The following is a 57,671-nucleotide window of genomic DNA, read 5'->3' on the forward strand; positions in this document are numbered from 1 at the left end:
AGATTCAAAAACGGTGCGCAGGGCGGCGTGGCGCCGCCAAAGCATCTGGAATGCGGCTTGCAGCGCTTGCGTATCCAGCGGGCCAAGCAGACGCTGCGCGCCAGAGATGTGATAAGCGCTGCTTTGCGGATCAAGCCGCCACAGGAACCATTGACGCTGCTGCGCGTAGGACAGCACCCCGCGCTGCGCGTCGGCCTGCGGCACGATGGGCAACTGGGCGAAATCGATGCGTTGAAGACGCAGGGCCTCCAGGAATTTCGCCTGTTTTTCAGACGACAGCGCGGCGAAACGGCGCGCAATGGCGGTTTTTTCCAGTTCCATTCAATCCTCCAGCGCGGCCAGCAAATCAGACATGCTGCGCAACGCCGTGTCCTTGTCTTGTTGTTGTGACTGATGCGTGTCCACGGCCGCAGCCAGATCCGCCAGCCTGGAATGCTCGAAGCACAAGCGCATGGGCAGATCCGGCGCCATCGCCGTCAACGCCCGGTGCACCCGCAATACGCTGAGCGAATGGCCGCCCAGTTCAAAGAAGTTGGCCTCGCGTCCGACCGGGGCGCAACCCAGCACGTCGGCCCAGATGGCGGCGATAGCGGTTTCCGTCGGCCCCTGTGGCGGCGTGGCATCGGCTTCGACGCCGAACAACGGCGTGGGCAGCGCCTTGCGGTCGATCTTGCCGTTGGCGCTGAGGGGCAAGGTTTCCAGAGGGATGATCTGGGATGGAACCATGTATTCCGGCAGCTCCCGGGCCAACACTCGGCGCAGCGCATCGGTGTCGGCAAGCGGGGCGACATAAGCCACCAGCTGCTGTCCACCGCCTGGGCCTTCGACGGCCACGACCACCGCTTCACGGACGCCCTCTTGCGCCAACAACCGGGATTCGATTTCACCCAGTTCGATGCGCAGGCCACGGATCTTCACCTGGAAGTCCAGACGGCCCAGATAATCGAGTTCTCCCGCATCCGTCCATCGCACCCGGTCGCCCGTGCGGTACAGGCGGCCTGCGCCGAAGGGATTGGCGACAAAGCGTTCGGCGGTCATGCCGGGACGCGATAAATAACCGCGTGCCAGCCCTGCCCCGCCCAGATAAAGCTCGCCGGCAACCCCCGGCGGCGCCAGGTTCAGGTCTGCGTCCAACACATGGACTTGCGTGCCGGTGATGGGGGCACCGATAGCCACCGGCCCGGTTTCACCGGGCGCGCAGTCGTGGAAGGTGACGTCGATAGCGGCTTCGGTCGGGCCGTACAGATTATTCAAGGCCACGCCGGGCAGCGCAGCAAGGCAACGGTCGCGTAATTCTCCCGGCAAGGCTTCGCCGCTGCATACGATGCGGCGCAATGTCGGCACCTGCGCTTGCATCACGCCGCCCGCCAAGAATGCCGACAGCATCGACGGCACGAAATGCAAGGTTGTCACGCCATGCGCTGCGATGCGCGCGGCCAATGCCTGCGGGTCGCGGTGTTCACCCGGCTCGGCCACGGCCAGCTGGGCGCCAACCATCAGCGGCCAGAAGAATTCCCAGACCGACACGTCAAAGCCAAACGGCGTCTTCTGCAAGACGGTGTCCGCAGCGTCGATGGGATACGCCTGTTGCATCCAGTCCAGGCGCTGAGCCAACGCACCATGGCGGTTGACGGCGCCCTTGGGCTTGCCGGTGGAGCCGGACGTGTAGATCACATAGGCCGCTTGTTCCGGATGCGGCACGTGCCCTACCGGCGTGCATGGGTGCGCGGACAGATCGATCTGGTCCAGCGCCCAAGCCGGCGGAGCATCAACTGACAGGGTTTCCAGCCAGACCGATTGCGTCAGCAACAGCGCCGCCTGACTGTCTTCAAACAGATAGCTCAGCCGATCGGCGGGCAATTCCGGGTCGATCGGCACATAGGCGGCGCCTGCCTTCATCACACCCAGCAACGCCACCACCATTTCCACCGAGCGCGTCATCAATACGCCAACCCGCGCTTCCGCACCCACCCCGGCGGCACGCAGCGCATGGGCCAGCTGATTCGTGCGGGTATCCAGTTCGGCGTAGCTGAGACTGGCCGCACCCGTCGCCAGCGCGGCCGCCTCCGGTGTGGCCAGCGCTTGTGCAGCCAGCCGCTCCGGCACGGTCAACACCGCCCGCGCCGCGCCGCCGTCGCCTTGCGACAGCAAGGCCGAGCGGGAGACCACCGCGAGGTCATCCCCTAATAGCGTGTCCGGCGTTGCCGCCAGTCGTGCCAATGTCTCCAGATAGTCGCTGGCCAACCGGGCAACCGCTTCAGGGGGATAGCAGTCCGCGTCGTACCGCCAGACCAGATCAACCCGGCCGTCTTCCCATTCGGTGCTATGCAGCGCCAGCTCCAGTTGCGGCGCGGTTTCGCCTAATGAGAACTCACTGACAGCCAATGTGCCCAGCCGATCCGGCATGCCCCGGTCGACGCGCTGATGGTTGAACAGAATCTGAAACAGCGGATGGCGGCCGCTGTCACGCGCGGGTTGCAAGGCCTCTACCAATTGTTCAAATGGCAGATCCTGATGCAGTTGTGCCTGACGCACTTGTTCAGCCGCCACGCGCAGCATCCGCGCCAAGGTGGTTCCCGCCGACACCTGGCTGGGAACGACTTGAGTATTGACGAACACGCCAACGAGTTCCTCGGTGCCCGGCCAATGCCGATTGGCGGTGGCCACCCCCACGCGCACGGCGCCCTGCCCCGTCAGCCGGTGCAGCGTTGCCTGCAAGCCCGTCAGCAAGACGGCAAAAAACGTGGTGCCTGCCGCCTGCGCCGCCGCCTTCAAGCCTTGTACTTGCGCCGAGGCCAGGCTTGCCCCCAAGCTGCCCCCTTGAACGCCGCCCTGCACGCCAGCACGCCGGCCCGGCACATGCAGGCCGGGATCGTCGTCCGATAGCGCGGTGCGCCAATACGCCAGTTGGCGTTCGCCTTCCCCTTGCGCCAGCGTCTGACGTTGCCAGACCGCAAAGTCCGCATAGGTCAGGGACTGTGGCGGCAATGTGGGCGATGCGCCGCGTGACAGCGCGTCATAGCAATGCGCCAGTTCATCCTGTAGACGTTGCAGCGACCAGCCATCGGCGGCGATATGGTGAACCACCATGGCCAGCACATGGTCGTCCGGAGCCCGCCGCAACAGGGCTGCCCGCAGCACGGGACCCTCAGCCAGGTCAAAGGGCTGCGCAGCCAGGGACGCGGCCTCGTGTTGCAAGCGGGCGTCATCCAGCCCGACCTCAATGCATGGCAACGGCATGGGTTTGGCCGGCAGCACCTGTTGCAATACGCTGCCGTCGACGCCTTCGCGGTAAACCGTGCGCAGTGCGCCATGGCGGGCGACCAGATGGTTCAGGGCGCCCTGCAATGCGTCAGCGGACAACATGCCTTGCAAGCGCTGCGCGCCCGCGATGTGATAAGCGCTGCCATGGGGGTCAAGCTTCCACAGGAACCACAAGCGTTGCTGCGCATGCGACAGCGGCTGGGGCAGCACACGAGCCGCATTGTCCAGCGCGGCGATGGCCGTTGCCGGCCGGGCCGCTGCCGGTGACGCCTGTCCATCCACGGTTGCGGCAGCCGCCAAGGCTCGCAATGTCGTGTGTTCAAAGACCTGCTTGGCCGTGATGCGCAGCCCCTGCTTGCAGGCACGCGCAATCATCTTCAGGCTAAGAATGGAGTCTCCGCCCAAGGTGAAGAAATCCGCATCGCGGCCAATCTTCACCCCGCCCAGCAGCTCAGACCAGATCGATGCCAGCGTCAATTCCGCCGCCCCGTCTGGGCCATCGATCGCCTCCGCCAGCGCGCGCAGCGTTGGCGTATCGAACAACTGCCTGGGTGCAATGCGCAGGCCTTGCTTGCGCGCGCGGGCAATCATCTTGAGACTGAGAATGGAATCGCCGCCCAGTTCAAAGAAATTGTCCTGCCGGCCCACGGACACTCCGCCCAACAGTTCGGACCATATCGACGCCAACACGCTTTCGACTTCACCGTGCGGGGCGTCTTCGCCCGCCGCCTCGGTGACGGGCCCGGCCGTGCCCGGTTCCGGCAAGGCACGCCGGTCCACCTTGCCATTGGCCGTCAGCGGCAAGACCGCCAGAAGTGTCACGCTGGCGGGCACCATGTAGTCGGGCAAGCGGGCAGCCAGCGCATCGCGAAGTCGCGTGGCGGACGGGCAAGCGGCGCCCGCCACATAGGCATGCAATTGCAAGCGGCCATCCACCGCCGGCAACGCCAGCACCTCGGCCTGCGCCACCCCGGTCATTTGGCGCAGCGCCTCTGCGACCTCGCCGGGTTCCACGCGATATCCGCGTATCTTGACTTGGTCGTCGCCGCGCCCCAGGAACAGCAAGCGGCCGTCCGGCAAGCGAGAGACGCGATCGCCGCTTCGGTACATCCGTTCACCCGCCACGAACGGGTCAGCCACATAGCGATCGGCGGTCAAGCCCGGGCGGCCTTGATAGCCGCGCGCCACGCCCGCACCCGCCAGATACAGATCGCCCGCCAAGCCCGCGGGCACCGGTTGCAGCGCCGCATCCAGCACATAGGCGCGCAGCCCGGCCAACGGCTGGCCCAATGGCACCCGGCCATCGGCAAGCGGCTCGGCACGCCCCGCGATGGCGCCCACGGTCGTTTCGGTGGGGCCATAGTGATTGAACACCTGGCATTCCGGGCGCAACGCACGTATCTGTTCCAGCAAGGCGCCGCTCAGGCTTTCGCCTCCGCACGCCAACCAGCGCAGGGGCAAGACACGCGCGGGTTGCGCCGCCGCCAGCAACGCCTGCAAATGGCCCGGCACGATTTTCAGCGCCTCGATCCGATGCGCGTGCATGTACTCCGCGAAGCCATCCGGGTCGAACGCCAGGCGTGCGTCCAGCAGATGCAATTCACTGCCTTGGCAAAGCGCGCCAAACAACACGGTATGGCCAAGGTCGGCCGCCACCGTGGACACCATCGCCATGCTGGCGGCTGGCGCCGCGTCGAAGCGTCGCGCCACGGCCTCGGCGTAGTTCGCCAGCGCGCCGTGCGACACGACCACCCCCTTTGGGGTGCCGGTGGAGCCAGACGTGTAGATTAGATAGGCGGCCTGAGCCGGGTGTGGCAGTGGCGGCAGGCTGTCGGGTGCCTGCGCACCGCCATCCACCTTGAATCCCAGCACGGGCACGCCTTGCGCCCAGTCGGGCGCCGTGTGCGCCAACAGTGCCGCGGCGCCGCTGTCGCGCAATTGGAAAGCCAAACGCTCGGCCGGCAAATGCGGGTCCAACGGCACAAAGGCGGCGCCTGCGTGCCACGCCGCCAGCAGGCCCAGGACGCTGGCGCAGGAACGCTCCGCCAACACCGCCACCCGGGATTCCGGCCCCACGCCCCGTGCGCGCAACGCCTGCGCCAAGACGCGGGCGCGGCCGTCCAGTTCCCCGTAACTCCAAGCTTGTTCGGCATCCCGCAGCGCCGGCGCCAGCGGCCGGTCGCGCACCTGCTCCAGATACCGTGCCAAGACGGACATGACCGCGCTTGCCGGGGTGTGCCCTGCGAAAGAGTCTGTCACGCCGCTGATCTTGCCCCATGCCGCGTCCGCCTCGGCTAAGCCGATGTCCCCCAAGGCGGCGCCCGAATTCGCCGCCAGCGCTTGCAGTACCTGCGCATACGCGCCAGCGATCCGTTCGGCGGCTTGCGCCGCGACGCGGCGGGGATCATACAGATACTCCAGACGCAGCACGGGCGCCTGGCCCGCTGCCGCGTCCAGCAGCATACGTACCGTCAACGGATAGTGATTCCCGCTGCGCATGGCAACCTCGCCCAGCCTCAAACCGGCCGGCCCGGCGTCACGCAAGGCCGCATCGATGGGGAAATTCTCGAACACCAGCAACGTGTCGAACAACGCCTGTCCGCCCGACCCGGCCCAGCGCTGCACCTGATGCAGCGGCGCATGCTCATGCTCGCGCGCGGCCGTGTGGCGGCTTTGCTGCGCGCGCAGACTATCGGCAACGGAGTCGCCGAGCGCGTTACGGACAACAACCGGCAAGGTGTTGATGAACAAGCCCAGCATGTCCTGAGCGCCTGGCAAGCCGGCGGGCCGGCCCGAGGTCGTGGCCCCAAAGGCCACCACGTCCCGGCCCAGCAAGCGGTGCAGCAGCAGTGCCCAGCCCGTTTGCAGCACCGTGTTCAGCGTCACGCGGGACTCGCGCGCCAGACGTGTCAAGGCGTCCGTGCGGCCGCCATCCAGCACTTGCACCCACTCAGCGTGACCCGTGGCGGGCGCATCAGGGTCGCCGCCGCCCAGCACCGGGGCAAGGTACGTGGGTTCGTCCAGTAGACGGGTCTCGCTTTCCCAGAACTGCTGCGTGGCAGCCGCGTCACGGGTGTCGCGCCAGGTCAGATAGTCGCGGTAGCGCACCACGGGCGCGGTCAGCGCCGCGCCTTGATACGCGCGCAACACGTCGCCCAACAAGCGCGACGCGCTCCAGCCATCCAGCAGCAGGTGATGGCAGGTCCATAAGAAGGTCCAGCCATCCTCCGTCGTGCGCAGCAAGGCGCAACGCATCAATGGCGGCTCGGCCAGATCGAATCCCGCCTCGCGTTCAGCCAACGCCAAGCCGTCGATCCAGGCGTCGCGCCCGGCTTGCGGGACGCCGCGGCCATCTTGCGTCGTCCAGGGCAATACCGCGTCACGCGCAACCCATTGCAGCCAGTCGCCGCCGTGCGCGAAGAAGCCGCTACGCAAGGCAGGATGGCAGGCCAGCGCCTGATTCCAGGCCATGCGGAAGCGTTCAGGATCCAAACCGCCGATATCCGCGCGCAACTGCATGACATACGCCTGCCCCTGAGGATCAAACTGCGTATGGAACAACATGCCCGCCTGCATGGGCGTCAGGCCCAACAGGTCTTCCACTCTTGCCGCCGGCATGGGCAGCGTATCCAACTGACTTTGCGTCAGACGCGCCAGCGGAAAATCGGAGGGAGTCACGCCTTGCGCCCCAAGCGCACAATGGGCAATCAAATCGTTCAGCGTGTCGCGATAAGCGTCTGCCAGTGCCTGCACGCGCGCCCTGGGCAAACGCTGGCCGCTAAAGCCCAGGCTGATTGCAAGACGGCCGTCGTAGACCTGGCCTTCCACCGACAAGGCATGCCACAACGGTGCACCGGCGTCCATGGTGGCGCCGGGTGCCTGCCCGGCGGGCTGCCAGCCGCCGTCGTTGAAACTGCCATCGAACTGGCCCAGGTAGTTGAACAGCACGGCGGCAGGCTGATGCGACGCGCCATGCAGCGGCCCATACGACAGGCCATTGCGTGGCACCGCGCGCAGGCTCTCCTTCACGCGCTTGAGCGCCTGGGCCGGTTCCCCGCCCACATCCAGCAATACCGGGTACAGCGTCGTGAACCAACCGACGGTGCGGGACATGTCAGGTGCCTCTGATCCGGCTTCGCGGCCGTGCCCTTCGATGTCGATGCGAACGGGATCGGCCCCTTCAGCCAGCACCCGGCCCAACGCCGTCAACAAGATATCGTTGATTTGGGTGCGATAGGCCAAGGGGGCTTGCCGCAGCAACGCCTGGGTGGTGGCGGCGTCCAGGGTGAACCCCAGTTGTTCACGCTCGCCTTCCAGGCCGGCTTGACCCATCGCCTCCCGTAGCCAGGCTGGCCCGCGACTGCCAGCCGTGTCCACCGCCACCGTCTGCCAGTATTGGCGTTCAGCGGGCGCGATGTGGTCCCGCAGGCCGGCCACGTAGCTGGTCCATTCGGCATAGTGTGCCGTCTTGGCGGGCAACGCCATCTGCCTGCCCTGACGCGCCGCCTGGTATGCCGCTTGCAGGTCTTCCAGCAGGATGCGCCATGACACGCCGTCCACCACCAAGTGGTGCGCCACCAGCAGCAGCCGGTCGCTGCCGTCGGCCATGTGTACGGCCAGCGCCCGCAGCAACGGCCCTTGTGCCAACTTCAAGCTGCGTTGAGCAGCGTCGCACTGACGGTTCAGTTCATCCGCATCGGCGGCCTGCGCCGTCCAGAGCAGATCGGATGGCGCCGCGTCTTCTGCGTAGCGCTGCGTCCAACCCTGGCATGCTTCATAGAACCGCAGGCGCAGGCTGTCGTGATGGTTCACCAGTTGCACCAGCGCCGTGCGTAATGCGGATTCGTCCAAGGGTTCGGACGGCGTCAGCAGCACGGCCTGGTTCCAGTGCTCGCGCACCGGCATCGCCTGGCGGAAGAACTCAGCCTGGATGGGCAACAACTTCGCTTCGCCGGTTGCCGCGGTGCGTGCTGGCTCGTGCTCGACAGTCAAGGGCTGCGCCACTGCCGCCAAGCGGGCAACCGTCTGGTGTTCAAAGACATCGCGCGGATTGACCGCCCAGCCCTGTTGGCGCAACCGCGCCACGATTTGCAGGCTAAGAATCGAGTCCCCGCCCAGCTCGAAGAAGTTCGCCTCGCGTCCGACCGAGGTGCAACCCAGCACGTCGGTCCAGATGCCGGCAATCGCGGTTTCCAACGGACCTTGTGGCGGCGCGGCATCGGTTTGGTCGTCGAACACCGGTGCGGGCAGCGCCTTGCGGTCGATCTTGCCGTTGGCGCTGAGGGGCAAGGCTTCCAGGGGAATGATCTGCGACGGCACCATGTATTCGGGCAGTTCGCGGGCCAGGGCTTGGCGCAGCGCATCGGTATCGACAAGCGGTGCGACGTAGGCGACCAGCCGTTGACCACCGCCAGGCCCCGCCACTGCCACCACGACCGCTTCACGGACACCCTCTTGCGCCAACAGCCGGGACTCGATTTCACCCAGTTCGATGCGCAGGCCACGGATCTTCACCTGGAAGTCCAAACGGCCCAGATAATCCAGCTCTCCTGAGTCCGTCCATCGCACCCGGTCGCCCGTGCGGTACAGGCGGCCTGCGCCGAAGGGATTGGCCACGAAGCGTTCAGCGGTCATGCCGGGACGCGATAGATAACCGCGTGCCAGCCCTGCTCCGCCCAGATATAGCTCGCCCGCCACGCCCGGCGGCGCCAGGTTCAGGTCTGCGTCCAACACATGGACGTGGGTACCCGTGATGGGGGCACCGATGGGCACCGGGCCGTTTTCACCGGACGCGCAGTCGTGGAAGGTGACGTCGATGGCGGCTTCGGTCGGGCCGTACAGATTGTTCAAAGCCACGCCGGGCAGCGCAGCAAAGCAACGATCGCGCAGTTCTCCCGGCAGGGCTTCGCCGCTGCATACGATGCGACGCAAACTGGGTATCGAGCCGCCGGTAATGCCACCCGCCAGGAACGCTGACAGCATCGACGGCACGAAATGCAATGTCGTCACGCCATGCGCCGCGATGCGCGCCGCCAGTGCTTGCGGATCACGATGTTCACCCGGTTCGGCCACGGCCAGTCGGGCACCGACCATCAGCGGCCAGAAGAATTCCCAGACCGACACGTCAAAGCCAAACGGCGTCTTCTGCAAGACGGTGTCCGCAGCGTCGATGGGATACGCCTGCTGCATCCAGTCCAGGCGCTGGGCCAACGCGCCATGCCGATTGACCGCGCCCTTGGGTTTGCCGGTGGACCCGGACGTGTAGATCACATAGGCCGCTTGTTCCGGATGCGGCACGTGGCCTACCGGCGTGCATGGGTGCGCGGACAGATCGATTCGGTCCAGTGCCCAGGCCGGCGGAGCGCCAGCCGGCAGCGTTTCCAGCCACGTCGATTGCGTCAACAGCAGACTCGCCTGACTGTCTTCAAACAGATAGCTCAAGCGATCGGCGGGCAATTCCGGGTCGATGGGCACGTAGGCGGCGCCTGCCTTCATGACACCCAGCAACGCCACCACCATTTCCACCGAGCGCGTCATCAGCACGCCGACCCGTGTTTCCGCACCGGCCCCGGCCGCACGCAGCGCATGAGCCAGTTGATTCGTGCGGGCATCCAGTTCGGCGTAGGTCAGATTGCTGTCACCCATCACCAGCGCCACGGCCGCGGGCGTAGCGACTGCTTGCGCGCCCAGCCGTTCCGGCACCGTCAACACCTTACCCGCGACGCCACCGTCGCCCTGCGACAGCAATTGGCGAATGCCGTCCTCCGGCAACCAAGGCAATTCGGCCACTCGTGTCTGTGGCGCCTCAAGCCATGCACTCAAGACCTGCACGTACCGTTCGGCCAGCCGCGCCATGCGTTCGGCGCTGAAGTAGTCCGCCGCATAGATCACGCTGGCGGTCAGGCCCCCGGTGGTGTCTTCGCGCGTTTCCAACGTCAGTTCAAAAGGCGTGTCATCCAGCGGCACGGCAAACGGCGTCAGGCTAAGGCCCGGCAAGCGGGCCAGCGCCTCATAGTCGTCGCGCAAATGGTTGGCCATGACCTGGAACAGCGGATTGCGCTGGGCCGAACGGGTCAACTCCAAGGCGTCCACGATGCGGTCCAGTGGCAGTTCTCCATGCGCTTGCGCCTGGATCATGGCGTCGCTTGCGCGCGCCACGGCCTCAGCCAGGGTGTCGCTACCCGCCAGCACATTGCGCAACACCTGGGTATTGACGAATAGCCCGACCAGGCCTGCCGTGTCCTGACGGCCGCGATTGGCGGTGGGCACGCCCACGCGAATGTCTTCCAGGCCGCTGTCGCGATGCAACAACACCTGGAACGCGCCAAGCAACACACTGAAAAGCGTGCAGCCTTCGCGCTGGGAGGCGCGGCGCAAGCGTTCGGGCATGTCCGCCGGCAACGTGATCGGCTGCCGGGCGGCGCGCAGCGCATTGCCCGGCACGCGCGTCCCATCGCCGGGTAGTTGCAGCCACGGGTCGTCTCCGCCCAACTGCGCGCGCCAGTAATCCAGTTGGCGATCTTCTTCGCCCGCCTCCAGCCAGCTGCGCTGCCATGCCGCGTAGTCGGCATAGTCGATATCCAAGGCCGGCAGCTCGGCCTGATCACCGTCAAGCGCCGCGCCGTAGCAAGCGGCCAGCTCATCCAGCAGAATTTGCATGGACCAGCCGTCGGCAACGATGTGGTGCAACACGCCCACCAGCACGTGGTCATCAGACGCGGCGCGTAGCAGGGCGAAGCGCACCAGCGGCCCGCCAAGCAAGTCAAAAGCGCGGGCATTCAGCGCACCCGCGGCCTGCGCGTATGCCGCTTCTCTGTCGCCTTCGGCATGCGTGGACAGGTCAATTCGCTCTAGCGGCAATGCCGCCGTTTGCAGAATGTGCTGGGTGGGCACCCCCTGCGCATCTTGCTCAAAGCGGGTGCGCAACGCTGGATGTCGTTGCGCCAATGCGTCCAGCGCCACCTGTAAGGCTTGCGCGTCGATGTCGCCACGCAAGCGCAAGCCGCCGGCGATGTGGTAGGCCGTGGAGTCCGGCGCCAAGCGCCAAAGAAACCATTGCCGCTGCTGCGCATGGGACAGCACGCCGCGATCCGTGGCGCGGGCGGGCACGATCGGGAACTGGCCCGAAGACAGCCCCTGCTCGCGCAGCCTGCCATAGACCGCCTGGCGTTCCGCCAGCCCCAACGTTGCGAAGCGCGCGGCGATGCGCGCGAGCGAGGCATTCGACATCAGTTGTTCTCCAACGTATCCATGAAGGCGTCCAAGGCATCCAGCGCCTGCGCGTCGGCCGCGCCACTCGAGTCCTCCAGATGCCGCGCGAACTCCGCCAGCGTCTGGTGCTCGAACAAGGCATTGATCGGCGCCTGCCTGCCCAAATTCGCCTGAATCCGAGCCGTGACCTGCATGACCATCAAGGAATGACCGCCCAGCTCAAAGAAGTTGTCCAGGCGGCCCACCCGTTCAACGCCCAGCACGTCCGACCAGAGTTGCGCCAGCTGCGTCTCCAGGCCGTCGTTCGGCGCCACGTAGTCGCGGGCGGTTTCGTTCAGATCGGGCGCGGGCAAGGCCTTGCGGTCGAGCTTGCCGTTGCGGTTGCGTGGCAAGGCGTCCAGCCGAACCCATAATCCCGGGACCATGTAGTCGGGCAGATCGCGCGCCAAGGCCGCGCGCAACGCTTCGCGCCAGGCTTGCGCGCCTTCGGGCGGCAGCCAGTCCGCTGCCGGGACCACATAGCCGACCAGCCGGGTGCCGCTGCCTTCGTCGATTGCCTGCACCGCGGCCTCGCCGATCTCCCGCAAGGCGGCCAGACGCGCCTCGATCTCGCCCAATTCAACGCGATACCCGCGCACCTTGACCTGGTGATCCGCACGGCCGGCGTACTCCAGCACGCCATCTGGCCGCATGCGGCCCAGATCCCCGCTGCGATACATCCGCGCACCCGCCACGTCCCCGTGCAGATCCGGCAGGAAGCGCTCAGCGGTCAAGTCTGGCCGGCGCGTGTAGCCACGCCCCACGCCCACGCCCGCGATATAGATCTCGCCCACCACGCCGGGCAGCACGGGATTCAGCTCGGCATCCAGCACCATCAGGCGCGTGTTGTCGGCGGCGGTGCCGATGGGAAGGCCCGGCCCTGGCTCATGGTCATCCGGACGCAGGGTGAAGAAAGCCACGTCGTCGGCGCATTCAGCCGGGCCATACGCATTGACCAGCGGCACGTCGGGATAGCGATGCAGCCATTCCCGCGCCAATGAGAGCGGCGTCGCCTCGCCCGTGGGCAGCATCCAGCGCAGGGCCGGCAAGGCCACGGATTCGGTGGCCAGCATGCCTTGAATCAACGTGGGCACGCTTTCCAGCACCGTGATGCCGCGCGCCTGGGCGTGGCGCAACAGCGCCACCGGGTCGCGCGCGGTCTCGTCCGGCACCACTTCGACCGTGGCGCCGCACAGCAACCCCGCCAGCATCTGCCAGACAGAGATATCGAAACTTGGCGCGGCGGTCTGTCCGATGACGGATTGCGCATTCAGCCCAAGGGCGGGCACCTTGCTTAGCTGGTTATTCAGCATGCCCCGGTGCGTTACCACCACCCCCTTGGGTTCGCCTGTCGAGCCAGACGTGAAGATCAGATACGCAGCCTGGTCCGGATGCGCATGGCGTCCGGGATTGCCGGGCTCCTGCCCGCGTCCGCGCGCCGGGCCGGCCAGTGCTTCTTCCGCCCACAACACCCGTGGCGGGTCCGGCATCAACGCCAATGCGGCATCCAGCAGCGGAGCTTCGGCCGTGCCAACCAGCACCACCTTGGCGCCGCTTTGGCCAAGGATGGACGCCACCCGCTGCGGCGGCAGCCGTACGTCCAGCCCCAGATAGGCTGCCCCGGCCTTGAACGCGCCCAGCGCGGACGCGATGAAGGTGATGCCGCGCTCGCAGTACACCGCCACCACGTCGTCGGCGCGCACGCCACGTTCAATCAGCGCCTGGCCGATGCGGTTGGCGCGGCGGTTCAGATCGGGATAGGACACGGCCTCCGCGCCGCAGCGCACGGCGATGCCGTCGCAGCGGGCCGCCTGCGCTTCGAATAGGCGTACATAGCCGGCATCGAAGAAATAGTCGGCTTGACGGCCTCGACCGGCGGCTAGCAGGCGGTCGCGCTGGGCCGCCGATGGCGCCAACAAGGACGCGACCGGCGCGTCAGGCGTGGCCATCAGGGCTTCGACGTTGGCGCGGAACGTCGCCAGCATGCTGCCGACGGCCTGCGAATCCAGCCGGCGGGTGTCATACGTCAACTGCAATGCCAGGCGCGGCCCCGGCAGCAACACCACCGTCAGCGGGTAATTAGTGTGGGTGCGCATGCCCAGCGAACTCAGGCCCATGCCCTTGGCGCGCTCGAACACGGCCCCGGAGATGGGCGCGTTCTCGAACACCACCAGACTATCGAACAGCGGCTGGCCCGGCGCCACGTCACTGAAACCCTGCACTTCGGCCAGCGACAGATGCTCGTGCGCGCGCATTTCCGCATTCTGATCCAGCAGCGTGCGCATCCATTGCGCCGCTGGCAAGGTTCCCCCGATTGGCAGCCGCAAGCGAATCGGAATGGTATTGATGAAAATACCGATCGTCTGCTGGGCCTGCGCCATCTCGGTCGGTCGCCCCGCCACGGTCACGCCGTAGAGCACCTCGTCCTGGCCCGCGTGCCGCGCCAGCGTCAGCGCCCAGGCAGCCTGAATCACGGTGTTCGGCGTGACCCGGCACTGCTGGGCCACGCGCTGCAACTGCGTGGTCTGCGCCTCGGTCAAGGTGCTGGTCAGATCGACCATGGCGGACACCTCGCCCGCCGCGGCGCTGCGCAGGCCCGGCAGCGGCGTCACCGCGCTGAAACCCGTCAAGGCATCGCGCCAATAGCGCCGCGCCGCCTCGATGTCACGGCCTTGCAGCCAATCGATGAAATCGCGGTGGGGACGGCTGGATGCACGCACTGGCTCCTGTCCGGCCAGGCGCGCGTCATAGTTGTCGAAGAAGTCCGTCAAGAGCAGCGACAGGCACCAAGCGTCCATCAGCATGTGATGAAAGCTCAACGCCCACCGGTATTCGCGGTCGGCCACGCGGGCCACCCGCAAGCGCAGCAGCGGCGGCTGGTCCAGCGGCAGCCCCGTGCGTAGTTCCTCATGCAGCAACGATTCATATCGCGCAACGGCGGCCTCATGGCCCAGGTCGCGCAAGTCCAGCCGTTGCACCGGCAACGTCACGTCGCGCCGGATGATCTGCACCGGTTCGTGCGCCCATTGCCAATGGAAGGTGGCGCGCAACGCCGGATGGTTTTCCAGCACGCGCTGCCACGCCCATTCAAAAGCGTCCTCATCCAATTCGCCATCCACGCGGTACCGGTCCTGCATCACGTAGATGCCGGAATTCGGGTTGCGCAAGGTATGCAGCAGCATGCCGTGCTGCATGGGGCTCAAGGGGTATGCGTCCTGGATGTCACCCGCCGGAACCGGCAACTGCGCCAACCATTCAGGCGCCAATCGTGCGCTCGCGGCCACCGTATCGGCCCGCGCCATGCCATCCGCCGCATGAACCCCGGGTGCCAGGGCAGCCAGCGTTTGTTGTTGCAGCAACTGTTTGGGCGTCAGAACCAGACCCGCCTGCCGCGCCAGCGCCACCACTTTGAGCGTCAGGATGGAATCGCCGCCCAGTTCAAAGAAGTTGTCGTCGCGGCCAATCCGCTCCACGCCCAGCGCTTCCGCCCAAATGCCTGCCAGAACGGTTTCCAGGCCCGGATTGGGTGCGCTGAATTGCGTGCCGGGCAGCACGGGCTCCTCGGGGAGCGCATGGCGGTCCACCTTGCCCGCCGCGTTCAGCGGCAGATCGGGCAGCACCAGTATCCGGGCGGGCACCATGTAGTCCGGCAGTACCCGCATCAAACCCGCACGCAATGTCTCCGCGTCCAGCACCGCGCCCGGAACAGGCGCGACATAGGCCAGCAGGCGTCGGGCCGCGCCCGGTTTTCCGCCCGTGGCCACCGCCACTGCGTGCCCCACGCCCGGCTGCGCCAGCAACTGGGTCTCGACTTCACCAAGCTCGATGCGATAGCCGCGGATCTTCACCTGGTGATCCACCCGCCCCAAGTACTCGATCTGGCCGTGCTTGCCCCAGCGTGCCAGGTCGCCGCTACGGTACATGCGCGCGCCGCCACCCAGGAAGGGATCAGCCACAAAGCGTTCAGCGGTCAGTCCGGCCCGGTTCAGATAGCCGCGGGCCAAGCCCTCCCCGCCCAGGTAGAGTTCGCCCGCCGCGCCTGGCGGCAACAGATTCAGGTCGGCGTCCAGCACATAGGCGCGGCGGTCGCCGACGGGCTTGCCGATGGGCATGTACGCGGCCTCGTTGGGCGTGTCCGGATACGCTTTGGCAATCAGCGGCGTGATGACGGTTTCCGTCGGCCCGTAGCCATTGATCACGCGCGGTGGGCGCAGCGTGTTCTGGATCAGGGCCAGCGTGGTGCGCGACGTGGCCTCGCCGCCAACCGTGTAGGAACGGATCGGCAAGACGGCCGCCTCCTCGCCCAGCGCTTCCGCCAATTGATGCAGGTAGCTGGGGGTAAAGCACGCGACCGTCACGCCATGACGCGCGATCTCGGCCGCAGTGCGTTCCACGGACCACGGTTCGTCGTCGCGCGGGATCAAGACGCCGCCAAACGCCAATGGCGTCAGCCATCGTTCATGCGCCCCGTCAAAATTGATCGACGCGAATTGCAGCTCGCGGTCGGCGGGGGTCATGCCGTACATCGCGCCGATGGCCTGGATGTGCATCGACAGCGGGCCGTGCGGCACGGCCACGCCCTTGGGCAGGCCCGTCGACCCCGACGTATAGATCAGATAGGCCAATTGGGCAGGATGGATCGTGCGTGCCGGATTGTGCGCGGGCTGGCGGGCGGCGTGGGCGACCGCTTCGCCATCGAGCACCAGCCATGGCACATCCATGGGCAACGCCAGCCCATCCACCACGGCGCGCTGCGACAGGACAAGCCGCAATCGGCTGTCTTGCATCATGTGCGCCAGCCGCGCGGCGGGGTAACTGGGATCCAGCGGCACATAGACGCCACCGGCCTTCAGCACGGCCAGCATGGCGACGATCATGTCCGCGCCTCGGCCCAACGCGATCCCCACCGCCACATCCGCGCCCACGCCATTGGCGATCAGCAGATGCGCCAGCCGATTCGCCTGCTCGTTCAGTTGCGCGTAGCTCAGTTGGGCATCGCCCGCGATCAGCGCCAAGGCTTGCGGCGTCCGGGCGGCATGGTCTTCGATCAAGCGATGCACGGGCGTGAAGGCGCGCGGCGGCCAGGCGCCCGTCCCAGCGGCCAGCAGCGCGTCACGCGCCGCAGGGTCCAGAATGTCCAGCGCATCCAGCGTCAGATCGGGCGCGTCGGCCAATTGGCCCAGCACCTTCATCAAGGCGTTGCCAAAGCCCCCCATGGTGTCCGCGTCGAACAGATCGCGCGCGTAGATCAACGAGGCGCCCAGCGCGCCATCCTGCGCTTCGCGCGTTTCCAACGTCAGTTCAAACTGCGCCGCGTTGTCGGGCTGCGGCAGCGTGGCAACCTCAACGCCGGGCAACGCCAAGCGCGAACCTGACTCTTCCCGCAGGTGATTCATCATCACCTGGAATAGCGGGCTTTGGCCCAGGCCGCGTTCGGGCTGGATGGCATCGACCACGCCATCGAACGGATAATCCTGGCGAGCCTGGGCATCCAACACGGTGTCGCGTGCCTGAGCGGCAAGCTCGCGCAAGGCCATGCGGCCGCGCAGTTGCCCGCGCAGCACCTGTGTGTTGACAAAGAAGCCCACCGTGCGCGCCAGCGCCGGCAACGCCCGGTTGGCCGCCGCCACGCCAACCCGCACATCGGATTGGCCGGTGTAGCGATACAGCACGGCCTGGAAGGCGGCCAGCAGCTGCATGAAGGCCGATCCCTGGCCGGCACGGGCCGCGGCCTGCACGCGCGCCGCCAGGTCCGGCGCAATCTCCAGGTCATAGCGCGCCGCCTGATAACGGCCTTCCGGCGTGCGTGGCCGGTCGGTTGCCAGCGCCAGCGTGGGTTGGTCGCCACCCAGCAACCGGACCCAATCATCACGTTGCCCGTCCCAGCGGCCCGCATCCAGCTGCGCCCGCTGCCATGCCGCGTAATCCGCGAACGGCAGGGAAACGGGCGCCAAGGACCGGCCTTCCATCAAGGCATTCAATTCCTCGAACAACACCTGCATCGACACGGCGTCGGCCACGATGTGATGCGCGACCAGCACCAGGACATGTTCTTCATCATCCACGCGCAGCAGCTCGGCGCGCAGCGGCAAGGCGTGTTCCAGGTCGAACGGCGTCTTGAATGCCAATCGCACGATCGCATCGGCTTGCGCGCGCGCGGCCGCCAGGTCGCTCTGGCGCACATCCCGCTGCCGCACCGCGCCATAGCCCGCGGCGACGTCGGCATCCACCGGCTGCTGCACCGGCGTGCCGTCGTCCAGCACTCGGAACCGCATGCGCAACGCCTCGTGCCTGGCGATCAGGGCGTCCAGCGCCTGGTGCAACCCGGGTCCGTCCAACGGCCCCGTCAACCGCAGCGCCTGACCGACGTGATAGGCATCGCTGCCAGGATCAAGCTGCCACAGGAACCATTGGCGCAACTGCGCCGAAGACAACGGCACCATCCCGTCGTGGCGAGCGGCGCAGGCGACGGGACCGTCCATTCCCCCGGTGGCGGATACTGGCGACTGATTGTTCGCCGTCAGTTCCCGGATGCGTGCAGCGCATCCCGCCAGTTCGGGATGGTCGAACACCAGGCGAGGCGTGGCCGCGATATTCCATCGAGCCGAAATGGCCGCGGCGATTTGCACAGCAGCCAGCGAATTGCCACCGCACGAGAAGAAGTTCGCCCGTGCATCGGGCGTGCCACCGCCCAGGGCATCGCGCCAGATCCCGGCCAACGCCAGCGCGTCTGGATCGTCCAAACCTGTTGCAGCCGGTGCGGGCGTGGCGGCCACATCGCGGCGTTGTCCCTGCTCGAAGACCGCATAGGCATCCAGTTCGCCGGTGCGCCAGCCATCGCGGCAGGCAGACCGTTGCAGCTTTCCGCTGGACGTCTTGGGCAAGCCGCCCGGGTTGAGCAGCACGACCACCGTGGCCGGTTCACCGCAGGCGGCGCCGACGGCCTGGCTGATGGCGTCGCGCAACGACTCTGGCGGTACCAGCTTCTGAAGCCCGCGCGACACTTCGGCGGCCACGCCGATGCCCTCGCCTTGCGGCCCTTGCACCGAGAAAGCCGCCACGCGGCCCTTTCGCACCGCTTCGACCTCGCCTTCCACCGCCCGTTCGATGTCCTGCGGATACAGGTTGTGTCCGCGCACAATGATCAAGTCCTTGCGCCGGCCGGCGATATGCAACTGGCCGGCATGGAAGAACCCCAGGTCGCCGGTTCGCAACCAGCGCCGGCCTTGCTGTTCGACGAAGGTCTCGGCCGTGGCGTCGGGCCGGTTCCAGTACCCCTTCGCCACACTGGGGCCGTGCACCCAGATCTCGCCGATGCGACCGTCACCCGCGTCGGCAAGCAATTCCGGGTCCACGATGCGCACCGCATGGCGCTCAGGCACGGTGCCGCAAGCCACCAGCTTGCCGCCCTCTTCAGCCGGTGATACCAAGCCCGCCGACAATAGCGCCGGATCAAAACCCGTGGCCGTCATGCCGCCGCCGCTGATGCTGCCGGCCACCAACAGCGTCGCTTCGGCCAGCCCATAGCAGGGGTAAACCGCGCCTGTCGCCAGCCGCGCGGGCGCGAAAGTGGTCAGAAAATCGCGCAGCGTATCGTGCCGCACGGGCTCGGCGCCCGAAAACGCCACGCGCCAACGCGACAGGTCCAGTTGCGCCAAACGCTCGGGTTTGGCGCGTTCCAGGCACAGGCGATAGGAAAAATCAGGGCCGCCGCTGTGGGTGCCCCCATAAGCCGCGACCGCTTCGGGCCAACGCATTGGCCGTTCCAGGAAATACCGCGGCGACATCAGCACGCACGGAATCCCACGGTACAAGGGCTGCAACAGGCCGCCAATCAAGCCCATGTCGTGATAAAGCGGCAGCCACGACACCCAGACGTCACCTGGATTTGCGCCCAGGCGTTCTGCGATGGCGGCTTCGTTGGCCATCAAATTGGAATGGCTGACCATCACGCCCTTGGGCGCGGAGGTCGATCCCGACGTGTACTGCAAGAAAGCGATCTGTTCGCCGTCCGGCTCGAATTCCGCCTGGCGCGGATTGACCGCGGCCAATTCCCCGTCAATCGCCAGCATGTCGGCGCCTGCCCAAAGGTCTTCAAAAGGGGCGATGGCATCGCGCAGGTCAGCCGTGGTCAACACGCAGCGGGCCGCGCAATCCGTCGCGATGGCCACGACCCGCGCCAACTGTTGCCGCCGCACGGATTCCGGCGGAAATACCGGCACCGGAATCAGCCCTGCGTACATGCACGCAAAAAAGCCAATGACATAGTGCTCGTTGTTGTCCATCAACAGCAGCGCACGGTCATTGACCGCATAGGCGTCGGCCAGCACGGCGGCCAACGCCCGCACGCGCGCATCCAGGGCGGCGTAGCTGAAGCGGCGTTCACCGGTGGCGTCAACGACGGTCAGCGCCGTGTAGTCCGGCCGGCTGCGCGCCAAGTCGCGAACGCGAGCCACGATGGTGGCGGGGAGCATCGTCGCGGAGATCTCAGAGGCTTGCATTGCGTGTACCTGTGGGAAGGTCGCCGGAATCAGAAATCGGCGAAGTTGCTATGGGATTCGGCCATCGCGACCACGACCTTGCGCGGTCCTTGGAACGGTGTGCGCGCGTGCGCCACCAGCATGTTGTCGAGCATCATCACGTCGCCCGCCTGCCAGGCAAACATGACGGTCTGCTCATCCAGCACGGTGCGTACCTGATCAAACGTCGCGTCTGGTATGGCTTGCCCGTCCGCGAAGTACACGTTGCGCGGCATGTTCTCAACGCCAAGGACTTCCTCCAACGACTCGCGCACCTCGGGTTGAAGGTTCGAGACATGGAACAGGTGCGCCTGGTTGAACCACACCATGTCGCCCGTCCAGGGATGCGTCGCCACGCCTTGGCAATGCTGCCGGGTACGCAGATCGCCGTCCGGTTTCCATTCCCACTGGATGCGGGCGCGCTGGCAAAACGCCTCGACTTCGCTGCGCTCATCGGTGTTGAAGACCTTTTGCCACGGCACGTCGAATTCGCCGTAGTTGCGTTCGTAGATCAGGCCGGCGGCGAAGCGCTCGCGAATGACGGCCGGCATGTTCCGATAGATGGCGCGGCTATCGGCAATGGGCGTTTCCCCGCCAACCGGCGAGGCCGTCACGCAATGGAACCAGATCTTCATCGGCCATTCGCGCGTGTAGGCCTGCTCGTTATGCAGCGGGATATGTTGGTGCGCGGGATATTCCGTGGAGGTATACACGCCAGACTGCACCGCGCTGCGGGGCGTGGAGGCAAACTCGTAACTCAGCAGCGGATGCCCGAAACCGGCCGCGAACGCGCGAAATTCCTCGACCGACGGCACGGCAAAGCCACGCAGCAGCACACCGCCCACGTCGCGCAGCGAGCGCGAAAGTTCATCCGCCAGCACCGGCAACGCCGCCAACAGCGCTTGCCCGGGTGTCTGGGGCGTATACAGCACCGGCAACTGGTTATTGCCGGGGGCCTTGCTCAGAAAATGATTCATGGTTGAATTCCTGGGGCGCGCTGAGCGCGCGATGGCGATGGGGCGCCGGCGCGATCCTCCGGATCACCGGCGGCGGGCAACCAGGCCAATGCGGCCACGTAACCGGCAGGCATCGCCAGTTCGCAGGCTTCACACAAAGGCCAGTCCGCACAGGACGCCTGAACCGTGATCCCCCCGACGTGCCGGCCGGGATGGACCTGCACCTGCAACAGATGCTGGGCAATGCCCACGCCCCATGCTTTCAGGGCGGCTTCCTTGCCGGTCCAGCGCCGCAGGAACGCCGCGGCCTGGGGCAAGCCTCGCCAGCCGGTACGCTCGGCAGGCAGCAAGGCATAGTCCGCCAGCGGTTCCAGATCGCCGGTGTCTTGCTCGCACTCCACGTCCACGCCCACTTCGCGACGGTCGGACATGACCACCAGCGCATAGTGGCCGGCGTGGCTCAGGTTGAAATGGCAATGCGCGCCCAGCGGTTCCGCCAGCGCGGGTTTGCCGTGCTGGCCGGCCAACAGCGGCACTCGCGCCGCCGGCAGGTTCAGGCGCAGGGCCAGCAGACGGCGCAATCCGGCGCGTGCGCCGACGTAGCGTGCGCGGTCGGCATCGCGGTGGAATCGGCGGGCGCGGTCTTGCTCGGCGGACGTCAGCGCCAGCCAGTCTTCGGCGCGGACGCGCCCCACCGCGAGGCGCCATACCGTGATGTCCGCCGGCGCCGGTTCAGGCCGCATCAAGGCTTGCATGGCGGATTCCTTCGCTTGCTGCCAACGGCCGGCCCAGATGCGCGGTGATCGCGGCCAGCACGGCGGGTTCGCTGTCGCGGATGAAGAAGTGGCCGCCGTCGAAGTAATCCAGCGTGACCGGGTGACGCGCCACGTCCTGCCACGCCCGCAGCCGTTCCGGCGCGATGTCATCACGCCGGCCGCCCATCACGTGGACGGGCAGCGCCAGCGGCGCTTCATCATGGTGTTGATAGTCCAGGCACAGCGCGTAGTCTGCTTCCAGCACCGCCAGTGTCAGGGCCAGCAGTTCCTCGTCGTCGAATACGGCTTGCGGCGTTCCGCCCTGGCGGCGCAGGTCTTCCAGCAGATCGCCGCGCCCGCGCATGCGCTCCAGCCGGGAGTTGTCCCGGGCTGACGGCGAGGCGCTGCCGGAGGCGATCAGAAGCTGGGGAGCCGGCATGCCCAATGCGCGCAGGCGCCGGGTCGCCCCATAGGCCAGCAAGGCGCCCATGCTGTGGCCGTAAAGCGCATAGCGGCCAGTGACCCAAGGCTGCGCACGGGCGCAGATATCGTCCACCGCGGCCTCGAAGCCGGCGCTGAACGGGTCGTTGATGCGGCTGCCGCGCCCGGCCAATTCCACCGGTTCCACCCGCACCCAGGCGGGCAGCAAACGACGCCAGCGCAAGTACATGGTGGCGCTGGCCCCGGCGCAAGGCAGGCACAGCAGCGTGATGGGCGCGGCCATGGTCACGCCTGGCCGATCGACTGGGCTTCCATATGGCGGCGCAACGAACTGGGACGCATGTCGGTCCAGACCGATTCGACATAGGCCAGGCAGGCCGCCTTGTCGCCCAGGGTGCCGGTATCGCGCCAGCCCGCGGGAATGGCCTTGTAGTCGGGCCAGATCGAATACTGTTCTTCTTCGTTGACCAGGACGCGGAACGTAGCGCCTTCGCGATCAAAACAACTCATGTCAGGGTCCTCGCAGAGCACACGGCGCTTGCGGCGCCAGGGGACAGACCATTCCGGCTTTACGGAAAATCTGCATCTATCCACCTGACGAACCAGCCCAGACTTTGTTTAGGCGTTCATGGCCAGCCTGCCTGCCTTGCTACCCCTGCCGCCGGCTCGCGGCCAGCGCGGTCAGGCCCTCAATGCAGGATCTGCTCCAGGAAAGCGCGGGTGCGCTCGTGCCTGGGATGCTCGAAGAACCGCTCGGGTTCGGCCATTTCAATAATCCGTCCCCCATCCATGAAAACCACCCGATCCGCAACCTTGCGCGCGAACCCCATTTCATGGGTCACGCACAACATGGTCATGCCGTCATCCGCCAGGGACGTCATGGTGTCCAACACTTCCTTCACCATTTCCGGATCCAGCGCCGATGTCGGCTCGTCAAACAGCATGATGCGCGGCTGCATGCACAGCGACCGGGCGATGGCCACGCGCTGCTGCTGGCCCCCCGACAACTGGCCGGGATACTTGTTGGCCTGGTCAGGAATGCGGACGCGCTCCAGATAGCGCATGGCCAGTTCAATGGCCTGGGCACGCGGCATGCGCCGGACCTGCACCGGCGCCAGGATGCAGTTCTCCAGCACAGTCAGGTGCGGGAACAGGTTGAAATGCTGGAACACCATGCCGGCATCCGTGCGCACCCCGTCCACCGCACGCAAGTCGTCGGTGAGTTCCACGCCATTGACGACGATCGTGCCCTGCTGATGCCGTTCCAGCCGATTGATGCAGCGGATCATCGTGGACTTGCCCGAGCCGGAGGGGCCGCAGATGACCAGCCGCTCCCCTGCCCTGACCTGTAGATCGATATCTTGAAGAACGTGAAAGTCTCCATACCATTTGTTCATGCCCGTGATCGAGATGGCGGGCGGGATCGCGCCGGATGGCGTGCTCATCGAAGGTCCCCTTTTTTATAGCGTTGCTCCAGCCACATGGAATACCGCGACAGGCTAAAACAGATGCAGAAATAGATTGATGCGATGAAAAGATAGGTTTCGACGTAGGGCGTGGGCCAGGCGGGATCCGTCAACGCGGCACGCCCCGAGCTCAACAGGTCAAACAAGCCCACGATCAGGACCAGGCTGGTGTTCTTGATCATGACGATCGCGGTATTCGTCAATGGCGCGATGACCTTGCGCAACGCCTGCGGAAGCACCACCAGGCGCGTCATCTGCCACCATGACAGCCCCAGCGCGCGGGACGCCTCCGCCTGCCCAGCCGGAATGGCTTGCAGGCCGCCCCGGATCACCTCTGCCAGATAGGCCGCCGAAAAGATCGTCAACGCGATGCCGGCACGCAGCAGGCTGTCGATGGTCATGCCGGCTGGCAGCATGATGGGCAGCACGATGGACGCCATGAACAACAGGCTGACCAGCGGCAGGCCCCGGATCAGTTCGATGACTCCCACGCAGATGATGCGCGCCATGGGCAGGCTGCCCCGGCGGCCCAAGGCCAGCAACACCCCTAGCGGCAAACCCGCACCCAGCGAACACACCGCCAGCAGTAGCGTCACCGGCAAGCCGCCCCATGACGACGTGGGCACCCGCGCCAGACCCAGCGCGCCACCCTGCATCAGCAAGAGGCACCCTGCCATGCCCGCGACCCACGCCACCGCGGTGCGGACTCGCCAATGGCGCGGGCTGAGTGAATACACCGTCATGGCTAGGATGAACAGGCATACGGCGGTGGGACGCCACTGTTCGCCCGGCGGATAGATGCCAAACAGGATCTGACGCATCTTCTCGGCCAGAAAGGCCCAGCAGGCGCCATCGGTCTTGCGGCAAACGTCACCGGCGGCGCCGGACCACACCGCGTCTATCACCGCCCAATTGATGAGATGCCCCGCGGCGGTCAACGCCAGCCCCAGCGCGGCCACGGTAGCTACCGCGCTGAACAGGTTGCCGAACAAGCGGTGCCATACGGTGTCGCGGCGGTCGCGCGGCGGGCGCAACATCGGCTGCGGCGCGGGAGAAGGAATGGACAGGCTCATGCTCGTTCCGTCCTCAGGATCCGGCGGTTGTACAGGTTCATGAACAGCGACACGCTCAGGCTGATGCTCAGGTAGACCGCCATCAAGACCGCCACGCCTTCGATTGCCTGGCCGGTCTGGTTGATGGTGGTCGTAATGACAAATGACAGGTCGGGATAGCCCACGGCCAAGGCCAGCGTCGTGTTCTTGATGATGGACAGGTATTGGCTAGTCATCGGAGGGATGATCACGCGCATCGCCTGTGGCACCACGATCCAGCGCAAGGCCGACCCGGGTTTCAGGCCCAGCGAATGCGCCGCCTCCCACTGCCCGGCCGGCACGGCGTCGATGCCGCCACGGATGATCTCGCCCGCGAAGGCGGCGGAATAGATCGTCAACCCGACGAGCAAGGCGGTGAATTCCGGCGTGAACGCCGTTCCTCCCACGAAGTTCAAGCCGCGCAATGCAGGCGTATCCGTGTGCAGCGTGATGCCGCCCCACTTGGCGCCCGCCACCACCACCGCCAGCGCAGCCGCCACGCCCAGGCCACGCCAGGGCACCGCGCGGGAAGTTGCCGTTGGCCGCCGCGCCAAGCGCCATGCGCCCAGCAGCACGACCGCCGCCAGCGCCAACGCCCATCCCAGCGCTTGCGTGTTTCCCTGCAACGACACGCTGGGAAAGAACAGGCCGCGAATGGACAGGAACACGCCCGGTAGCGGTTGCAACGCCTGCCGCGCAGAGGGCAGATTGATCGTGACGAGGCTGTACCAGAACAGCAATTGCACGACCAGCGGCGTATTGCGCACGGCTTCCAGGTAGACCGTGGCAATCGCGCCCACCAGCGGGTGCTTGCTGCGCCGGGCCAGCGCCAGGCCAAAGCCCAGCAACGTGGACGCCACGATCACCAGCACCGAGATGTACAAGGTGTTGACCAGCCCCACCAGGAAAGCGTGGCCGTAGCTGTCGGTCGGCTGATAGGCCAGCAGGCTTTCCGGAACGGGGAACCGTGCTGCTTCGCCCAGATAGTCGAACCCCATCGCAATGCCGCGTTGCGTCAGGTTGACGCGCGCGTTCCAGGCCAGCCAGCCGACGGTCCCCAGAAATCCGCAGGCGATCAATACCTGCATCAAGACGGCACGCGCCCGGCCGTCAAACCAAAGTCGCTTCAACATGATGAGCCTCCAGGCCAGGACGCGGCCGGATCAGTTGAAGACGTACGGGTACATCAGACCGCCGTCGCGGTACAGGCGGTTCATGCCGCGCTCAAGCTTCATCGGGCTGTTCTTGCCGACGTTGCGCTCGAAGATTTCGCCGTAGTTGCCCAGTTGCTTGACGATGTTGTAGGCCCAGCGCTCGTCCAGCCCCAACGCCTTGCCGTTGCCGGGTTCCACGCCCAGAAAGCGGGCAATGCGCGGGTCGCCGGATTTCAGCATGTCGTCCACGTTGGCCTGGGTGATACCCATGTCTTCCGCGGCAATCGGCACCTGGATCACCCACTTGACGATGTCGAACCAGCGGTCGTCGCCGTGGCGCACGGACGGCGTCAGCGCTTCGCTGTGGCCGCTGGCCGGAAAGATCACGTAGTCGTCGGGATTCTGCGCCTGCGTGGCACGCACCGCGGCCAACGCCGAGGCGTCCGTGATCAGGCCATCGCAACGCCCCGAGAAAAATGCCTGCCGCGATGCGGCCACGTTGTCGAACAGCACCGTCTTCAGGCCGAGCTTGAACTTGCGCGAGAGGTCAGCCACCGTCACTTCATTGGTCGAGCCGGTCTGCACGCAAATGGTCGCGCCGCCCATGTCCTGCGTGCGGGTAATGCCCAGATCCTTGCGCACCATGAAGGCGTCGAATTCGTAGTAATTGGGATACGTGAAATTGATGCCATTGGCATCTCGCCGCAAGGTCCATGACGTGGTGCGCGGCAAGACATCGATCTGGCCGGTCTGCAACGCGGTCAAGCGCTGCTGGCCGGTCAATGGCACGAAGCGGGCCTTGGAGGCGTCGCCCAGCACCGCGATGGCGATGGCGCGGCAGGTGTCCACGTCCAGGCCCTTCCAGTTGCCGTCCTTGTCCGGCGCCGAGAACCCCGTGGTGCCATGGCCGGAACCGCAGATGACATAGCCACGGGCGCGAATCTGGTCGACCGTGGGACTGTTGGTCTGCGCGACGGCCGCCGCCACGGGCGACGCGCCTTCGGCGGGTGCCGCGGCGGTGCCCTGGGCGATCGAGACGGGTGGCGCGCATACGGCCATGACCAAGGCGATGGAACGGTAAATCTGCTTGAAACTAAACACGGCAATTCCCCTTGCGGTTGATGGAGCGCCTTTGATTGCTTTCTTGCTGGCGCTTTTTGTGGGTGCTTCTTGCGGTTGCTGTTTGTGGATGCTTCTTGTGGATACTTTTTCCTGACGCTTCCTGCCGGCCGTCTGCGCATGACGCGCACGGCCCACACGAGGGTCTATCGCAGCTGCTGGTACGCGGCTAGCCCGGCGCGCAGATCGTCCTTCAGCACGTCCACGTCCTCCAGGCCGACGGACAGCCGGACAACGGGGCGATCCGTCGCCGGATAGGCTCGGTCGGCCTGAAGCGCCGCCGGGTAGTACGCCACCAGGCTATGCACGCCGCCCCAGCTGGCGCCGATAGCAAAATGCCGTAGCGAATCGAAGAAACCGTTGAAGGCGGAGTCGGGCGCAGGCGCCAGCACCATCGAAAACAGGCAGCCGTTGGTGGTGAAATCCCGCTTCCACAGGGCATGGCCCGGGTCGGATTCCAGCGGCGGGTACAGCAAGCGCTCGACTTGCGGTTGGGCTTGCAACCATTGAGCCACCTGCAAGGTGGCGTCGCTTTGGGCGCCCAGCCGCAGGCGTAGCGTCTCCAGGCCGCGCAGGACCAAGAAGCAATCCTCGGGGCTGACTTGCTGGCCCAGGATGCTTTGCGTTTCGCGCAATACCGCGTAGTGCTCGGCGTCGTTCATGCTGATGGCGCCCATCAGCACGTCGGAATGGCCACTGAAGAACTTGGTGGCGGCTTCCACGCTGAAGTCCACGCCATGAGCCAGCGGTTTGAAACCCAACGGGCTGGCCCAGGTGTTGTCCATCATGGTCAGCACGCCGTGCCGGCGGGCGGCGGCGGCAATCGCCGGCACGTCCGCCATTTCCATCGTGACCGTGCCTGGCGCTTCAATGCAGATCATCCGGGTGCGCGGGCGGATCAGCGCCTCGATGTCCGCGCCGATGGACGGGTCGTACAGTTCCACGTCCACGCCCATGTGTGCCAGCCATTTCTCGCCAAAGGTCTTCAACGCGCCATAGCTGGCGGCCGACAGCAGCAGATGGTCGCCGCCGCGCACGAATCCCATCACCACCGTCATCAACGCCGCCGCGCCCGACGGCGTGATGACGCAATGCTGTCCGCCTTCCAATTCCGCGATGCGGTCTTCCAGCAGGCGCGCGGTCGGTGTGCCCGTCACGCCATAGCTGAACCCGTCCGGCTGACGATGCTTGCGGTTGACGAAGTCCGCCAGGGAGTCGAACACCACGGTCGATCCGCGTTGCACCGACGGCGACAGGCTGGCGAAATCTCTATTAGTCTGATTGATAGGTTTCATCTAATCTATTTGTTGGGCTTAAGGAGGGGGATCGGTACAACGCCAGTTTCAGCGTTTTGCCCCATTGCCTCAACAATTGAAAAAACTCAGTCAATAAGCAGGACTTATATATGGACATGCGAGAGATCCAGGTCTTCCGCGCCGTGATGCAGGCCGGCACCACCAGCAAGGCAGCCACCTTGCTGGGCGTATCCCAGCCGGCGGTCAGCCAGGCGATCCGCAAGCTGGAAACGTCATCGGAGTTGCGCTTGTTCGAGCGCCTGCGGGGCCGCCTGGTGCCGACTCAGGAAGCCGCAGCCTTGATGGAGGAAGTGGACCGCTGCTTTGCCGGCTTTGAACTGATCGAGCACCGCATCCGCAGCCTGAAGTCCTACGGCGTCGGGCGGCTGGCCATCGGCTCGCTGCCCGCATTGGGCACCGGCTTCATGCCGCGCGCCATCGCGGCCTTTGGGCTGGAAGAACGGCGCATTCAGCTGTCGTTCCAAATCATGAGTTCACGGGAAGTGCTGCAACAGGTGGCCGCGGGCCAGCTGGATTTTGGCCTGATGGCCGATGAGCTTTCAGTGGCTGGCCTGGAACATTCGGACTTCCTGCGCATCCCTGGCGTCATCGCAATGCACAGCCGCCACGCCTTGGCCAGCAAGCCTTGCATCGCATTGCGGGATCTGGCCGACCACAAGTTCATCGCGCTGAACCCGGAAGATGCCAGCCGGCGGCGCCTGGAGGCCGCGCTGAATGACCAGGGACTGGCGTTGCAGCCGATCCTGGAAACGCCATATTCAAATTCGGTGTGCGAATTTGCGCTGCATGGGCTGGGCATCGGGATGGTGCATCCCGTCATGGCCCTGGATTATCTGGCCCGTGGATTGGTCTTGAAACCGCTGGCGCTGGACATCAGCTTCACCAGCCTGCTGGTGTTCCGGCCGGGCACGCCCCTGTCGGAGAATGCCCGAGCCCTGCTGAAGGTCATGCGGATACAGCTGGACCAGGATCTGAAACGGGTGCGGGCCGCGCTGGGCGCTTGACGCCCGGGCAGGCAGGCTGGCGGCAGGCAGGCACGCGCGCGCCTTGCCGCCGCCCTTCCCGCCACTTAGTCGATGCGCCCGATGTCGGCGCCAGCCGCCACGGCCTGGCCGGGCGCCGCCTGGTGCTTGAGCACGCCGTCACGATGCGCCAGCACCTGCATTTCCATCTTCATCGCTTCCATCGTGGCGATCAGTTCGCCTTGCTTGACCGTGGCGCCGTCCGCTGCGTTCCACGACTGGATCGTGCCCGCGATGGGCGCGGCCACGGTTTGCGCACTGGCCTGGGCCGGTGCGGCGGCTGCGTCGGCAACCGCCGCCGCGCCAGCGGATTGCAAGCCGCGCAGCAGTTCCGCAGGCAAGCCCAGCGACACGCGGCGGCCGTCGATTTCCACGGCGGTGCGGTGCAGGTTCAAGTTGCCCAATGGCGTCGGACGCACGGCGGCTTCCAGGTCATTGGCAAAATCGGTCTCGATCCAACGGGTGTGCACCTTGAAGCCCGTGCCGTCACCAATGAAATCGGCATGGTCCAGCACCGCCCGATGGAACGGCAGCACGGATGCCACGCCTTCGATACGGAATTCAGCCAGCGCGCGGCGGGCCCGTGCAATCGCCTGTTCGCGCGTGGCGCCAGTGACGATCAGTTTGGCCAGCAGCGAATCGAACGTGCCCGGAATGACCGAACCCGACTCCACGCCGCTATCCACCCGCACGCCAGGGCCGGAAGGCGCGGCGAAAGTGGCGATGCGGCCAGGCGAAGGCAGGAAGCCGCGGCCCACGTCTTCGGCGTTGATGCGGAATTCGATGGCATGGCAACGCGGCGCGGGGGCCGTGTCGAACGCCAGCGGCAAGCCGTCGGCAATACGCAACTGCTCGACCACGAGGTCCAGGCCGCAGGTTTCCTCGGTGACCGGATGCTCGACCTGCAAGCGGGTGTTGACCTCAAGGAACGAGATGGAACCCGATGCGCTAAGCAGGAATTCGACCGTGCCCGCGCCAACATAGCCAGCATGCGCGCAGATATCCCGCGCCGAGGCATGGATGCGCTGGCGCTGGTCGTCGCTCAGGAACGGCGCGGGCGCCTCTTCCACCAATTTCTGGTTGCGGCGCTGGAGCGAGCAATCGCGCGTGCCCAACACCACGACCTTGCCATGCTTGTCGGCCAACACCTGGGCTTCCACATGGCGCGGGTGGTCCAGGAACTGCTCCACATAGCATTCGCCGCGGCCAAAGGCAGTGACAGCTTCGCGGACGGCGGACTCGTACAGGTCCGCCACATCTTCCATGCGCCAGACGACCTTCAGGCCACGGCCGCCGCCGCCGAATGCCGCCTTGATGGCAATGGGCAAGCCATGTTCGTGCGCAAAGGCCAGCACGTCTTCGGCGCCGTCAACCGGGTCGGCGGTACCCGCCACCAGCGGCGCTCCGACGGCCAACGCGATCTTTCGCGCCTGAACCTTGTCACCCAGGCGTTCGATGGTGTCGGGCGAGGGGCCGATCCAGGTCAGGCCGGCGTCGATCACTGCGCGCGCGAACCCGGCGCTTTCCGACAGGAAACCGTACCCGGGATGCACGGCGTCGGCGCCGCTACGACGCGCCACGGCCAGCAGCTTTTCAATATTCAGATAGGTATCCGCCGGGCGGTCGCCGTCCAGGCCAAACGCTTCGTCGGCCATGCGCGTGTGCAGCGCGTCGAAATCGGCGTCGGCGTACACCGCAACGGACTTCACGCCGTAGTCGGCGCAGGCGCGGATGATGCGTACTGCAATTTCGCCACGGTTGGCAATCAGGACTTTCTTCATGGCAGGCATATTCACGTTATGGCGTTGTGACTGGCACGGCGGGGACATCAACCGGCACGAAATCGGAAACAGGATTGAAGCGCACGCGCGCGCCAATGGGAATCTGGGCCGCACGGTCCAGGTGCCAGGGCGCCACGGAGCCAATCACCGGATAACCGCCCGTCAACGGGTGGTCTGCCAGGAACAGCACGGGCTGGCCGCTGGCCGGCACCTGGATCGAGCCCTTGCGCGTGCCCTCGCTGGGCAATTCTGCATGGTTGGCACGTTGCAGCGGTCGTTCCCCGTTCAGGCGGATGCCGACGCGGTTGGACTGCGGGGTAACGGTCCAGGCCTGGCTGGACAGCAGCGCCACGGCCTGGGCGTCGCACCAATCGGTACGCGGACCCAGCACGACATCCAGCGTCACCTCGGCATCTTGCGCGGTCAAATCGGCGGCCGGCAGTTCCGGGCTGCCAACGATGGCGCCCTGCCCGGCCGGCACGATACCGATGTGATCACCGGCCGCCAGCGGATTGGGCCCGACGCGCGCCAGCGTATCGGTTGACCGGCTGCCCAGCACGGGCTCCACGTCAAAGCCGCCGCGCACCGCCAGGTAATAGCGAATGCCGGCTTCCGGCTGGCCCAGCGTCAGCGTATCGCCGTCGTTCAACGCAATGGCTTGATGGCCGGGCACGGTCCAGTGGGCACCTGCGGCGTCGCGCAACGTGAGCTCGCCCCGCGCGCCCGTCACGGCCGCGACACAGGCCCCCCGCGCGCGCACCTGAAAGCCGCCGTAGACAATTTCGATGCAGGCCTCGCCAGGCGCATTGCCGACCAACCGGTTGGCGGCACGCAGCGCACCCTGATCCATTGCGCCCGAGGCCGCCACGCCCTGGCGAGCCTGCCCGGGGCGTCCCAGATCCTGGAAGACCGCTTGCAAACCAGAAGCCACGACTTCCAGCGACGCCTCGGCGTGATCGGCATGACGGGCGACGGGGTGATCAGCCCCCCCGCCAGCCATCGACGCAGTAGCGGCCGCCGGTGCGGGGCCGGCGTCGATGAAGCGCACGCGATAGCCTGGCTGTAGCAGTGCGGGCGTCTCGCGGGACAGGTCCCACATGGCGGTCGGCGTCACGCCAAGAATCTGCCAGCCACCAGGGCTGGCTTGCGGATAGACGCCGCTGAAGGTGCCCGCCAAGGCCACGGCCCCCGCCGGAATACGGGTGCGCGGCGTCTTGCGTCGCGGCACATCCAGGCTGGGATCGCCGCCGCTCAGGTAGGCAAAACCCGGCGCGAACCCGGTGAACGCCACGCTATAGGTACCGCCGACATGGCGGCGCACCACTTCCTGCGGCGTGATGCCAAGCAGCTTGGCGACTTCATCCAGGTCTTCGCCGTTGTAATGGACGGGGATCTCGATCAGCTTGCCGTCGCGCGCGACCAGGCCCGAGGTATCGCGGCCACCAATATCGGCGATCAGGGCGTCGCGCGTCACCACGTCCGGGCGGAAGACCACCAGCACGGTGCGCGCGGCGGGCACAAGTTCAGTGATGCCGGCAATCGGCCGGGTCTGTAGCGCATCAAACAGCGCCAGGGTCTGCTCCAGATCGTCCAGTTCGACGAGCAAGGCATCGGTATTCACGGGCAAAAAGCGCACGTGTTCTCCTAGGCGGGAAATTCCCGGGTTCAACGTCTATGGGTCGCGGCGGCCTTAGGCGGCAGTGCCGGCAAAGGAGCGAATGGTAACGCCAGACTGCTCCAGGCGGCGGCGGACTTCGCGCGCCATGTCCACCGCGCCAGGGCTATCCCCATGCACGCAGATGGAATCGGCCTGCACCCGGGCCAGCGAACCATCAATGGCTTCAACCACGCCTTCCTGCACCAAACGCAGCATACGCTGTGCCACCACTTCCAGATCATGCAGCACGGCGCCCTTTTCACGGCGGGAAACCAGCACGCCTTGTGGGGTATAGGCCCGGTCGGCGAAGGCTTCGGCAACCACGCGCAGGCCACGTTCACGCGCCAGCTTCAGCAACGGCGAACCCGCCAGTCCGACCAACGCCAACGCGGGATCGATTTCAAGCATGGCCGTGATGACGTCGTTGGCCTGACGCGCATCATGCGCGATGGTGTTGTAGAGCGCGCCGTGCGGTTTGACGTACGTGACCTGCGTGCCAGCGGCGGCGGCCAGTCCCTTCAGCGCGCCAATCTGATAAATGACGTCCGCGATCAGGTCAGCGCTGGCCACGTCCATGTTGCGGCGCCCGAAACCAGTCAGGTCCGGGTAGGACACGTGCGCACCCACCGCCACGCCGTTGGCGGCCGCGCCCTTCAACGTGGCCAGAATGCCCGCAGGGTCGCCCGCATGAAAGCCGCAGGCCACGTTCGCGCTGGAAACCAGCGCCAGCATGGAAGCGTCATCGCCCATGCTCCAGGCGCCCAGGCTTTCGCCCAGGTCGCTATTCAAATCGATACTGACCATGGTTTTATTCTCAGTTCACCGAGAGGAAAGCAAAGATGGGGCCGATGGATTTGTAGCCCATGTACCACGTCAACACGCAGCAGATGGAACCCAGCACCAGCAGCACTCGGGAATACTGGTGCCCGCCCATGAGATCGCTGCGCGTCCAACCCACGATCATGAAGATCGTCAGCCCCAGCGGCAGGATCAGCCCGTTGAATCCGCCCGCGAACACCAGCAGCGCGGCCGGTGCCGTGCCGATGAATGCGAACACGGCCAACGACACGGCAATGAAGATCACCGTGGCCAGGTTGCGGCCCTTTTCGCCGATCTTGCCGTTGAATACCGTGATGAACGACATCGAGGTGTAGGCGGCGCCGACAATGCTGGTCAGCGCGGCGGCCCACAGGATCAGGCCGAAGATGCGCAGGCCGATGTCGCCTGCGGCGGCCTGGAAGGCTTGGGCTGCGGGGTTGGCGGTCTGGCCCGAGACATCGATGACGACGCCGCTGGCCACCACGCCCAGCACTGCCAGAAACAGCACGTAGCGCATGATGCCCGTGACGATGATGCCGTTGATCGACCCCCGGGTGACCACCGAAAGGTTCTCCGCGCCAACCACGCCCTTGTCCAGCAGGCGATGCGCGCCTGCGTAGGTGATGTAGCCGCCCACCGTGCCGCCGACAATGGTGGTGATGGTGGCGAAGTTGATCGTGTCCGGCATGACCGTCTGGCGCAATGCCTCGCCCACGGGCGGGTTCGACGCGAACATGACGAACACGGTCATCAGGATCATCAACAGACCCAGGAAAATGATGCTGCGATCCATGGCCGCGCCCGCGCGGCGGGACAGGAACAAGCCAATGGCCAGCGCGGCGCTCAGCATGCCGCCCCACTTCACATCCAGGCCCAGCAAGGCATTCAAGCCCAGTCCCGCGCCCGCGATGTTGCCGACGTTGAACACCAGGCCGCCAAACATCACCATCACGGCCAACACATAGCCGCTGCCGGGGACCGCCGCGTTGGCAATGTCGGAGGCGCGCATGCGCGTCAGCGTCACGATGCGCCAGACGTTCAACTGCACGATGAAGTCGATGATGATCGACGCCAGGATGCCGAACGCGAATGCCGCTCCCATCGTGGCCGTGAACGTCGCCGTCTGCGTGATGAAGCCCGGGCCGATGGCCGAGGTCGCCATCATGAAGATGGCCCCCAGCAGCGAGGCGCGGCGAGCCTTGGCGAAGTCGCGGGCAGGCATGGCCAGCGTGTCTGTTTGACTCATGAGAGAACCTGAAAAAAGGAAATGCAATCGCGGAGCAGGCTTTTCTTGCCTTTTATGTAGAACGTTTGTTACATGATTGTTCTACAAAACAGATCGGATGGTAGATCAGTGAAATAAAGATTGCCTATCAGTAGTTCCCCTAGTTCGGCACGAAAATACAAGGAATGCGGGGCAATCGCATAAGCGCTCAGATACACTTCACACGGCCAGCGCCCTTCTCCTCAGTCACTCCCCATCCGTCCATGACCGATCCCAACGCGCACCAGACCCTGACCGACAAAGTCACCGAACAGATCCGCCGCAGCTTGATCAATGGTGAATTCGCTCCCGGCCAACGGCTGTCGGAGGCAACACTGACGCAGAGCCTGGACGTGTCGCGCAATACATTGCGCGAGGCGTTCCGCAATCTGACCAAGGAAGGGTTGCTGACCCATTCGCCCAACCGAGGGGTAGCGGTGGCGGTGCCCAGCATGGCGTCCATCATTGACATCTATCGGGTGCGCCGCATGATCGAATGCCAGGCGCTGGCCCAAGCCTACCCGCGCCATCCGGCCCGCCAGCGCATGCGCCAGGCGGTGGACAACGCGCGGGTCTACCGTGAGAACCAGGATTGGTCGGCCGTGGGCACGGCCAACATGGCCTTTCACATGGCCATCGTGGAACTGGCCGACAGCGAACGGTTGAACGCGATGTTCTCGCTGCTGCTTGCCGAATTGCGGCTGGTGTTCGGCTTGCTACAGGATCCGGAATTCCTGCACGCGCCCTATGCCGAGATGAACGAACGGATTCTGGAATACGTCGAAGCCGGCGAATTCCAGAAAGCAGCCGATGCGCTGAAGGACTATCTGGCGCAATCCGAGCGCATCGTGCTGGCCAGCTACGCGCGCCGCGTGGGCGCCACCGGCAACTGAGCCCGCCACGATCGCAACACGTCCACCGCCACGAACGCCAGCAGGCTGACGCCCATGACGGGCAAGCAGCATCCCAGCGCCACCGCCACGGCGGCCGCCGCGACACGCCCCGGCCAGGACAGCTCGCGCCATGCCTGCGTCAGCGTTTGGCCGGTTGCGCCTGCGGCTGGCCGGCGTAGCCACCACATGCGGTAGCCCAAGACAATCATCGCGCTCAGCGCCAGCCCGATGGCGGCCATCAGCAACTGGTTGGCCCAACCAAACAGAATCCCCATGTGCATGTCCACGCCCCAGCGGATCAGCTTGGCGATCAGCGGAAACGTTTGAAAGTCCGCACGGCTGGTGATGGCGTAAGTGGCGGGATCAATAGCGATGGTGTCCACCTGGGTGGGCCATGACCGATCCACCTCACGCACCGTCCAGGCCTGATCCGCCGTGCGCGGCGGACGGATCTCCAGCTGATTGCTGTCGATGCCGCCTTGGCGGGCGGTCTCCAGAATGCGGTCGATATCAGCCGGTTGCGCGGAGACCATGGGCTGCGCCGCCATGGCATCGTGGCCCGCCATGGCGCCATGATGATGGGCATGTTCACCGCCCGCCTCGCCCTGCCCGGCCGGCGCCGCGCCGGGTAGCTTCAGCGATACCGACGGCGTGATCCATCCCAGCTGCGCGCGCAGCTGATCCACGCGCCCGCCTGCCCAGTTCGACCAGGTAAGACCCGTCGCGGACAGGAACAGCAAGCCGAGCGCCAGCCACAGCCCCAGCACGGTATGCCAGCGGCGCGCGCGCAAACGCGGACTGCGCGCTGCGGTGGCATTCGCCAACCCCCCACGACGGCGGCCCGCGAACCACAGCACCAGACCGCCCAGCGTGGCCAGCCACATCCAGGACGCGGCCAGTTCGCTGTAGTTGCGGCCTAGCTCACCCAGCATCAGGTTACGGTGCAGATAGTCCAGCGCCGTGCGGAACGGCAGCGTGCCGCTGGTGCCATAAACGATCATGTCGCCTTTGATCTCCAGGGTGGCGGGGTCGACAAACAACGCCCGGCTTTCCGAATCACCCAAGCCGGGCTGCGTGAACATCACGCGGGTGGTGTCGCCGGCACCCGGCGCGGGACGCACGGCGAACAGCCGTGGGCCGGCGCCGATATGGGCTTGCGCGGCCTGGACCTGGTTGGCCAGGGGTTGCGCCGTGCCGATTGAGGCGGTGCGCAGTTGGCTGGCATAGAGCAGGTTTTCGATCTGAGGCGTCAGTACGAACAGCGTGCCGGTGACGGCCGCCACCAGGATGAAGGGGCCGACGAACAGCCCAATATAGAAGTGCAGGCGGGTGATCAGTGCCAGCAAGGCGCTGCGTCCCGCCGACCGCGCGCGCGCAGGCGCCGCGGACGAATCCAGGGTTTGCGTGGACATGGGGTCCTCGAAGTCGAACGGCGCCGCCCCGTTTGGGCGGCATTCATGCGCGCGACGCGCGCACGCTTGATACGGTCAGCCGAGGATCGAGGGTGGAGCGCGCTGCCCCAGCGGGGGACCGGCGGCCGGCAAAGGGGGACGGGGGCTGTCCGCTAGCGGCACATTCTGCGCCAGCCAGCGCAGCAGCACGGGCGCCAGCACCAGTATCGGCGGCACGTCCAGCACCTGATGGGCGCTTAGGCCAAAGGGACATTCCTGCCCTGCTCCGCCGCCGTTGTCGGGCGCACCGTGATCGTGATGACCGTGATGCGCCGCTTGTTGGATGGACAGCGCCTGTAGCGCCGACAGCGAACCGCCGCCCGCCGAGCAAAACCCCAGCGCCAGCCGACCCTGCCGCAAGGCATCCGCGTCGGGCATGTAGCCCACCGGCACCCAGGCCCGGGCCACCAGCAACAGCAGCAGCAATAGCCGCCCGACATCGGCGGCTGAGGCAAATCGCGGGAATCGACAGGACAGTCCGGTCTGCATGCGTCCAATCCAGGCTGCCGGAGGATCCCGGCGCCAAGACCGCAGTTTACCTGCGTCTTCCGCGCCGGCAATCCACGCATTTTGCTTGCGATTGCCCTCTTTCGAGCATAAATTGACCAAACCCGTTTTGGGGTGCCAGCCATGCCACCCCACCCCGATTCGGCGTCGAGAGGTTGTTTTTTATCTTTTAAGCCCGCGAGGAGCGATGCGATGAAAGTGAAACACCTGCTAGGCCCGGCAGCCCTTGCGCTGTCCATGCTGTTCACCACGCCCAGCGTGGCGCAAACCGCCGCTCCGGCTCCCATCGTCACCGGGAAGCACTGGGCGGACTCAGACCCCAACCTGAAGAAAGCCTACCTGCTGGGGATTGCCAACCTGCTTGAAGTTGAACGCGCCTACCAGGAACGGCGCAAGCTCACGGACACTCAGACCCTGGTGCCAAAATTTGCCAAGGGCCTCCAAGCCCAGACGCTGGATTCCGTCCGTGATAGCTTGGACAAGTGGTATGCCGCGAATCCCACCAAGCTGGACCGCCCGGTGATCGAAACCCTATGGTTCGAGATCGTCGTTCCTGGTGCAAAGTCCAAGCCCTGAAGGAGCCGTCATGAAGATTATTCGATCGATTGTCATCGGCGTCGCGATCGGGACGCTAGCGGCCTGCACGAATATGTCACCGAAGCAGCAAGGAACCATGTCGGGCGCGGCCATCGGCGCCGCAGCCGGTGCGGGCATTGCCGCCATCGCTGGCGGCAGCGCCTGGACAGGAGCCGCCATTGGCGGCATCGCGGGCGGGGTTGCCGGCAATATCCGCGGCGGCAATTCCTACTGACACAGGGAATCGTCCCGGGGCGGCGCTATCTCTGTCCGCCTCGGGTTGTCCTGCTGCAATCCGCTTCAGCCCTTTACGACTGCTTGGCACGCCAGGCCTGGTACTTGGCCTGGTTTTCCTGATTGGGCGGGTACAGCCCCGGCAGTTTTTCGCCGGCTTCCACCTGCTGCATGATCCAGCCTTCCAGCCGCTCCTGCTCGATGGCGATCTCGACCACCTCTTCCAGCACGGCCGCCGGGATCAGCACGGCGCCGTCGCGGTCCAGCACGATCACATCATTGGGAAACACGGCAACGCCCCCGCAGCCCACGGGTTCCTGCCAGCCCACGAAGGTCAGGCCCGCGACGGATGGCGGCGCCGCCGCGCCGCTGCACCACACCGGCAGACCGGTGCCTTCGACCCCTTCCAGGTCACGCACCACGCCATCCGTCACCAGCGCAGCCACGCCGCGCTTCTGCATCCGGGCGCACAGGATGTCGCCGAAGATGCCGGCGTCCGTCACCCCCATCGCGTCGACCACGGCAATGCAGCCCTCGGGCATGTCTTCAATCGCCGCGCGCGTGGAAATGGGCGACGCCCACGAGGCGGGCGTGGCCAGATCCTCGCGGGCCGGCACGAAACGCAGCGTGAACGCGCGTCCCACGATCCGCTTGGCGCCCGGCGCCAACGGCCGCGCGCCGCGCAGCCACACATTGCGCAAGCCCTTCTTGAGCAGCACGGTCGTCAGCGTGGCAGTGGTGATGGCGGACAAGGCCTGGACGACGCGCGCGTCCAATGGCTGAAATGCAATCGTCATGATGCAGGTTCTCCTTGAATAGACGTAGATTGTGAGCCCCCTGAAAACACAGCACAACCTTGTTTTTGCAGATTCAGAAGGCGCTTTTTACGTCTACTCAGCCGGGGAGACGGCGGGCGGGGCGCAGGCCCCGCGCGCCACGCTACCAGCGATGCTGGTAGGTCAGCGTCAACACCGTGCCGGCCGCGGGCAAGCGGCTGGTGTTGGTGCCGCTGCGCATCAACTGGCTGTACAGCGGGTAATACTCCCGGTTGAACAGGTTTTCGACGCCGACCGTCACCGTATCTTTCTTGGTGAACTGGTAGCGGCTCATCAGGTCCACCGTGAAGTAGCTGCTGACCTCGCGCCGGCCAAAGCTTGCCACGCCGTCCAGGCGGTAATCCTTGCCCGCGTAGTAATTGGCCTGGATGCGGTTGCTCCAACGCTCGTTGGGCCGGTACTGCACATAACCCGTCAATTTCACCGGTGGAATGCGGTATCCGGTCATGTTGCGCCATTCGCCGCCTTCGGGCTGTTCCTGCCCCTTCATCCACGTGAACGTGCCGCCCCCGCCCCAGCGTTCGTCGTCCGTCAGGTAATCCGCCGCCGCTTCCACGCCGTAGACGCGCTCTTTGGTGCGCGTCAGGATCAGGCCATTGTTGAAGCTCTGCACATCGCCCAGTTTCGACGTGGTGTAGAACACCGCCAACGATGCCGTCGTGTTGCCCACGCCGCCGCGCCAGCCCAACTCGTAGTTGTTGGTCTTGACCGGTTCCAGCTCCGACGAGCCTATGTCGAAGCCCGGCCGCGCATTGCGCATCTGCACACCGATGTCGGGCAATTGGAAACCTTGGCTGAAGGAAGCATAAAGCTCCTGGCCGCGCACCGGCTCGTAGCTCAGCCCCAGGTTGAACAACAAGGCGTCATAGTTCACCGTACCGCCCTGCACGGTAGCGGGCGACGGCACGCGCGACTGCGACAGCGGCACGAAGTCATCGAAGCGCGCCGACGAATACTCGTAGCGCAACCCGCCCTGCCCTGACCACTGCTCGTTGAAGCGGTGCTCCAGCTGACCAAAGATGCCCGTGCTGCGCGTTGTCAGCTCTGGCATGTAGGTCAGCGTGCCCGTCTTGCGGAACACCCGGCCGCCACTAGCGTCGAACGCGGCCGGATCGAAGATATCGATCGGCATGTCGCTGCGTTCCTGATTGAAGTCCACGCCCCACAGCAGCCGGGTCTTGTCGGATGCACCCAGCGGCGTATCGATCGTCAAGCGGCTGCCCAGCACTTTGGAATTCTGCATGGCCTGATCCACATGGCCGCCCCGCGTCACCACCGCGCGGGCATCAAACGGTGTAAAGCGCGTGTAGTAGTCACGGTAATAGACTTGGGCCGACAGCTTGCTGCCCCACAGGTTCTGGTGCTGGTATTCCAGATTCACCAAGGTATTGCGGATCTGATTCTGGTCAGCCAGTTCCAGCCCGTCCAGCGGCAAGGCGCGGGCAGTGCCCGGCGGCAATCTGCCCACCGACGGGTCTGAGCCGTAATTGCTGTCCTGATCGGCGTTGTAATAGCTGGCCGACAATTGCACCCGCTGATCATCATCAATCCGCAGCCCCAGCTTGCCGCCCAGGCTGTAGATGTTCGAGTCGAACAAGTCCCCTTGGCTGGGCTCCGACGCAATCCGACGGCCCTGCGCGTCATAGGAGGCTCCGTTATGGCGGGCCCCCAGGTCCAGTGCATAGTCCACCTTGCCCTGGCTGCCGGCAAAGTGCTGCTGCAACTGGCCGCCCAAGCCGTCGGCGCGCAAGCGGCTCAGCGGCGAAACGGCGGTTATCGTGGTTTCAGCGACCGGTTCGCCCCCAGCCGGCCGCGTGGTGATGGACACAATGCCGCCCGTTGCTCCCGCCCCGTAAATGGAGCTGCTGCCGCGCAGTACTTCCACTCGTTCGATGATGGCCGGATCGATATTGGCCAGATTTCGTGACGAATCCCGATTCGTGTTCAGCGGAATGCCGTCCACCAGCACCAACACGCCGCGCCCGCGCAACGTCTGGCCGTAGTCGGTGATGGTGCGGCTGGAGTCCGCCATGCCCGGAACCACCTTGGACAGCACCGTCGCCAGGCTGTCGGACCCCGTGCGCAGTTCTTGCAGGCTGTCGCGTTCGAGCACGATGGTTTGCTGCACCGGGCTGACCAGATTGCTGGCCATGCGCGACGCGCTGACCTCGATCGGCGCCAGCACCGTGGACGCTGCCGCACCGGCTGGCTCAAGAATGATGGCGCTGCCTTCGCGACGCGCGCGCAGCGGCGTGTCGCGCAACAGCGCGTCCAGGGCTTGTTCGGGCGTCATCGTGCCGGAAACGGCTGGCGCCTGCATCCCCGCGACGGCCTGCGGCGTATAGAAGATTTGCAGACCGTGCTGCTGCGCCAAGCGCTTGAGCGCGCCGTCCAGCGGCTGGGCGGGCATGTCGATGGCAACGGGTGCTGACGCGGCCCACGCGCCAGGCGCCCCCAAGGCGATCAACACCGCCGCGCTGATGGCCCTGATGCGGCACCCCAGCGGCTGCGCCCGCTTGCTTTCTTTACGATCCACTTCCTCTTCTCCTGAATCGGGCTGTCCCCGGCCCCGTGGCCGGATTTGGCCCGCGATAAGAGAGAAGACGCAAAAGCGGAAAAAAACCTGAATGCCCGCGGAAAATATATCGACGAAGGGGCGCTAAGGCTCAGCGGCCCTGCACGACGGCACGGCCATCGGCCAGCTTGCGCACCGTCACCGGCAGAATATGCGGCAGCGCCGTCAGGAAGGCGTCGGTGTCATCGATACGGAACACACTGGTCAAGCGCAAGTCCGCCAACCCAGCGCCTTCGCCCAGCACAACGGCCTGCTCGCGATAGCGCGATACCTCACGCACCGCGCTGGCCAGGTCCGTATCGCTAAAAACGATCTGCCCGGCCCGCCAGGCCAAGGCCGACGCCACCTGCACCGCCTGCGGCGCCTCGACCTTGCCGCCGGCCGACACACGCGCGCCAAATCCTGGCGTGATGGATACCGCCTGGCCGGCACCGTCCTGGCGTCCTGCCACGCGAACCGAACCCGACTCAACCACCACTCGCATGTCTTCGGCATCGCGGCGCACGTCAAAACGTGTGCCGGTGACGGTGGCCGACCCCAAGCCCGCGTCCACCACGAAAGGACGGCCGGCGTCCTTCTCCACTGAGAACAGCGCCTCGCCCGTCACCAGCTCGACCTGTCTCAGGCTTGCATCGAACCGCAGCTTCAGGTGTGTGCGGCTATTCAATTCGACGCTGGAACCGTCGGGCAACGCGACGACGCGCCGCTCGCCCGGCGCGGTTTGATAGTCGGCGGTCTGCAAGGAGGGCGGCTGTTGCTGCTGCCAGAACAGCACACCCGCCCCCACGGCCAGCGCGGTCAGGCTTAGCGTGAGCACCTGGCGTCGTCCGGCGGACGACACCCGGCGGCGCGGTTCCGCAAGCGCCCGCAGGCGGTCGGCCGGCACGTCGGCGGCAGCCTGCCAGATCGATTCCAGCACGCGGTACTCATAGGCATGCCTGGGGTCGGCCGCTAGCCAGGCGTCCAGTTCGGCCTGCCCCGCCGCATCCCATTCGCCGGAACGCGCGCGCGCGAACCATTTGGCCGCCGCCTCACGCGGCGCGTCACTAGCTGGGCGCATAAGCCCCCAGCCGATCGCGCAGGTGCAAGGCGGTACGGATCATGTATTTTTCAACCATGTTTTTGCTCAGGCCCATGCGCTCGGCGATCTCGGCCTGCGTCAGGCCTTCAAGCCGTTGCCAGATAAATACCTGGCGGCACTTCAGCGGCAATTCGGCCAACGCCGTTTCCAACGCCTGGCCCAGTTGCTGCGTGCGCGCCTGCGCCACGGGATCGCCCAGTTCGCTGGGATGGGTCGCTATGGTATCAAGCGGCACCCACTCCTGCCCGCCTTCTCGGCGGAAGCTGTCGATCGCGGTATTGCGCGCGGCCTGATGCAGGTAGGCGCGTGGCTGCTCAACATGGGCGGAGCCAGCCTCCAGGCATTTCACCAAGGCGTCATGCGTCAAGTCCTGCGCGGCGTCGCGGCACCCGAGCTTGCGGGTCCAGACGGCGAGCAGTTCTTCGTAATAGGCAAGAAAGCCGTTTGGACGGGACCGGGAGGATGACATGGCACGGGTTCGCAGCGAATCGATATGATAATGCTTTTTATTACCAAGCTCCAAGAATCGGCCCATCCCCCCATTGGCACCGCAATTCATGCTCGACTAGAATGCAATCCATTCTTATTCACTTTTCCTCACGCCTATGCGCTGTGCCGCGGACCCTGCCGCCACTCAACGGCTGCACACGCTCTACCGAAACCACCACGGCTGGCTGTACAACTGGCTGCGCGGACGGCTGGGCAACGCGGCCGACGCCGCCGACCTGGCCCAGGACGCCTTTGTCCGGCTGCTGACGCGGCCGCGCGATTTTGATGGTTTTGACGGCGAACGCGCGTACCTCAGCACGATGGCGCGCGGTCTTTGCGTCGACCTGTGGCGCCGTCGCGAGATCGAGCAGGCCTGGCTGGCCACTCAAGCGGCACGGCCCGAACCCTTCCAGCCCTCGCCCGAACACCACGCGATCATCATCGAAACGCTCTGCGAGATCGATGCCCTGCTTGGCCGACTTCCGTGGCGTACCGCTGAAGCGTTCCTGATGGCCATGGCCTATGGCATGAGCGACGCCGAGATCGCCGCCGAACTTCAGGTATCCGATCGCATGGTGCGCAAATACGTGGCGCAAGCCATGCTGCATTGCATATCGCTACAGGCGCTGACGGCACAAGCCCTCGCGGCGCAGTCCTGACGCCAGGTGGATGAGCCGCTGATGGCCGCACACGTGCCCCCTTCGCACGAAGCCTTGCAGCAAGCCGCAGAGTGGTTTGCCGCCCTGCGCTCCAGCCCCCATCCTGAACAGGACCGGCGGCGGTGGCAGGACTGGTTGGATCAGCGGGAAGAACACCGCGCGGCCTGGCGGTATGTTGAAGACGTCAGTCGTCGCTTCACGCCGTTACAGGGCGATCCGCCCGGCGCCTTGGCCGCGTTGCAAGCGGCACGTCGGCGCGGCCGCCAGCGCCGGCAGGTGCTTGGCGGATTGGCCGCCGTCTGCGCGGGCCTGCTGGGCTGGACTAGCTGGGAACACACGGCCTTGCGCCGCATCACGCTTTCCCATCTGGCGCAGTACCGCACACGGGTCGGCGAAGTCCAGAACCTGCTTCTGGCCGACGGCACCCGGGTCTGGCTCAACACCGCCAGCGCGCTGAACGTGCACTATTCAAGCCAGGCCCGGTTGCTGGAACTGGTGGCCGGCGAAATCCTGATCGAGACCGCGCACGACACCGCCCGCCCCTTCGTGGTCCAAGCCGGCCCCAGCCGCATGACGGCGCTGGGCACGCGCTTTACCGTCAGCCTGGCGGGTGAATCCAGCTATCTGGCCGTCTATGACGGCCGCGTGGAACTCGACGACTCGAACCGGCGCCAGGTGATCAATGCCGGCGAACAGATCACGTTCGGGCCGGCCGGCCTGTGGCAGCTGGAGCCCGCCAGCCGCGCACGCGAGGTCTGGAGCAGCGGCGTGCTGCTGGCCGAGGACGTGCCGCTGGGCGTGCTGTTGGACGAACTCCGCAGATACCTGCCCGGCCATTTGGGCGTGTCGCCCGACGCCGCACGCCTGCGCGTCGTGGGCGGCTTTCCCTTGCACGACCCCGACCAGGTGCTTGCCTTGCTGGAAAAGGTACTGCCCATTCAGGTCAAGCGCCCGCTGCCCTGGTGGACTGCCGTCGAACTGCGGCCAGGACGCTAGCCCGCACGGCTGCTCGTCAGAAAAACCAAGAGATTTGTAACTTCGGTTCCGGAATTGGGCGCCTGCTCGATACACAAGATGAACCCGTACTTGTGCTATCCCTCCGAGACCCTGCCGCATGCCCTCTCTTTTTCGACGCCGACTTCCGATCCTGCACCCCCGCGGCACGCTTTTGGCCGGGGCGACCTGGGCAACCAGCCTGGCTTTTGTCGCCGCGGCGCACGCCCAACAGTCGCCCGGACAAGGCGCCGAGCAAGCCCGTCACTACCAGATCGCCTCCGGCCCGCTGACCACCACCCTGCCGATCTTCATCGCGCAGTCGGGCATTGTGCTGGCAGGCTCGGGAGACCTGGCCCGCAACCGGGTCAGCCCCGCATTGAATGGCCGGTACACCCCCACGACGGGATTGGCCGCTTTGCTCGGCGGCACGGGTCTGCGCGCGGTGCGCAATGCACAGGGCGCATTCGTGCTGGAAGCCGAACCGCAGAACGCGCCGGGCGTTGCGGTGTTGCCGGCGGTGCTGGTCAGCGGCCAGGCACAAACGGCGACCGGCCCCGTTGAAGGTTATCTGGCCACGCAGAGCCGATCGGGCAGCAAGACCGACATGCCCATCCTGAAGATTCCGCAAACCATCAACGTCATCACCGCCGACCAGATGCGCGACCAGGGTGCGCAGAGCGTCAGCCAAGCCCTGCGCTATACCCCCGGCGTCCTGGCGGAAACCTACGGCGCCAGTTCGCAGTTCGACCTCTATACGCAAGTGCGCGGCTTCCGCCCGGCGTTCTTTCTGGATGGCACGCGCTTGCCCCTGGGCAGCGTGACGACAGGCTGGGCCAGCGCCGTCGTGGAGCCCTACGGCCTGGAACGCATCGAAGTCCTGAAAGGCCCCGCGTCCGCCCTGTACGGTCAAAGTGGCCCGGGCGGCCTGATCAACATGGTCAGCAAGCGCCCCACGGCAGAGACGTTGCGCGAAGTGGAGCTGCAAACGGGAAGCTTCGACCGCCGTCAGTTGGCGATCGATCTGGGCGGCCCGATCGACCAGGACGGCAAGTTCCTGTATCGGCTGACGGGGATGGTGCGCGAAGCCGGCACGCAAGTGGATTACATCGGCAACAACCGCGCCTACATCGCACCCGCCCTGACGTGGAAACTGACCCCGGACACCACGCTGACGTTGCTGACCAGCTACCAGAATGAATGGGGCGGCAAGACCGGCTTCAATTACCTGCCCACCTCGGGCACGCTGACGTCCAACCCCAACGGCCGCATTCCCATGCACCGCTATCTTGGCGAACCTGACTTCGACCGCATGAGCCGCAGTCAAAGTTCGGTGGGCTACGCCTTCGAGCACCGCTTCAGCGATGCCCTGACCTTCCGTCAGAACCTGCGCTACAACGAGTCATCGGTGGATCTGCGCGCCCTGAACCGGATCGGCGAACTGCTGCCCGACAACCAGACACTGAACCGCGCGGCGCTGGGTATTGATACCGGCGTCCACGTCTTGACCCTGGACAACCAGTTGGAGTCCGGTTTCCAGACCGGCGCGCTGAGCCATGACGTCGTGGCCGGATTCGACTACCGCAAGGAAAGCAGCCACTACATCGTGGGCCGGGGCACCGCGCCTCCGATCAACGTCTATCACCCTGTCTACGGCTACAACATCGCCACCCCTCCCTATGACAATTTCGTCAGCCAGTTTGGTGACGACCGTCAATTGGGCTTGTATGCGCAAGACACGATCAGTTGGGGGGGCTGGAACCTGATGGTGAGCGGCCGACACGACTGGGCGGACAGCACCGTGGACAACCGCCGAACCGGGATCAGCACCACGCAGCGCGACGAAGCCTCGACGGGGCGCGTCGGACTGAACTATGTGTTTGACAACGGGATCGCGCCCTACGTCAGCTATTCCACTTCGTTCGAACCTGCCGGCGGTAGTGATTTCTCGGGCACGCCGTTCAAGCCCACCAAGGGTGAGCAATACGAAGCGGGCATCAAGTTCCAACCGCCGGGCACCGACAGCCTGTTGACGGCCTCGGTGTTCCAGATCCGCCAGCGCAATGTCCTGACGCCTGACCCCGACCCGCAACGCGGAGCGCTGGGATTCAGCGTCCAGACCGGTGAAGTGCGGGTGCGAGGCCTGGAACTGGAAGCCCGCACGGCCCTCAGCCGCGCCTGGACCGTGCTGGCCTCCTATACCTACCTGGACGATGAAGTCACCCAGAGCAACCGGGCGGGCGAAGTCGGCAACCGGCTGACGGGCACCCCGTCGCACCAGGCGTCATTGTGGACGGACTACACCTTGCAGGAAGGCTTGCTCGAAGGGCTTGGGTTGGGCGCCGGCGTACGGTACGTCGGCAGCACCTTCGACACCAGCAATCTCACCAAGACGCCCGACTACACCCTGGTCGATCTGAATCTGCATTACGACCTGGGCCGCACCCACCCGTCGATGCGTGGCGCCCGTGTCTCGCTTGGCGTCACCAACCTGACCGACAAGTACTACCTGACTCAGTGCACCACCGGCCAGGGTTGCACGCTGGGGGTGGGCAGGACGGTGCTGGCCACCTTCAACTATCGCTGGTAGCGCGATGGGTTCGCCTCGGATCGGCACGCGACGCTGGAGCGCGGTGCACAAATGGTCCAGCCTGGTGGCCACGATATGGCTGCTGCTGCTTTGCCTGACCGGCCTGCCCTTGATCTTTCACGATGAGATCGACGCCGCCCTGGATACCCATCCCGGTTTGCCTGCCCTGACGCCCGACGCGCCACGTGCGACGCTGGACCAGATCGTGGCAACGGCGCTGGCCGCCGCCCCCGGAGCGAAAATCGACTCCTTGGGCCTGATGCCCGACATGCCCGCCGTGATCGTCGCCACCCGTGGCAAAGACGGGCAAGGCGCCACCACCATGCAGCGCCAACTCTATGGCCTGCACGACGGCAAGCCCGTGTCGTTGCCGCCGCCACGCAGCGACGGAGTGATGGAAGTGATCAGGCGCCTGCACACCGACCTGTACGCCGGGCTGCCCGGCACCCTGTTCCTGGGCGGCATGGGCTTGCTGCTGGCCGTGGCGATGGTGTCGGGCATCGCCCTGTACGGCCCCTTCATGCGCAAGCTTCCCTTCGGCAGCATCCGCCGCCAGCGCGGCGCCCGCATCCGGCGGCTGGACCTGCACAATTTCCTGGGCATCGCGACTGCCGCCTGGCTGTTGGTCATCGCTCTGACCGGAATCATCAACAGCCTGCACGACCCGTTGGCGGCGCTTTGGCGCAAACATGATTTGGCCGACATGGTGAACCGCGCCAGCCCAGCCGGCCAGGCCCCTCCCACCCAATTGGCCTCCGTTGATGCCGCGCTGCATACCGTGCGCCAGGCCGCCCCCGGGATGAAGGTGGCGGCGGTGTTCTTTCCTGGCTCGCTGTTCAGCAGCCCCAGGCACTATGCGATCTTCCTGCGTGGCGACACGCCCGTCACGTCGCGTCTGCTCAAACCCGCGCTGGTCGATGCGGAGACCGGCGCCTTGACCGCGATGGAAGACATGCCCTGGCATATCCGCATGCTCTTCCTATCCCAACCGCTGCATTTTGGTGACTATGGCGGCCTGCCGTTAAAGCTGATCTGGGCGGCGTTGGATCTGATCGCGATCATGGTGCTTGTCACCGGGCTGTGGCTATGGCGCCGCAAGCATGCGGCGGAATTGGTCTCATCAAGCCAGTAGCCTTCGCATTTGCGCTGGCGCCGCTTTATCTTTACGCTGCGGATCTTTCGCGGGCCGGAATCCATCGGCCCGGCCTGAGATTCCTTCGCCCCACACGCCATGACCCGACCCTTGCTGGCGGCCCGCCCATGATCGCGCTGCTACAGCCATTCTTTCGCGAAGACTGGCGGCCGTATGCCGAATCAGTGCAGTTGGGCACACCGCCGGGCGACGGACGCAAGGCGGCTGCGCTGCTGCACGACCCCGAGGCGCTGGCCGACGCGCTGGCCCGCCATCGCCGGCACTGGTCGGACGCCGATCCGCGCGCGGTGGCTTCGGCCTGGGCGATGAGCTACTTGTGGGCCTTGCTGCCGCCCGTGGCGGCCGCCGCCACGGGTGCCCGCCATGCGTTGCCCGCCCGGGCCGACGCCATGTGGATCGAGCTGGACGGCAACGCTGCGCCCGCCCGATTCCTGATCACGGAACTGGGCTCGCCCGATCCCGACGGCGATGTCTGGCGCCGATACGATGCGCTGGTCTGGCACCACCTGCACCCCTTGGCAGACGCCTTGTTCCACGCCAGCCGGCTGCCGCGAAAGGTGGTGTGGGGCGGCGCCGTGCGGTATCTGGAAGTGGTATTGAAAGCCGTGGAGATGCAGACACAGGGCACCCCGGCCAGCGCATCAGCCCGGCAAGACAGGCTGCACCTGCTGGAAGCCCCCTGCTGGGGTGCCGAAGCCGCCGCGCGCGCCAACCCCTTGTGTCTGGCGCCCAGGATCTCGCGTGGACCTGACCCCACGGTCACGCTGCATCGCGAATGCTGCCTGTACCATCTGCTGCCCACCGCGCAGTATTGCGCGGCCTGCCCGCTGGCCCCGCAGCACAGGCCCCAGGGCACGCGCCCCTAAAGGAAATAAAGGAAAAACGGCGGCGAATCCACGATCCGCCGCCGCTCGCGCCGTCCTTGGGACGCGCTTAGTACTGATAGCGCATCGTCAGCATCGCGCTGCGTCCCGCCGCCCACGCGCCCTGGCTGTAGAACCCGACCTGGCTGTAGTACTTGCGGTCGAACAGGTTATTCACGTTCACCTGGGCTGACAGGTTGCGGTTGAAGCGGTAACGCGCCATCAGGTTGGTGATGGCATAGCTGCCCTGGCTCACGCGCTCATTCCCGTTGGGGCCGCTGGCTATGGTGTAGACCTGGCTCTGCCAGTTGACGCCGCCGCCCACGGTCAGTTTGTTCCAGTCACCCGGCAGTTGATAGGTCGTGAACAGTCGGACCAGGCTGCGCGGCTGGTCGGTCTGGATGGCGTTGCCGTCGCCGTCGCTTGCGGTCCAGTGCGACCAACCCGCAGCGACATTCCAGCCCGGCGTGACCTCGCCCGAGACTTCCAGGTCAAACCCGCGGCTGCGCGTGCCTTGCGCGGCCCGATAAGCCTGATTGATCGTGCCCGGCACCAGATATCCCGGATCCACCTGGGCGACGTTGTCCTGGTCGATTTGGAACACGGCGGCGCTGGCGTTCAGGCGCCCATCCAGGAACTCGCCTTTGACGCCGGCCTCGTAGGATTTGCCTTCCAGCGGGTCCAGCCACCCGCCGCTGCGGTCCTGGTAGCTTTGCGGATTGAAAATGCCGGTATAGCTCACGTAGGCCGTGTAGGTGTCGTTGATGTCGTACAGCAGACCGGCATAAGGCGTGAAAGCGTTCTTGTCGAACGCCGTATGGTCGCCACCGCCGAAGCCGACGGAATCGGTCTTCCAGGTGCTGTAGCGGCCGCCCACGATCAGCTTCAGAGGGTCGGCCAGGTTCAGGCGCAACGCGCCGTACCATCCCGTCTGCTTGGTGGTGTAGCGGCTTGCCGTGACGGACGTGCCATTCCAGTCGGGCTCGGGATACGAACCGTCCCAATCCAGGAAGTTGCCGACAGGCGCCGCGGACAAGGCCGAACGGTAGTCGAAGTCCGCATACTGGCGATTGAAGCTTGCGCCCACGACCGCCTCGTGGCGGCGGCCGAACATCGTGAATGGGCCCGACGCTTTGAGGTCCAGGCTGTTCTGCTTGCGGTCACCCAGATACCAAGAGGGTGATGCTCCCATGCCCAGGCCGGTTTCCCTATCGGGCCAACCGTACAGATACAGCAGCTTGCCATCCATTTCATGCTTGGAATGAGACGCCACCGCCTGCACCCGCCAATCATTGTCGAAGCGGTGCTCCAGGCTGGCGAATGCGCCTTGTGTCGTGCTTGCCCACGAGCTCCAATCCGCCCCGGTGTTCAGCGAACGCTTCCAATCGGTGCGGCCGCCGTCTGCGTACCACAGCGGAAAGCCACCCCAGCTGCTGCGTTGCGGCTCGTTGTCCTGGTAATTGAAGCCCACGCTCAGCGTGGTGCGCGAGGTCAAGTCCGCATCCACCACGCCGTAAAAGACCTTTTTCTTGTTCTGGTAGCCATCCAGGTAAGAATGGGTGTCCTGGTAGGCTGATACGATGCGGCCGCGCACGGTGCCGTCCTTGTTCAGGGGCGTCGACAGGTCCAGCGTGCTGCGGTAGTTGTCCCACGTGCCGGCGCTGACGCTGAAGTCGGCTTTGAATTCCCGGCTGATGGCGTGCTTGCGCACCAGGTTGATGGACGCGGACGGATTGCCGGCGCCAGTCATCAGGCCCGTGGCGCCACGCACGACTTCAACGCGGTCGTAGATGATGGGGTCGACGGACGATTCGCCCGCCGCGTAACCCACGTCGAAACTCGTGGGGATACCGTCATACATGTAGTTGCTGACACTGAAACCCCGCGAGCTGAACGAATAGCGCTCGCTATCGTAGTTCTGCACCGAAATGCCGGGAGTGCTGGCCATCACGTCAGCCAGCGAACGCATGTCTTCGTCGTCCATTCGCTGCCGGGTCATCACCGTCACCGATTGGGGCGTCTCGCGCAGCGTGAGCGGCAATCCGGTGCTGGCCGCCGTGGCGCGGGGCGTATAGGAGCCTGTGCCTTCGGTCGTGGTGGGGTCGGAATCGCCCACGACCTGCACCGTCGGCAGGGTGGATACCCCGCTTTCCTGCGCAGCCGCCGCGGTGGACGCCAAGGCCAGAAATACCAGGCCAGACGTGCGGCGCAGGATGAAACGAGGACGAATAACGAATGTGCGGCCACCCGGCCGGTGATCTTGCATGCTGACTACCTCTCCCGCAGCAAAGCGCTGCTTCCGGGAAAAGTGTAATGCAACTGATTCGCATCCGTATTCGTTGTTGTGGAATTACGACGATCGAATTTCGGCCGCCGATGCAGGGCTCGCCGCAGCCCTGCCTCATCCCCTAGATATCCGCCGAGCGCGTGATATGCCGTCGCAGCAGCGCCGTCGCGTAATCGCGATCGCCTTCGGCCAGCGCGGCCAGAATCCCCAGATGATCCGTGCATGCCTGGTGGATGTGCACTTCCGCCAGGTGCCCGAAGTTGGCGTATTCCGTCATGCGCCGCAATGAGTTCTGGCGCCGCACGGCTTCGGTCAGGAACCGGTTGTTTGACCACGCCGCCAGCGTTTCATGGAAGGCAGCGTTGGCGTTGAACCAGACGTCCCGCTGCAATTGCTCGACCGGCATCTGAAGGATCTCGGTCTGCTCGCGCTGCAAGGCGGTCAATTGGTCCGGGCGCGGCGCGTACCCCGGCGTCATCAGCGCGTTGCATTCGACGATCAGCCGGAACTCGTAGCTTTCATTCACCGCCTGCTCGTTGTCCAGGCTTTCCGCGAAGTGCCACCCGTGGCCCGGCAGGCGTTCGGCCAGCCCTTCGGTGGCAAAGCGCATCAGCGCACGCCGCACCGCGCCGCGAGTCACCTGGAATTGTTCGACCAGTTGCGCTTCGGATACTTCAGCGCCCAGGCGGCCCACCGCCCGCGCGCTCATCAGATCGCCGTACAGGCTTTCCGATTCGGAATGCGGCATCAGTTCATCCAGGCTTTCGTCGCTGCCCGGTTCACGCTCCAGGCGATAGCCTTTGCCGGACGTATACGCCACCAGCCCTTGGCGGGTCAGCAGGTTCAGCGCCTGCCGGATCGGCGACCGCGACACCTTCAGTTCCTGCGCCAAGCGCGCGTCCGACAGGCGCTCGCCCACCTGCCAGCGGCCGCTCTGAATCAGCGCCGTCAGCTTGCGCGCGACTTCGATCTGTAGGGGACTTAGCTCCTGCATGGCATCGCGCTCCTGCGCTTCACGAGTGGTTCCTATCCTCAATGCCAATTCACATCCTTGGCATTCACGTTTTCCCTAAATTCCATATACATCTTCATAAAACAGATTGACAGGCAACGACCGGCCTAATTAGTGTATTACACAGCGACAAAATACAAAAGGACGGATAGATGGCGATCACCCCCTTTCCCTGCGTCACGTTGACGGGCGGCCCCGAAAGCCGCGGCCGCCAGTACGGGCAGGCGCTTAGACCCCGTATCCGCCAGAGCGTGGCGCTGTATGGCGGGGCCCTGGACGGATTCGGCATGAGCGCTGCGCAGAAATCGGCACTGATCACCGACTATGCACGCCGCATCGGCGACTTCGACGACCGCTATGTCGAGGAAATGCACGGCATCGCGGCGGGCGCGGACGTTCCGTTTGAAGACATCGTGATGATCAACGCCCGTACCGAAGTCATGGCGCTGGCGCGAGCCCAAAGCAGCACCGCGGCGCCCGACGACGAGGCCGACGACGGCTGCACCGGCGCGATCCTGCTGCCCGAGCGCAGCGCGTCCGGCAACCTGATCCATGCGCAGAACTGGGACTGGCGTGCTGAATGCGCCGACACCGGCGTGGTGCTGCGCGTGCGCCAGGAGCACGGCCCCGACTATCTGACTTTCGTGGAAGCGGGCGGATTGGCGCGCAGTGGCTTGAACGCGGCGGGCGTCTCCATCACCGCCAATTACCTGGAATGCGAACGCGACTACCGGACGCTGGGCGTGCCGCTGGGCCTGATCCGCCGCAAGGTGCTGGAGCAAGAGCATTTCGCGCTGGCCGCCAAAGTCGTGGCGACCACGCCCAAGTCCTGTTCGAACAACATCATGATCGCGTCGGCCGCCGGCTTCGGCATCGATTTCGAATGTGCGCCGGACGAGGCGTTTCCCCTGTACCCGGACGACGGCCTGATCGTGCACGCGAACCACTGGGTGGGCGCCATCGCGCTGACCAAGCTGCGCGATACCGGCATTCCACACGTGCCGGAAAGCTTCTACCGGGATTGGCGCGTGCGCCGGTTGCTGCAAGCGCAAGGCCGTCTGCTGGACCGTGAAGGCGTCAAGGCTGCGCTATTCGACGATTTCCTGGCGCCCTACTCCGTATGCCGTCCCGCGCGCCATGGGGACGGCGGCAACCTGACCGCCACGGTGGCGATGATCGTCATGGAACCGGCGCTGGGCCTCATGGAGATTGCGCCCATGCCCGCGGGCAACCGGCGCTTCACCACATATCGGCTGGACGGCGACGAACCGCAGGACGCCGTCGACGTGCGCGAATCCGAACTCGCGGCAGGCTGACGCCATGCTCAGGTTCGTCGCCTCGCGGATCGGCATGGCGTTGCCCACGCTGCTGATCGTCGCGCTTGCCGTGTTCATCCTGGTGCGGCTGATCCCGGGCGATCCGGCCGCGCTGATGCTGGGTGATTCCGCGGACGCGGCCAGTCTGGCCGCGCTACGCGAGCAATTGGGACTGAACGCCAGTCTGCCCACGCAGTTCGCCATCTGGGCCGGGCACGTGCTGCAAGGCGACCTGGGCGAATCCATCGCCAACCACCAACCGGTGATGTCCCTGATCCTGGACCGTTTCACGGTCAGCGCACAGATCGTGCTGCCCGCCGTGGTGCTGGCCACCCTGGTCGCGGTGCCCGCCGGCATGTTCGCCGCCTGGCGCCAAGGCCGCGTGGCCGACCTGGCGCTGGTGGCCGGCGCGACGCTGCTGCTGTCCCTGCCCGCGTTCTGGATGGGCTTGTTGCTGTTGTTGTTCTTCGCCCTGAAACTGGGCTGGTTCCCCGTCGTGGGCTTTGTGGCTTTCAGTGAAGATCCCGGCCGCGCGCTGCTGTATCTGGTGCTGCCGGTGGCGACGCTGCTGCTGCACGAAATCGGGGTGATCCTTCGCATGACGCGCGCCTCCACCCTGGAAGTGCTGCATCTGGACTACATCACCCACGCCCGCGCCAAGGGCTTGCCGGAAAGCAAGGTGATGTGGCGCCACGCCTTCAAGAATTCGTTTGGCCCCACCTGGACATTGTTGGGCCTGATCCTGGGCAACCTGCTGGCGGGCATCGCCGTCATCGAAACGGTGTTCACCATCCCCGGGCTGGGGCGCCTGCTGGTGGACGCGATCTTCGCCCGCGACTATCCCGTCATCCAGGGCTGCCTGCTTTTCATCGCCACCGTCTATGTGCTGGTGAATCTGGTGGTGGACCTGCTTTATCCGATCTTCGATCCCCGGGTGGCTGCGAAATGAACCGTCGTTCCCTCACCGCCGTCGTGGGCGGCACCCTGGTCGCGGTCGTGGTCATCACCGCCTTGGTGGCCTTGTTCTGGACGCCCTACGACCCTTTGAAACTGAACTTCAAGGCCCGTCTGGCCGGCCCCAGCCTTGCCCACCTGATGGGCACGGACGAACTGGGCCGCGATGTGTTCAGCCGGCTGATGCGCGGCACCACCGCCAGCCTGCGCGTCAGCCTGATGACAGTGCTGCTGGCCACCGGCGCGGGCGTGTTGATCGGCGCCGTCAGCGGCTATCTGCGTGGCTGGCCCGACCGGGTGCTGATGGCCCTGAATGATGCCTTGCTGGCCTTTCCCGGCCTGCTTCTGGCGCTGGGCCTGCTGGCCGTGTTCGGCGCCAGCGAAACCGGCATCATCCTGGCGCTGGCCCTGGCCTACATGTCGTCGGTCGTGCGCGTGGTGCGAGGCACCGTGATGAGCCTGCGCGAACGCGAATTCGTCCGCGCCTCCCGGGTGATGGGCAATTCCGAGTTCTATACGCTGATGCGCCATCTGCTGCCGAACTGCCTGGCGCCGGTCATCGTCATGGCGACGTCCATGTGCGGCTGGATCATCCTGGCTGAAAGCTCGCTCAGCTTCCTGGGGCTGGGGGTCGCGCCGCCTGCCCCGACCTGGGGCAACATGCTGGCCGGCAGCCGCAGCTACATCGGCCAGGCAGCCTGGCTGGCCATCTTCCCAGGACTGGCGATTTCGCTGTCGCTGCTGGGCATCAACCTGCTGGGCGATGCCTTGCGCGACCGGCTCGACCCCCGCATGCGGAGGCGCGCATGACTTCCTCCGTTCTGCTCGATATCGACAAACTGACGCTCTCCGCGGGCCACGGGCACCCCGTCGTGTCGCAGGCCAGCTTGCAGATTGCGCGCGGCGAGATCGTCGGCGTGGTGGGTGAATCCGGTTCCGGCAAGACCATGCTGGGCCGCGCCATCATGCGCCTGACGCCGCAGGCCATCGACCGCACGGGCGGCGACATCCTGGTGGATGGCGTTTCCGTCTACGGATTGCGCCCCGCCCAGTTGCGCGCCCTGCGCGGCCCGAAAGTGGCCATGGTGTTCCAAGAGCCCATGACGTCACTGACGCCGTCCTTGACCGTCGGCCAGCAACTGGCCGAGGGGCTGGAGCAACATGCGCCCGGCGAACGCGCCACGCACCGCGACCGCATCGAGGCCATGTTGCGCCGCGTGGGCATGCCCAACGTGACCCGCGTGCTGGACGCCTATCCGCATGAGTTTTCGGGCGGCATGCGCCAGCGCATCATGATCGCCTCGGCCATGCTGCTGCGCCCCGCCTTGCTGATCGCCGACGAACCCACCACCGCGCTGGATGCCGTCATCCAGCGTGAAGTGATGGAAATGCTGGTGGAACTGACCCAGGAAAACAGCACCGCGGTACTGCTGATCAGCCACGATCTGCCGATGGTGGCGCGCTACGCGCAGCGCATGGTGGTCATGCGCCGTGGCGACATCGTGGAAACCGGCGCGACCACTCAGCTATTGGCCGCCCCCGCCCATGACTATACGCGCCAGCTGCTGGCGACCTTGCCGCAACGCCGCCCGCCGCGCCCCCTTGCCACCCAGGCGCCGATTTTGTCGGCGCGTGGCCTGACGGTGGAGTATGGCGCGCGCCAAGGCTGGTTTGCCAAGCAGGCCGGCCATCGGGTGCTGCACGGCATCGATCTGGACATCCACCCCGGTGAAGTCGTGGCCGTGGTGGGCGAATCGGGTTCCGGCAAGACCACGCTGGGCTCCGTGCTGACCGGGCTGGTCGCGCCCACCGATGGCGTGCTGCGCTACAAGGGCCAGCCCCTGGCCACGCGCGGCGCCGTCTTCAACGACTACCGCTACAACTGCCAGATGGTGTTCCAAGACCCGTATTCGTCGCTGGATCCGCGCATGACCGTATCGGCCCTGGTGGCCGAGGCGCTGCGCCTGGCGCCTGGCCTGACACCCGCGCAAAAGAACGAGCGCGTCGCCACCACCTTGCAGGACGTGGGCCTGGGCGGCGATTTTGGCCTGCGCTATCCGCATGAATTGTCTGGCGGGCAACGCCAGCGCGTGGCCATTGCCCGCGCACTGGTACGCCGGCCATCCTTGCTGATCGCCGACGAAGCCGTCTCGGCGCTGGACGTCACCGTCCGCGCCCAGGTGCTGGACCTGCTGGCCGACCTGCAACAGCGCTATGGATTTTCTTGCCTGTTCATCAGCCACGACCTGGGCGTGGTGGAGCAGATCGCCGACCGCGTCATCGTGATGCAGGCCGGCCGGATCGTCGAGGAAGGCGTGCGCGACGCCA

The 57,671-nt window shown here is 65.7% G+C and carries 37 protein-coding genes (2 of these 37 running past the window's edge); 13 read left to right on the plus strand and 24 right to left on the minus strand.

Annotated features, from left to right (window positions below; all coding sequences use genetic code 11):
- The 12 genes from HV753_RS03440 to metC all read right to left on the minus strand — a co-directional run.
- Positions 1 to 321 carry the 5' portion of a non-ribosomal peptide synthetase gene (locus HV753_RS03440; protein ID WP_175173007.1) on the minus strand. 12,012 nt of this gene lie to the left of the window's left edge, so the window shows 321 of its 12,333 coding nt (coding positions 1-321); it begins with the start codon at positions 319 to 321; its stop codon lies beyond the left edge, outside the window.
- Complete coding sequence (locus HV753_RS03445; protein WP_175173008.1) at positions 322 to 11,493, minus strand: non-ribosomal peptide synthetase; 11,172 nt, start codon at positions 11,491 to 11,493, stop codon at positions 322 to 324.
- On the minus strand, positions 11,493 to 20,015 hold the full coding sequence (locus tag HV753_RS03450) for a non-ribosomal peptide synthetase (RefSeq protein WP_175173009.1): 8,523 nt from the start codon (positions 20,013 to 20,015) through the stop codon (positions 11,493 to 11,495). The genes HV753_RS03445 and HV753_RS03450 overlap by 1 nt, the downstream gene beginning before the upstream one ends.
- Positions 20,016 to 20,044: 29 nt before the next feature.
- Entirely contained in the window at positions 20,045 to 21,010 is a 966-nt protein-coding gene (locus tag HV753_RS03455; protein WP_175173010.1) for a TauD/TfdA family dioxygenase, read from the minus strand.
- Entirely contained in the window at positions 21,007 to 21,744 is a 738-nt protein-coding gene (locus tag HV753_RS03460) for a 4'-phosphopantetheinyl transferase family protein (protein ID WP_175173011.1), read from the minus strand. The genes HV753_RS03455 and HV753_RS03460 overlap by 4 nt, the downstream gene beginning before the upstream one ends.
- Positions 21,722 to 22,468 (minus strand): thioesterase II family protein, encoded by a 747-nt coding sequence (locus HV753_RS03465; protein ID WP_175173012.1) that lies wholly within the window; start codon positions 22,466 to 22,468, stop codon positions 21,722 to 21,724. The genes HV753_RS03460 and HV753_RS03465 overlap by 23 nt, the downstream gene beginning before the upstream one ends.
- 2 nt (positions 22,469 to 22,470) lie before the next feature.
- Positions 22,471 to 22,695 (minus strand): MbtH family protein, encoded by a 225-nt coding sequence (locus tag HV753_RS03470; protein ID WP_175173013.1) that lies wholly within the window; start codon positions 22,693 to 22,695, stop codon positions 22,471 to 22,473.
- A gap of 179 nt (positions 22,696 to 22,874) precedes the next feature.
- A complete protein-coding gene (locus HV753_RS03475) occupies positions 22,875 to 23,630 on the minus strand; it encodes an amino acid ABC transporter ATP-binding protein (RefSeq protein ID WP_175173014.1) in 756 nt (251 codons plus the stop codon).
- Complete coding sequence (locus HV753_RS03480) at positions 23,627 to 24,724, minus strand: amino acid ABC transporter permease (RefSeq protein ID WP_175173015.1); 1,098 nt, start codon at positions 24,722 to 24,724, stop codon at positions 23,627 to 23,629. Before HV753_RS03480 ends, HV753_RS03475 begins: the two co-directional genes overlap by 4 nt.
- Positions 24,721 to 25,875: an amino acid ABC transporter permease gene (locus HV753_RS03485; protein ID WP_175173016.1), complete on the minus strand. Its 1,155-nt coding sequence runs from the start codon at positions 25,873 to 25,875 to the stop codon at positions 24,721 to 24,723. Before HV753_RS03485 ends, HV753_RS03480 begins: the two co-directional genes overlap by 4 nt.
- Positions 25,876 to 25,905: 30 nt before the next feature.
- The gene (locus HV753_RS03490) at positions 25,906 to 26,955 is read right to left on the minus strand and encodes an amino acid ABC transporter substrate-binding protein (RefSeq protein WP_175173661.1); all 1,050 of its coding nucleotides are present in this window, start codon (positions 26,953 to 26,955) and stop codon (positions 25,906 to 25,908) included.
- 206 nt (positions 26,956 to 27,161) lie between these two features.
- Positions 27,162 to 28,310 (minus strand): cystathionine beta-lyase, encoded by a 1,149-nt coding sequence (gene metC, locus HV753_RS03495; RefSeq protein ID WP_175173017.1) that lies wholly within the window; start codon positions 28,308 to 28,310, stop codon positions 27,162 to 27,164.
- Between the two features lie 110 nt (positions 28,311 to 28,420).
- Here metC and HV753_RS03500 point away from each other — a divergent pair, with 110 nt between their 5' ends.
- Entirely contained in the window at positions 28,421 to 29,335 is a 915-nt protein-coding gene (locus HV753_RS03500; RefSeq protein WP_175173018.1) for a LysR substrate-binding domain-containing protein, read from the plus strand.
- 65 nt (positions 29,336 to 29,400) lie between these two features.
- Here the strand turns inward: HV753_RS03500 and HV753_RS03505 are convergent, their stop codons facing one another.
- Genes HV753_RS03505 through HV753_RS03520 form a run of 4 tightly spaced genes read right to left on the minus strand, consistent with a single transcriptional unit; the run spans position 29,401 to position 34,856 of the window.
- The gene (locus HV753_RS03505) at positions 29,401 to 31,134 is read right to left on the minus strand and encodes an acetyl/propionyl/methylcrotonyl-CoA carboxylase subunit alpha (RefSeq protein ID WP_175173019.1); all 1,734 of its coding nucleotides are present in this window, start codon (positions 31,132 to 31,134) and stop codon (positions 29,401 to 29,403) included.
- A 16-nt stretch (positions 31,135 to 31,150) separates the two neighbouring features.
- Complete coding sequence (locus HV753_RS03510) at positions 31,151 to 32,770, minus strand: 5-oxoprolinase subunit B/C family protein (RefSeq protein WP_175173020.1); 1,620 nt, start codon at positions 32,768 to 32,770, stop codon at positions 31,151 to 31,153.
- Positions 32,771 to 32,824: 54 nt separating this feature from the next.
- Positions 32,825 to 33,595 (minus strand): LamB/YcsF family protein, encoded by a 771-nt coding sequence (locus HV753_RS03515; RefSeq protein ID WP_175173021.1) that lies wholly within the window; start codon positions 33,593 to 33,595, stop codon positions 32,825 to 32,827.
- A gap of 10 nt (positions 33,596 to 33,605) precedes the next feature.
- Positions 33,606 to 34,856 (minus strand): NRAMP family divalent metal transporter, encoded by a 1,251-nt coding sequence (locus HV753_RS03520; RefSeq protein WP_217481431.1) that lies wholly within the window; start codon positions 34,854 to 34,856, stop codon positions 33,606 to 33,608.
- A gap of 242 nt (positions 34,857 to 35,098) precedes the next feature.
- Here HV753_RS03520 and HV753_RS03525 point away from each other — a divergent pair, with 242 nt between their 5' ends.
- Positions 35,099 to 35,767 carry a GntR family transcriptional regulator gene (locus HV753_RS03525; RefSeq protein ID WP_175173022.1) on the plus strand — a complete coding sequence of 223 codons (669 nt, stop codon included), beginning with the start codon at positions 35,099 to 35,101 and terminating at the stop codon, positions 35,765 to 35,767.
- On the opposite strand, the gene HV753_RS03530 is transcribed toward HV753_RS03525, so the two are convergent.
- Together HV753_RS03530 and HV753_RS03535 are read right to left on the minus strand one after the other, a co-directional pair.
- Complete coding sequence (locus tag HV753_RS03530) at positions 35,734 to 37,179, minus strand: PepSY-associated TM helix domain-containing protein (RefSeq protein ID WP_175173023.1); 1,446 nt, start codon at positions 37,177 to 37,179, stop codon at positions 35,734 to 35,736. The two genes, HV753_RS03525 and HV753_RS03530, sit on opposite strands and share 34 nt — an antisense overlap.
- 75 nt (positions 37,180 to 37,254) lie before the next feature.
- Positions 37,255 to 37,707 (minus strand): DUF2946 family protein, encoded by a 453-nt coding sequence (locus HV753_RS03535; protein ID WP_175173024.1) that lies wholly within the window; start codon positions 37,705 to 37,707, stop codon positions 37,255 to 37,257.
- Positions 37,708 to 37,917: 210 nt separating this feature from the next.
- Between HV753_RS03535 and HV753_RS03540 the strand changes: the two genes are divergently transcribed.
- Positions 37,918 to 38,301, plus strand: coding sequence for a hypothetical protein (locus tag HV753_RS03540; protein ID WP_175173025.1), 384 nt, complete (start codon positions 37,918 to 37,920; stop codon positions 38,299 to 38,301).
- A 10-nt stretch (positions 38,302 to 38,311) separates the two neighbouring features.
- Positions 38,312 to 38,536 carry a hypothetical protein gene (locus HV753_RS03545; RefSeq protein ID WP_175173026.1) on the plus strand — a complete coding sequence of 75 codons (225 nt, stop codon included), beginning with the start codon at positions 38,312 to 38,314 and terminating at the stop codon, positions 38,534 to 38,536.
- A 73-nt stretch (positions 38,537 to 38,609) separates the two neighbouring features.
- On the opposite strand, the gene HV753_RS03550 is transcribed toward HV753_RS03545, so the two are convergent.
- From HV753_RS03550 to HV753_RS03565, 4 genes are all read right to left on the minus strand, one after another.
- Positions 38,610 to 39,332, minus strand: a complete 723-nt coding sequence (locus HV753_RS03550) for a ribonuclease activity regulator RraA (protein WP_175173027.1) — start codon at positions 39,330 to 39,332, stop codon at positions 38,610 to 38,612.
- A gap of 142 nt (positions 39,333 to 39,474) precedes the next feature.
- A complete protein-coding gene (locus HV753_RS03555; RefSeq protein ID WP_175173028.1) occupies positions 39,475 to 41,907 on the minus strand; it encodes a TonB-dependent receptor in 2,433 nt (810 codons plus the stop codon).
- 130 nt (positions 41,908 to 42,037) lie between these two features.
- Positions 42,038 to 43,006: a FecR family protein gene (locus HV753_RS03560; protein ID WP_175173029.1), complete on the minus strand. Its 969-nt coding sequence runs from the start codon at positions 43,004 to 43,006 to the stop codon at positions 42,038 to 42,040.
- Positions 42,993 to 43,496, minus strand: coding sequence for a sigma-70 family RNA polymerase sigma factor (locus tag HV753_RS03565; RefSeq protein WP_175173030.1), 504 nt, complete (start codon positions 43,494 to 43,496; stop codon positions 42,993 to 42,995). Before HV753_RS03565 ends, HV753_RS03560 begins: the two co-directional genes overlap by 14 nt.
- Positions 43,497 to 43,632: 136 nt before the next feature.
- On the opposite strand from HV753_RS03565, the gene HV753_RS03570 reads away from it, so the two are divergent.
- The 5 genes from HV753_RS03570 (at position 43,633) to fhuF (ending at position 49,777) form a co-directional block, all read left to right on the plus strand.
- Complete coding sequence (locus tag HV753_RS03570; RefSeq protein WP_175173031.1) at positions 43,633 to 44,175, plus strand: sigma-70 family RNA polymerase sigma factor; 543 nt, start codon at positions 43,633 to 43,635, stop codon at positions 44,173 to 44,175.
- Positions 44,176 to 44,196: 21 nt separating this feature from the next.
- Positions 44,197 to 45,171: a FecR domain-containing protein gene (locus tag HV753_RS03575; RefSeq protein WP_175173032.1), complete on the plus strand. Its 975-nt coding sequence runs from the start codon at positions 44,197 to 44,199 to the stop codon at positions 45,169 to 45,171.
- 118 nt (positions 45,172 to 45,289) lie between these two features.
- Entirely contained in the window at positions 45,290 to 47,758 is a 2,469-nt protein-coding gene (locus HV753_RS03580) for a TonB-dependent siderophore receptor (RefSeq protein ID WP_175173033.1), read from the plus strand.
- Between the two features lie 4 nt (positions 47,759 to 47,762).
- The gene (locus HV753_RS03585) at positions 47,763 to 48,890 is read left to right on the plus strand and encodes a PepSY-associated TM helix domain-containing protein (protein WP_175173034.1); all 1,128 of its coding nucleotides are present in this window, start codon (positions 47,763 to 47,765) and stop codon (positions 48,888 to 48,890) included.
- A 128-nt stretch (positions 48,891 to 49,018) separates the two neighbouring features.
- Entirely contained in the window at positions 49,019 to 49,777 is a 759-nt protein-coding gene (fhuF, locus tag HV753_RS03590; protein WP_175173035.1) for a siderophore-iron reductase FhuF, read from the plus strand.
- Between the two features lie 67 nt (positions 49,778 to 49,844).
- Here the strand turns inward: fhuF and fhuE are convergent, their stop codons facing one another.
- Positions 49,845 to 52,040: a ferric-rhodotorulic acid/ferric-coprogen receptor FhuE gene (gene fhuE / locus HV753_RS03595; protein ID WP_175173036.1), complete on the minus strand. Its 2,196-nt coding sequence runs from the start codon at positions 52,038 to 52,040 to the stop codon at positions 49,845 to 49,847.
- A 142-nt stretch (positions 52,041 to 52,182) separates the two neighbouring features.
- Positions 52,183 to 53,055, minus strand: a complete 873-nt coding sequence (locus HV753_RS03600; protein ID WP_175173037.1) for a GntR family transcriptional regulator — start codon at positions 53,053 to 53,055, stop codon at positions 52,183 to 52,185.
- Positions 53,056 to 53,225: 170 nt separating this feature from the next.
- On the opposite strand from HV753_RS03600, the gene HV753_RS03605 reads away from it, so the two are divergent.
- The 4 genes in view from HV753_RS03605 to HV753_RS03620 are tightly spaced (at most 4 nt apart) and all read left to right on the plus strand, a layout consistent with a single transcriptional unit that may run on beyond the window.
- A complete protein-coding gene (locus tag HV753_RS03605) occupies positions 53,226 to 54,389 on the plus strand; it encodes a C45 family autoproteolytic acyltransferase/hydrolase (protein WP_175173038.1) in 1,164 nt (387 codons plus the stop codon).
- 4 nt (positions 54,390 to 54,393) lie between these two features.
- Positions 54,394 to 55,338 (plus strand): ABC transporter permease, encoded by a 945-nt coding sequence (locus HV753_RS03610; protein ID WP_175173039.1) that lies wholly within the window; start codon positions 54,394 to 54,396, stop codon positions 55,336 to 55,338.
- The gene (locus tag HV753_RS03615) at positions 55,335 to 56,153 is read left to right on the plus strand and encodes an ABC transporter permease (protein WP_175173040.1); all 819 of its coding nucleotides are present in this window, start codon (positions 55,335 to 55,337) and stop codon (positions 56,151 to 56,153) included. The genes HV753_RS03610 and HV753_RS03615 overlap by 4 nt, the downstream gene beginning before the upstream one ends.
- Positions 56,150 to 57,671, plus strand: partial view of a dipeptide ABC transporter ATP-binding protein gene (locus HV753_RS03620; RefSeq protein ID WP_175173041.1) — the 5' portion only. It continues 146 nt past the right edge of the window; 1,522 of the gene's 1,668 nt are visible here — the first part of the coding sequence; the start codon lies at positions 56,150 to 56,152; the stop codon falls past the right edge of the window. The genes HV753_RS03615 and HV753_RS03620 overlap by 4 nt, the downstream gene beginning before the upstream one ends.

Origin of the sequence: Achromobacter pestifer (assembly GCF_902859625.1) — a bacterium.
Lineage (GTDB): Bacteria > Pseudomonadota > Gammaproteobacteria > Burkholderiales > Burkholderiaceae_B > Achromobacter > Achromobacter pestifer.

Excerpts from the sequence above, each read along its gene's own strand:
- HV753_RS03455 (WP_175173010.1), bottom strand. The coding sequence starts at position 21,010 with ATGAATCATTTTCTGAGCAAGGCCCCCGGCAATAACCAGTTGCCGGTG.
- HV753_RS03470 (WP_175173013.1), bottom strand. The coding sequence starts at position 22,695 with ATGAGTTGTTTTGATCGCGAAGGCGCTACGTTCCGCGTCCTGGTCAAC.
- HV753_RS03535 (WP_175173024.1), bottom strand. The coding sequence starts at position 37,707 with ATGCAGACCGGACTGTCCTGTCGATTCCCGCGATTTGCCTCAGCCGCC.
- HV753_RS03575 (WP_175173032.1), top strand. The coding sequence starts at position 44,197 with ATGGCCGCACACGTGCCCCCTTCGCACGAAGCCTTGCAGCAAGCCGCA.
- HV753_RS03585 (WP_175173034.1), top strand. The coding sequence starts at position 47,763 with ATGGGTTCGCCTCGGATCGGCACGCGACGCTGGAGCGCGGTGCACAAA.
- metC (WP_175173017.1), bottom strand. The coding sequence starts at position 28,310 with ATGAAACCTATCAATCAGACTAATAGAGATTTCGCCAGCCTGTCGCCG.
- HV753_RS03505 (WP_175173019.1), bottom strand. The coding sequence starts at position 31,134 with ATGAAGAAAGTCCTGATTGCCAACCGTGGCGAAATTGCAGTACGCATC.
- HV753_RS03615 (WP_175173040.1), top strand. The coding sequence starts at position 55,335 with ATGAACCGTCGTTCCCTCACCGCCGTCGTGGGCGGCACCCTGGTCGCG.
- HV753_RS03570 (WP_175173031.1), top strand. The coding sequence starts at position 43,633 with ATGCGCTGTGCCGCGGACCCTGCCGCCACTCAACGGCTGCACACGCTC.
- HV753_RS03540 (WP_175173025.1), top strand. The coding sequence starts at position 37,918 with ATGAAAGTGAAACACCTGCTAGGCCCGGCAGCCCTTGCGCTGTCCATG.
- HV753_RS03545 (WP_175173026.1), top strand. The coding sequence starts at position 38,312 with ATGAAGATTATTCGATCGATTGTCATCGGCGTCGCGATCGGGACGCTA.
- HV753_RS03520 (WP_217481431.1), bottom strand. The coding sequence starts at position 34,856 with ATGAGTCAAACAGACACGCTGGCCATGCCTGCCCGCGACTTCGCCAAG.
- HV753_RS03605 (WP_175173038.1), top strand. The coding sequence starts at position 53,226 with ATGGCGATCACCCCCTTTCCCTGCGTCACGTTGACGGGCGGCCCCGAA.
- HV753_RS03490 (WP_175173661.1), bottom strand. The coding sequence starts at position 26,955 with ATGGCCGTATGCGCGCCACCCGTCTCGATCGCCCAGGGCACCGCCGCG.
- HV753_RS03485 (WP_175173016.1), bottom strand. The coding sequence starts at position 25,875 with ATGTTGAAGCGACTTTGGTTTGACGGCCGGGCGCGTGCCGTCTTGATG.
- HV753_RS03600 (WP_175173037.1), bottom strand. The coding sequence starts at position 53,055 with ATGCAGGAGCTAAGTCCCCTACAGATCGAAGTCGCGCGCAAGCTGACG.
- HV753_RS03560 (WP_175173029.1), bottom strand. The coding sequence starts at position 43,006 with ATGCGCCCAGCTAGTGACGCGCCGCGTGAGGCGGCGGCCAAATGGTTC.
- HV753_RS03450 (WP_175173009.1), bottom strand. The coding sequence starts at position 20,015 with ATGCAAGCCTCTGAGATCTCCGCGACGATGCTCCCCGCCACCATCGTG.
- HV753_RS03610 (WP_175173039.1), top strand. The coding sequence starts at position 54,394 with ATGCTCAGGTTCGTCGCCTCGCGGATCGGCATGGCGTTGCCCACGCTG.
- fhuE (WP_175173036.1), bottom strand. The coding sequence starts at position 52,040 with ATGCAAGATCACCGGCCGGGTGGCCGCACATTCGTTATTCGTCCTCGT.
- HV753_RS03580 (WP_175173033.1), top strand. The coding sequence starts at position 45,290 with ATGCCCTCTCTTTTTCGACGCCGACTTCCGATCCTGCACCCCCGCGGC.
- HV753_RS03550 (WP_175173027.1), bottom strand. The coding sequence starts at position 39,332 with ATGACGATTGCATTTCAGCCATTGGACGCGCGCGTCGTCCAGGCCTTG.
- HV753_RS03480 (WP_175173015.1), bottom strand. The coding sequence starts at position 24,724 with ATGAGCCTGTCCATTCCTTCTCCCGCGCCGCAGCCGATGTTGCGCCCG.
- HV753_RS03515 (WP_175173021.1), bottom strand. The coding sequence starts at position 33,595 with ATGGTCAGTATCGATTTGAATAGCGACCTGGGCGAAAGCCTGGGCGCC.
- fhuF (WP_175173035.1), top strand. The coding sequence starts at position 49,019 with ATGATCGCGCTGCTACAGCCATTCTTTCGCGAAGACTGGCGGCCGTAT.
- HV753_RS03565 (WP_175173030.1), bottom strand. The coding sequence starts at position 43,496 with ATGTCATCCTCCCGGTCCCGTCCAAACGGCTTTCTTGCCTATTACGAA.
- HV753_RS03500 (WP_175173018.1), top strand. The coding sequence starts at position 28,421 with ATGGACATGCGAGAGATCCAGGTCTTCCGCGCCGTGATGCAGGCCGGC.
- HV753_RS03465 (WP_175173012.1), bottom strand. The coding sequence starts at position 22,468 with ATGGCCGCGCCCATCACGCTGCTGTGCCTGCCTTGCGCCGGGGCCAGC.
- HV753_RS03445 (WP_175173008.1), bottom strand. The coding sequence starts at position 11,493 with ATGTCGAATGCCTCGCTCGCGCGCATCGCCGCGCGCTTCGCAACGTTG.
- HV753_RS03475 (WP_175173014.1), bottom strand. The coding sequence starts at position 23,630 with ATGAGCACGCCATCCGGCGCGATCCCGCCCGCCATCTCGATCACGGGC.
- HV753_RS03530 (WP_175173023.1), bottom strand. The coding sequence starts at position 37,179 with ATGTCCACGCAAACCCTGGATTCGTCCGCGGCGCCTGCGCGCGCGCGG.
- HV753_RS03525 (WP_175173022.1), top strand. The coding sequence starts at position 35,099 with ATGACCGATCCCAACGCGCACCAGACCCTGACCGACAAAGTCACCGAA.
- HV753_RS03460 (WP_175173011.1), bottom strand. The coding sequence starts at position 21,744 with ATGCAAGCCTTGATGCGGCCTGAACCGGCGCCGGCGGACATCACGGTA.